The 55919-nt window shown below is 69.9% G+C and carries 48 protein-coding genes and 7 pseudogenes (2 of these 55 only partly in view); 14 read left to right on the plus strand and 41 right to left on the minus strand.

The window, feature by feature from the left end; genetic code table 11:
* From ACHMXE_RS41340 to ACHMXE_RS41350, 3 genes are all read right to left on the minus strand, one after another.
* Positions 1-352, minus strand: partial view of a response regulator transcription factor gene (locus tag ACHMXE_RS41340; RefSeq protein WP_057593551.1) — the 5' portion only. It extends 305 nt beyond the left edge of the window; the window shows 352 of its 657 coding nt (coding positions 1-352); the start codon lies at positions 350-352; its stop codon lies off the left edge, out of view.
* 194 nt (positions 353-546) lie between these two features.
* Positions 547-1533 (minus strand): winged helix DNA-binding domain-containing protein, encoded by a 987-nt coding sequence (locus ACHMXE_RS41345; RefSeq protein ID WP_395353027.1) that lies wholly within the window; start codon positions 1531-1533, stop codon positions 547-549.
* A gap of 114 nt (positions 1534-1647) precedes the next feature.
* Complete coding sequence (locus ACHMXE_RS41350; RefSeq protein ID WP_057593553.1) at positions 1648-2448, minus strand: pseudouridine synthase; 801 nt, start codon at positions 2446-2448, stop codon at positions 1648-1650.
* A 206-nt stretch (positions 2449-2654) separates the two neighbouring features.
* On the opposite strand from ACHMXE_RS41350, the gene ACHMXE_RS41355 reads away from it, so the two are divergent.
* From ACHMXE_RS41355 to ACHMXE_RS41380, 6 genes and pseudogenes are all read left to right on the plus strand, one after another.
* Positions 2655-3728 (plus strand): bifunctional nicotinamide-nucleotide adenylyltransferase/Nudix hydroxylase, encoded by a 1074-nt coding sequence (locus ACHMXE_RS41355; protein ID WP_395349286.1) that lies wholly within the window; start codon positions 2655-2657, stop codon positions 3726-3728.
* A gap of 71 nt (positions 3729-3799) precedes the next feature.
* Complete coding sequence (locus tag ACHMXE_RS41360; protein WP_395349287.1) at positions 3800-5245, plus strand: nicotinate phosphoribosyltransferase; 1446 nt, start codon at positions 3800-3802, stop codon at positions 5243-5245.
* 400 nt (positions 5246-5645) lie between these two features.
* Positions 5646-6793: pseudogene (locus ACHMXE_RS41365) on the plus strand (glycosyltransferase).
* Positions 6790-7281: a hypothetical protein gene (locus tag ACHMXE_RS41370; RefSeq protein WP_093355197.1), complete on the plus strand. Its 492-nt coding sequence runs from the start codon at positions 6790-6792 to the stop codon at positions 7279-7281. Before ACHMXE_RS41365 ends, ACHMXE_RS41370 begins: the two are co-directional and overlap by 4 nt.
* Complete coding sequence (locus ACHMXE_RS41375) at positions 7278-7880, plus strand: dual specificity protein phosphatase family protein (protein ID WP_395349288.1); 603 nt, start codon at positions 7278-7280, stop codon at positions 7878-7880. Before ACHMXE_RS41370 ends, ACHMXE_RS41375 begins: the two co-directional genes overlap by 4 nt.
* 112 nt (positions 7881-7992) lie before the next feature.
* The gene (locus tag ACHMXE_RS41380) at positions 7993-9123 is read left to right on the plus strand and encodes a zinc-binding dehydrogenase (protein WP_395349289.1); all 1131 of its coding nucleotides are present in this window, start codon (positions 7993-7995) and stop codon (positions 9121-9123) included.
* A gap of 47 nt (positions 9124-9170) precedes the next feature.
* Here ACHMXE_RS41380 and fusA read toward each other — a convergent pair whose 3' ends face one another.
* The 18 genes and pseudogenes from fusA to ACHMXE_RS41470 all read right to left on the minus strand — a co-directional run bounded on the left by fusA (position 9171) and on the right by ACHMXE_RS41470 (position 27674).
* Entirely contained in the window at positions 9171-11189 is a 2019-nt protein-coding gene (fusA, locus tag ACHMXE_RS41385; RefSeq protein WP_395349290.1) for an elongation factor G, read from the minus strand.
* Positions 11190-11893: 704 nt separating this feature from the next.
* The gene (gene kdpE / locus ACHMXE_RS41390; RefSeq protein ID WP_093355193.1) at positions 11894-12586 is read right to left on the minus strand and encodes a two-component system response regulator KdpE; all 693 of its coding nucleotides are present in this window, start codon (positions 12584-12586) and stop codon (positions 11894-11896) included.
* A gap of 5 nt (positions 12587-12591) precedes the next feature.
* Positions 12592-15352 (minus strand): annotated as a pseudogene (locus ACHMXE_RS41395) (DUF4118 domain-containing protein).
* A 25-nt stretch (positions 15353-15377) separates the two neighbouring features.
* Entirely contained in the window at positions 15378-15515 is a 138-nt protein-coding gene (locus tag ACHMXE_RS41400) for a hypothetical protein (protein ID WP_203203853.1), read from the minus strand.
* Between the two features lie 218 nt (positions 15516-15733).
* Positions 15734-16135, minus strand: a complete 402-nt coding sequence (locus tag ACHMXE_RS41405) for a PaaI family thioesterase (RefSeq protein ID WP_395349291.1) — start codon at positions 16133-16135, stop codon at positions 15734-15736.
* A 62-nt stretch (positions 16136-16197) separates the two neighbouring features.
* Positions 16198-16905, minus strand: a complete 708-nt coding sequence (locus ACHMXE_RS41410) for a phytanoyl-CoA dioxygenase family protein (protein ID WP_395349293.1) — start codon at positions 16903-16905, stop codon at positions 16198-16200.
* Positions 16906-16955: 50 nt separating this feature from the next.
* The gene (locus ACHMXE_RS41415) at positions 16956-17996 is read right to left on the minus strand and encodes a MerR family transcriptional regulator (protein ID WP_395349294.1); all 1041 of its coding nucleotides are present in this window, start codon (positions 17994-17996) and stop codon (positions 16956-16958) included.
* Between the two features lie 82 nt (positions 17997-18078).
* Positions 18079-19189 (minus strand): annotated as a pseudogene (locus tag ACHMXE_RS41420) (YeeE/YedE family protein).
* 50 nt (positions 19190-19239) lie between these two features.
* On the minus strand, positions 19240-20967 hold the full coding sequence (gene soxB / locus ACHMXE_RS41425; protein WP_395349296.1) for a thiosulfohydrolase SoxB: 1728 nt from the start codon (positions 20965-20967) through the stop codon (positions 19240-19242).
* A 22-nt stretch (positions 20968-20989) separates the two neighbouring features.
* Positions 20990-21655: a sulfur oxidation c-type cytochrome SoxX gene (soxX, locus tag ACHMXE_RS41430; RefSeq protein WP_395349297.1), complete on the minus strand. Its 666-nt coding sequence runs from the start codon at positions 21653-21655 to the stop codon at positions 20990-20992.
* 11 nt (positions 21656-21666) lie between these two features.
* On the minus strand, positions 21667-22470 hold the full coding sequence (gene soxA / locus ACHMXE_RS41435; protein ID WP_203203846.1) for a sulfur oxidation c-type cytochrome SoxA: 804 nt from the start codon (positions 22468-22470) through the stop codon (positions 21667-21669).
* Between the two features lie 9 nt (positions 22471-22479).
* On the minus strand, positions 22480-22791 hold the full coding sequence (soxZ, locus tag ACHMXE_RS41440; RefSeq protein ID WP_172705585.1) for a thiosulfate oxidation carrier complex protein SoxZ: 312 nt from the start codon (positions 22789-22791) through the stop codon (positions 22480-22482).
* A 46-nt stretch (positions 22792-22837) separates the two neighbouring features.
* Entirely contained in the window at positions 22838-23293 is a 456-nt protein-coding gene (gene soxY / locus ACHMXE_RS41445) for a thiosulfate oxidation carrier protein SoxY (RefSeq protein ID WP_093355161.1), read from the minus strand.
* 49 nt (positions 23294-23342) lie between these two features.
* Positions 23343-24401, minus strand: a complete 1059-nt coding sequence (locus ACHMXE_RS41450) for a c-type cytochrome (RefSeq protein ID WP_395349299.1) — start codon at positions 24399-24401, stop codon at positions 23343-23345.
* Positions 24385-25728, minus strand: a complete 1344-nt coding sequence (gene soxC / locus ACHMXE_RS41455) for a sulfite dehydrogenase (RefSeq protein ID WP_395349300.1) — start codon at positions 25726-25728, stop codon at positions 24385-24387. Before soxC ends, ACHMXE_RS41450 begins: the two co-directional genes overlap by 17 nt.
* A 19-nt stretch (positions 25729-25747) precedes the next feature.
* Complete coding sequence (locus ACHMXE_RS41460) at positions 25748-26059, minus strand: c-type cytochrome (RefSeq protein ID WP_093355153.1); 312 nt, start codon at positions 26057-26059, stop codon at positions 25748-25750.
* Between the two features lie 155 nt (positions 26060-26214).
* Positions 26215-26685, minus strand: a complete 471-nt coding sequence (locus ACHMXE_RS41465; protein WP_395349301.1) for a hypothetical protein — start codon at positions 26683-26685, stop codon at positions 26215-26217.
* Positions 26682-27674: an MBL fold metallo-hydrolase gene (locus ACHMXE_RS41470; protein ID WP_395349302.1), complete on the minus strand. Its 993-nt coding sequence runs from the start codon at positions 27672-27674 to the stop codon at positions 26682-26684. Before ACHMXE_RS41470 ends, ACHMXE_RS41465 begins: the two co-directional genes overlap by 4 nt.
* A 122-nt stretch (positions 27675-27796) precedes the next feature.
* Between ACHMXE_RS41470 and ACHMXE_RS41475 the strand changes: the two genes are divergently transcribed.
* Positions 27797-28213 (plus strand): DsrE family protein, encoded by a 417-nt coding sequence (locus tag ACHMXE_RS41475; protein ID WP_057593584.1) that lies wholly within the window; start codon positions 27797-27799, stop codon positions 28211-28213.
* A gap of 22 nt (positions 28214-28235) precedes the next feature.
* Here ACHMXE_RS41475 and ACHMXE_RS41480 read toward each other — a convergent pair whose 3' ends face one another.
* Positions 28236-28562 (minus strand): helix-turn-helix domain-containing protein, encoded by a 327-nt coding sequence (locus tag ACHMXE_RS41480; RefSeq protein WP_209540528.1) that lies wholly within the window; start codon positions 28560-28562, stop codon positions 28236-28238.
* Between the two features lie 285 nt (positions 28563-28847).
* Here ACHMXE_RS41480 and ACHMXE_RS41485 point away from each other — a divergent pair.
* The 5 genes and pseudogenes from ACHMXE_RS41485 (at position 28848) to ACHMXE_RS41505 (ending at position 35895) form a co-directional block, all read left to right on the plus strand.
* Positions 28848-29955, plus strand: a pseudogene (locus ACHMXE_RS41485) (efflux RND transporter periplasmic adaptor subunit).
* Positions 29952-33062 carry a MexW/MexI family multidrug efflux RND transporter permease subunit gene (locus tag ACHMXE_RS41490; RefSeq protein ID WP_395349304.1) on the plus strand — a complete coding sequence of 1037 codons (3111 nt, stop codon included), beginning with the start codon at positions 29952-29954 and terminating at the stop codon, positions 33060-33062. Before ACHMXE_RS41485 ends, ACHMXE_RS41490 begins: the two are co-directional and overlap by 4 nt.
* On the plus strand, positions 33059-34528 hold the full coding sequence (locus ACHMXE_RS41495) for an efflux transporter outer membrane subunit (RefSeq protein ID WP_395349306.1): 1470 nt from the start codon (positions 33059-33061) through the stop codon (positions 34526-34528). Before ACHMXE_RS41490 ends, ACHMXE_RS41495 begins: the two co-directional genes overlap by 4 nt.
* A 50-nt stretch (positions 34529-34578) precedes the next feature.
* Positions 34579-35265 (plus strand): metalloregulator ArsR/SmtB family transcription factor, encoded by a 687-nt coding sequence (locus ACHMXE_RS41500; protein ID WP_203203838.1) that lies wholly within the window; start codon positions 34579-34581, stop codon positions 35263-35265.
* Between the two features lie 48 nt (positions 35266-35313).
* On the plus strand, positions 35314-35895 hold the full coding sequence (locus tag ACHMXE_RS41505) for a superoxide dismutase (protein ID WP_395349307.1): 582 nt from the start codon (positions 35314-35316) through the stop codon (positions 35893-35895).
* Between the two features lie 56 nt (positions 35896-35951).
* Here the strand turns inward: ACHMXE_RS41505 and speB are convergent.
* The 7 genes and pseudogenes from speB to ACHMXE_RS41540 all read right to left on the minus strand — a co-directional run bounded on the left by speB (position 35952) and on the right by ACHMXE_RS41540 (position 42696).
* A pseudogene (gene speB / locus ACHMXE_RS41510) lies at positions 35952-36897 on the minus strand (agmatinase).
* A 13-nt stretch (positions 36898-36910) separates the two neighbouring features.
* The gene (locus tag ACHMXE_RS41515; RefSeq protein WP_296775473.1) at positions 36911-37558 is read right to left on the minus strand and encodes a cupin domain-containing protein; all 648 of its coding nucleotides are present in this window, start codon (positions 37556-37558) and stop codon (positions 36911-36913) included.
* Between the two features lie 40 nt (positions 37559-37598).
* Positions 37599-38327, minus strand: a complete 729-nt coding sequence (locus ACHMXE_RS41520) for a DUF1989 domain-containing protein (protein WP_395349309.1) — start codon at positions 38325-38327, stop codon at positions 37599-37601.
* Between the two features lie 7 nt (positions 38328-38334).
* Positions 38335-39672: a M20 family metallo-hydrolase gene (locus ACHMXE_RS41525; protein ID WP_395349310.1), complete on the minus strand. Its 1338-nt coding sequence runs from the start codon at positions 39670-39672 to the stop codon at positions 38335-38337.
* Positions 39669-41150 (minus strand): amino acid ABC transporter permease/ATP-binding protein, encoded by a 1482-nt coding sequence (locus ACHMXE_RS41530; RefSeq protein WP_395349311.1) that lies wholly within the window; start codon positions 41148-41150, stop codon positions 39669-39671. The genes ACHMXE_RS41525 and ACHMXE_RS41530 overlap by 4 nt, the downstream gene beginning before the upstream one ends.
* The gene (locus tag ACHMXE_RS41535; RefSeq protein ID WP_093355119.1) at positions 41147-41812 is read right to left on the minus strand and encodes an amino acid ABC transporter permease; all 666 of its coding nucleotides are present in this window, start codon (positions 41810-41812) and stop codon (positions 41147-41149) included. The genes ACHMXE_RS41530 and ACHMXE_RS41535 overlap by 4 nt, the downstream gene beginning before the upstream one ends.
* Positions 41813-41862: 50 nt before the next feature.
* On the minus strand, positions 41863-42696 hold the full coding sequence (locus ACHMXE_RS41540; RefSeq protein WP_395349312.1) for a transporter substrate-binding domain-containing protein: 834 nt from the start codon (positions 42694-42696) through the stop codon (positions 41863-41865).
* Between the two features lie 348 nt (positions 42697-43044).
* On the opposite strand from ACHMXE_RS41540, the pseudogene ACHMXE_RS41545 reads away from it, so the two are divergent.
* Positions 43045-44027 (plus strand): annotated as a pseudogene (locus ACHMXE_RS41545) (Bug family tripartite tricarboxylate transporter substrate binding protein).
* A gap of 71 nt (positions 44028-44098) precedes the next feature.
* Here ACHMXE_RS41545 and ACHMXE_RS41550 read toward each other — a convergent pair.
* From ACHMXE_RS41550 to ACHMXE_RS41605, 12 genes and pseudogenes are all read right to left on the minus strand, one after another.
* Complete coding sequence (locus ACHMXE_RS41550; RefSeq protein WP_209540515.1) at positions 44099-44497, minus strand: hypothetical protein; 399 nt, start codon at positions 44495-44497, stop codon at positions 44099-44101.
* A 177-nt stretch (positions 44498-44674) separates the two neighbouring features.
* Complete coding sequence (locus ACHMXE_RS41555) at positions 44675-44932, minus strand: hypothetical protein (RefSeq protein ID WP_203203827.1); 258 nt, start codon at positions 44930-44932, stop codon at positions 44675-44677.
* An 11-nt stretch (positions 44933-44943) separates the two neighbouring features.
* Entirely contained in the window at positions 44944-45708 is a 765-nt protein-coding gene (locus ACHMXE_RS41560; protein WP_203203826.1) for an SDR family NAD(P)-dependent oxidoreductase, read from the minus strand.
* A gap of 73 nt (positions 45709-45781) precedes the next feature.
* A complete protein-coding gene (locus tag ACHMXE_RS41565; RefSeq protein WP_395349313.1) occupies positions 45782-47230 on the minus strand; it encodes a GDSL-type esterase/lipase family protein in 1449 nt (482 codons plus the stop codon).
* A gap of 99 nt (positions 47231-47329) precedes the next feature.
* Positions 47330-48319, minus strand: coding sequence for a branched-chain amino acid ABC transporter permease (locus ACHMXE_RS41570; RefSeq protein ID WP_395349314.1), 990 nt, complete (start codon positions 48317-48319; stop codon positions 47330-47332).
* Positions 48320-48330: 11 nt separating this feature from the next.
* Entirely contained in the window at positions 48331-49206 is an 876-nt protein-coding gene (locus tag ACHMXE_RS41575) for a branched-chain amino acid ABC transporter permease (protein WP_395349315.1), read from the minus strand.
* Between the two features lie 45 nt (positions 49207-49251).
* Complete coding sequence (locus ACHMXE_RS41580; protein WP_395349316.1) at positions 49252-50457, minus strand: ABC transporter substrate-binding protein; 1206 nt, start codon at positions 50455-50457, stop codon at positions 49252-49254.
* 33 nt (positions 50458-50490) lie between these two features.
* Positions 50491-51198 carry an ABC transporter ATP-binding protein gene (locus tag ACHMXE_RS41585; RefSeq protein WP_395349317.1) on the minus strand — a complete coding sequence of 236 codons (708 nt, stop codon included), beginning with the start codon at positions 51196-51198 and terminating at the stop codon, positions 50491-50493.
* A complete protein-coding gene (locus ACHMXE_RS41590) occupies positions 51198-51968 on the minus strand; it encodes an ABC transporter ATP-binding protein (protein ID WP_203203821.1) in 771 nt (256 codons plus the stop codon). Before ACHMXE_RS41590 ends, ACHMXE_RS41585 begins: the two co-directional genes overlap by 1 nt.
* A 46-nt stretch (positions 51969-52014) precedes the next feature.
* Positions 52015-52725: a tannase/feruloyl esterase family alpha/beta hydrolase gene (locus ACHMXE_RS41595; protein WP_395353029.1), complete on the minus strand. Its 711-nt coding sequence runs from the start codon at positions 52723-52725 to the stop codon at positions 52015-52017.
* Positions 52726-52801: 76 nt separating this feature from the next.
* Positions 52802-54025 (minus strand): annotated as a pseudogene (locus tag ACHMXE_RS41600) (tannase/feruloyl esterase family alpha/beta hydrolase); the annotation flags it as partial.
* On the minus strand, positions 53932-54849 hold the full coding sequence (locus ACHMXE_RS41605; RefSeq protein WP_395349318.1) for a 3-hydroxyacyl-CoA dehydrogenase family protein: 918 nt from the start codon (positions 54847-54849) through the stop codon (positions 53932-53934). The pseudogene ACHMXE_RS41600 and the gene ACHMXE_RS41605, both read right to left, overlap by 94 nt.
* A 275-nt stretch (positions 54850-55124) precedes the next feature.
* Between ACHMXE_RS41605 and ACHMXE_RS41610 the strand changes: the two genes are divergently transcribed.
* Positions 55125-55919, plus strand: partial view of a sigma-54 interaction domain-containing protein gene (locus ACHMXE_RS41610; RefSeq protein WP_395349319.1) — the 5' portion only. The gene runs 639 nt beyond the window's last position; only the first 795 of its 1434 coding nucleotides appear in the window; it begins with the start codon at positions 55125-55127; its stop codon lies beyond the right edge, outside the window.

A 55919-nucleotide genomic window follows, 5' to 3' on the forward strand; every position in this document is an offset into this window, starting at 1 on the left:
GGCGCACGATGGCGCGCATGCGCGCGAGCAGCTCGCGGAATTCGAAGGGCTTGAGCAGGTAGTCGTCGGCGCCGAGGTCGAGGCTGTGGATGCGGTCGTCGAGGCCGTCGCGCGCCGTGAGCACCAGCACCGGCGTGGCATCGCCGCGTTCGCGCGCGCGGCGCAGCACCTCGGTGCCGTCCTGGCGCGGCAGGCCCAGGTCGAGCAGCACGCAGGTGTAGCCGCCGTCGCCGAGCGCGCTCTGCGCGAGCTCGCCGTCGCGCACCCAGTCGGCCGACCAGCCCGCTCCCTCGAGCGCCTGTTTCAGGCTGCGCCCGATCATTTCATCGTCTTCCACCAGCAGAACGCGCATCGCAGCGACTCCTCATATCACGCAGAAAGCGCCGCACCGCCTCGCGGCACGGCCGTGCGCCAGGGGGCATCGGGTCCGGGCCGCAAGGTAGCACGCGAACGGGATGATCGGTAGTGCCTGCGCCGCGGCGCAGACTAAGGGCGAATACTTAGACGGTGCTTAGGCGCCGTACCGCCCGAGGGGTCAGGCGCCGCTCAGGCAACGGGCCGCGCGACGCGCACCGCATGGCGTTCGCCGGGCGCGTCGGCGGTGAAGGCCAGAAGGCGCAGCGCCTCCTGCTCGGCGCCCTCGCGCCCTGCCTTGGGCCAGCGCGCGAAGGGTTCGAGCACGGCGGTGGCGGCGCCCTTCGCACGCTCGATCTTCCAGGTGCCCGCGACGAAGCCGTCGATCAGCACCGTGCCGCGCACGATGCCATTGATGGTGAACACGCGCGGGCGATGCGCCTCGTCGAGCACGCGGCCGCGATCGTCGTGCGCGAGCAGCAGGTTGTCCCACTCGGCGAGCAGCCGCGGCGGCGCGGGCGTCGCTTCGTCGGGACGCGGCGCGCGCGGCAGGTCGAACAGCGTTTCGCCGTGCGGGCCTTCGAAGCGGCGCAATCGCGTGCCGAGCCGCTCGGCCACGGCCTTCCAGCCCGTGAGGCCCGACCACGCGCCGGCATCGGCCAGGGTCGCGGGACCGAAGGCGGCGAGGTAGCGCAGCAGCAGGTCGTCCTGCGTGGCACTGCCCTCTTCTTCCTCGTTCTTGCCGAGCCAGGTGCCGAGGCGCTGCAGCAGCGCGTTCTGGTGCGAATTCCAGCTGCCCGCCGGCGGCAGGTGCACCAGCGGCAGGTTGTTGCGGATCAGGCCGGCGAGCGAGGCCGGTTCGCTGCGCGGCCAGCGTTCGAGCAAGGCCTGGCCGAGTTCGGTGCTGGTGCGTGCGCGCTCGTCGAGCAGTGCGCGGCCCATGGCCAGAGCCTCGGCGCGGTCGACGCCTTCGAGCGCGCGCTTGTGATTGCCCAGCAGGCCGCGCTGATGCGCCGCATCGAGCAGCGGCCGCCAGGCCAGCGCATCGCGCGCGCTCACCAGGTGCAGGGTCGCGCGCATCATCGACAGCCGCACCACGCGGCGCCGGCGCAGCGCCTCGGTCAGGGCTTCGCGCGGGAACTCCTCGAGCCGGCTCCAGAGGCCGACATAAGGGCGGATTGGGTGCCTGCGCCTGCAGCCCCGCGAGGCGCTCGATGGCCTGCGCCACCGGCAGGCGCTGGCGCGCCAGCAACATCTGCCGCGCCAGCGTGGCGCGGTTCAGCGCGCGCAGGCTCAGAACTTCTCGTGCGGTGCCAGATAGCGCCATTGACCCAGCGGCAGGTTACCGAGCATGACCTTGCCGATGCGCACGCGCTTGAGCCCCACCACCTTGAGGCCGACCAGCTCGCACATGCGGCGGATCTGGCGCTTCTTGCCTTCGGTCAGCACGAAGCGCAGCTGCTCGGGGTTCTGCCATTCGACGCGCGCGGGCTTGAGCGCCTGGCCGTCGAGGCTCAGGCCGTGGCGCAGCTTGGCGAGCATCGCGGGCGGGAACACGGCCTGCACATTGGTCGTGACCGGGTCGTCGTCGTCCATGCGCACCAGCTGGCCGGTGGGCGCGGGCTGGCCCAGGCCGTGGTAGGCCACGCGCACCAGATACTCCTTCTCCATCGTCGAGTCCTCGCCGATCAGCTGGCGCGCGACGCGGCCGTCCTGCGTCATCACGAGCAGGCCGATGGAATCGATGTCGAGCCGGCCGCAGGGCGCGAGGCCGCGCAGCTGCTGCGGGTTGAAGAAGAAGCGCGCGTTGTCCTCGGCCCAGCGGTTGGCGGGCGTGAACAGCGTGACCGCGGGCTCGTGGCCGTCCTCGGCCTGGCTGCTGACGTAGCCGATGGGCTTGTTGATGAGGATGGTGACCTGGTTGGCCTGCTGGCCCTTGGCCGCCTTGTCGATCTCGATGCGGTCGGCGGGCGTGACCTTGACGCCCATCTCGGCCGGCTTGCCGTTGACCTTGACCCAGCCGTTGGCGATCCATTCGTCGGCCTCGCGTCGCGAGCAGATCTTGAGTTCGGCCATGCGCTTGTTGAGCCGCATGGGGCCGTCGGCCGAGGCCTGCGCGGACTGCGGCGCCGGTGCGCGGCGAAAGGAGGACGGACCGTTGGAAGGAGGAGGCGCGGGCATGGCCGATTATCGCCAGCGCGCAAGTCGTAAGCCTTTTGTCCGGCTTGCGCCGCCTGCGAGGCTGGTGCTATCGTGGCGGCAAGCGCGAGTTGATCGCGCCCTTTTTGGGGGATTCCCAAATGAGCACCACACGCAAGTACCACTACGCCATCGTCATCGGGCGCTTCCAGCCCGTCCACTTCGGTCACCAGAGACTCATCGAGGAAGCCGCCCGCGCGGCCGATCGCGTGATCGTGGTGGTCGGCTCCGACCGCACGCCCCGCAGCGTCAAGAACCCCTTCACCTTCGACGAACGCGAACGCATGGTGCGCGCCTGCCTGCGCGGCGGCGACCAGATGCGTGTGAGCGTGGTCGGCGTCGGCGATTCGCCCTACAACGACCAGCTGTGGATCGCGTCGATCCAGTCGGCGGTCGAGCGGCTGATCGTGCAGGACGGCCTCGCGCCCGCGCAGGCCAGGGTGGCGCTGGTGGGGCACCTCAAGGACGCCTCGAGCTACTACCTCAAGCTGTTCCCGCACTGGGAGTTCGTGGGCCAGCACAACGTCGAGAGCCTCAACGCCACCGACGTGCGAAAGCTCTACTTCGATCCCGAGAACCGCGGCCAGCTCGCGCGTGCCGATCTGCCCGAGGGCAGCGCGGCCTTTCTCGAACGCTTCGCATCGACGGCCGACTATGCCGAGCTCTGCGAGGAGCGCGCCTTCCTCGCTGACTACCGCGACAAGTACCGCTACGCGGGCAGCGACTTCCCGCCGATCTACACCACGGTCGACGCGGTGGTGGTCGAGGCCGGCCACATCCTGATGGTGCAGCGCAAGTTCCATCCGGGGCGCGGCACCTGGGCGCTGCCCGGCGGCTTCGTGGGCCAGCAGGAGCGGCTGCTCGATGCGGCGGTGCGCGAACTCAAGGAGGAGACGCGCCTCAAGGTGCCGGTGCCCGTGCTCCACGGCAGCATGAAGGGCAGCCATGTGTTCGACGCGCCCGAGCGCTCGCAGCGCGGCCGCACCATCACGCACGGCTTCTTCTTCGAGCTCGCGCACAACCAGTGGACCGGCCTGTCGGACGTGCGCGCCGACGACGACGCGGCCGCGGTGCGCTGGGTGCCGATCGCCGAATTCCTCGGCATGCAGGAGCGGGTCTACGAAGACCACTTCTTCATCGCCAATCATTTCCTGGGTGGCCTGGGCAAGTCCTGAGAGAACTGGCCCGCGCCTTGTCAGCAAGAACGGCCCCGGTTGACGGGTGCCACCGTGAAAGGAGCTTTCACATGAACCGCACGCTCTCTCCCTCCCTCGGCAGCAACCTGCTGCTGCGCACCGACTCCTACAAGGTGTCGCACTGGATGCAATACCCGCCGGGCACGCAGACGGTGTTCAGCTACATCGAGTCGCGCGGCGGGCTCTTCAGCCATTCGCTGTTCTTCGGACTGCAGGCCTATCTGCGCGAATACCTGCAGACGCCGGTGACGCGCGACGACGTGGACGAAGCCGCCGCGCTGATGGCGGTGCACGGCGAGCCCTTCAACCGCGAAGGCTGGCTGCGGCTGATCGAGAAGCACGGCGGGCTGATGCCGGTGCGCATCCGCGCGGTGCCCGAGGGCAGCGTGCTGCCGGTGCACAACGTGCTCGCGACGATCGAGAACACCGACCCGGAGTTCTTCTGGGTCACGAGCTTCCTCGAGACCGAGCTGCTGCGCGCGATCTGGTACCCGACCACGGTGGCCACGGTCTCGGCCGCGGCCAAGACGACCCTGCTGCGCTACCTCGAGGCCACCTGCGACGATCCGCAGGGCCAGATCGCGTTCAAGCTGCACGACTTCGGCGCGCGCGGGGTCTCGAGCCTCGAATCGGCCGCGCTCGGCGGCATGGCGCACCTGGTCAACTTCATGGGCACCGACACGCTGAGCGCGTTGTTGGCCGCGCGTCGCTACTACGACTGCGACGTGGCGGGCTTCTCGATCCCCGCGGCCGAGCACAGCACCATCACGGGCTGGGGCCGCGAGCACGAGGCCGATGCCTACCGCAACATGGTGGCGCAGTTCGGCAAGCCGGGCGCGATCTTCGCGGTGGTGAGCGACAGCTACGACATCTTCAACGCCTGCGCCCGCCTGTGGGGCGATGCGCTGCGCGAGGAAGTGATCCGCTCGGGCGCGACGCTGGTGGTGCGCCCCGACTCGGGCGACCCGGCCGAGACGACGCTGAAGGTGGCGCAGATCCTGGCCGAGCGCTTCGGCACGACCACCAATGCCAAGGGGTTCCGGGTGCTGAACAACGTGCGCATCATCCAGGGCGACGGGGTGACGCTCGATTCATTGCGGCTGTGCCTGTCGAACTTCTTCCACAACGGCTTCTCGGCCGAGAACATCGCCTTCGGCATGGGTGGCGGGCTGCTGCAGCAGGTGAACCGCGACACCATGCAATGGGCGATGAAGTGCTCGGCGATGCAGGTCGATGGCGAATGGCGCGACGTCTACAAGGCGCCCGTGGGCGACACGAGCAAGACCTCGAAGAAGGGGCGGCTGGTGCTGGCTTCTTCCGCCGATGGCGAAGTGCGTACGCAACGTGCCGAGCAAGTTCTGGAGCCTGGGCAGGTCGATCTGCTCGAGACCGTGTATGAGAACGGGCGGATCGTTCGGGAGTCTGGCTTCGAGGCTATCCGGGGGCTGGCTGCTTCTGGGGTGGGGCGGTTGGTTACCTCTCGGGCGCCGCTCTGATTCTTTGTTGTGGCCGGGGGCGCGTGCACAGGACAGCGGGTACTTCCCTCCGCGAATGTCCCCCGCCTTCGGCTCCTCCTTTATTTCGCTGCGGGAAGCACCCACTGCCCTGTGCACGGAGGCGCAGCGGTGGTGCGGACGGTTCAACAACGATTGCGTCCAGGCTCACGTCGATGGGGTACTCCCCGCAGCGAAATAAAGGAGGAGGCCGCAGGCCGGGGGACATTCGCGGAGGGGAGTACCCCATCGGCGTGAGCCCGTCCCGAACCGTGGAACGCCCGTCGGAGAGCCCGCCCCGAACCGTGGAACGCCCGACGGAGAGCCCGCCCCAACCCATGGAACGCCCGTCGAGCAACACTGCCACAAGCCCTAGCCATAATCCGCGCAGACCGCCGAACACATGACCAAACTCCTGATCCTCAGCGTGAGCGCGGGCAACGGCCACGTGCGGGCCGCCCAGGCCCTTGCCGCCACCGCCCAATCCCTCGACCCGCCCTGCCCGGCGGTCCACATCGACGCCATGGCCCACGTGCCCGCGGGCTTTCGCAAGGTCTACACCGACTGGTACATCCAGCTCGTGAACCGCGCGCCCGAGCTCTGGTCGTACCTGCACCAGCGCACCGACACCACGCCGCACCACGCGCCCTCGCAGCGCATGCGCCGCGGCATCGAGCGGCTGAGCACCGTGGCGCTGGTGCGCGAGATCCGGCGCGAGAAGCCCGATGCGGTGATCTGCACGCACTTCCTGCCGGCCGAGCTGCTGATGCGCGAACGCAACCGCGGGCGCATCGAGTACCCGGTGTGGCTGCAAGTCACCGACTACGACCTGCACAACATGTGGCTGGTGCCGGGCATGACCGGCTACCTCGCGGCCACCGAGGAGGTCGCGTTCCGGCTGCGCGCGCGCGGCATTCCGCCGAGCGCATCCACGTCACCGGCATTCCCGTCATGCCCGCCTTCTCCGAACCCGATGCGCTGGAGCGCGACGCCTGCGCCGCCGCGCTCGGCCTCGATCCCGCGCGGCCGGTGCTGCTGATGGTCTCGGGCGGCGCCGGCGTCGGCGACCTTTCGAGCATGGTCGAGCGCGTGCTCGCGCTCGGCGCCGGCGACGAACCCGGCGGCCGCTTCCAGGTGATCGCCGTGGCCGGCCGCAATGCCGAGATGCACAGCCGGCTGCAGGCCCTCGCCGCGCGCCATCCGGGCCGCGTCGTGGCCGTCGGTTTCACCAACGAGATGCACAAGCTCATGGCCGCCTCCGACCTCGTCGTCACCAAACCCGGCGGCCTCACGGTCTCCGAATGCCTCGCGCTCGGCAAGCCCATGCTGCTGATCTCGCCGATCCCCGGCCAGGAGGAACACAACGCCGGCTTCCTGATGGAGGAAGGCGCGGGCTGGCTCGCCTACGACGCCATCGGCCTCGAGTACAAGGTCGCGCGGCTGATGGCCGATCCGGCCAAGCTCGCCCACATGGCCCAGCGCAGCAAGGCGCTGGGCAAGCCACGGGCCGCGCGCGCGGTGCTCGATCGCGTGCTGGGGCCCTCGGCATGAGCTGGAGAAACGAAGACCGGCCCACCGTGGGCCGCACGCTGGTGTACCTGCTCTGGGTCGTCACCATGGCCTTCTTCTTCGCCAATGCCGAGATCCAGATCGAGGGCGGCGCCGGCTGGGCCACCTCGCTGCCGACCTGGCGCATCGAGAACAGCATCTGGCTCGACATCTTCTGGGGCGGCCGCGCGATGACCGGCTACCACGCCTGGGTCTTCACCTTCATGGCGCTGGTGTTCTTCTCGCCGCTGGCCTTCTCGGGCCGCTGGAAGCTGCGCGACTGGGGCCTCGCGCTCGCGGGCCTGATCGTGTTCTGGGTCTGCGAGGACTTCCTCTGGTTCCTCATCAACCCGGCCTTCGGCTGGGACAACTTCAACCCCACCAAGGCCTTCTGGCACAAGCACTGGATGTGGGGCGCGCCGGTCGATTACTGGGGCGGCCTCGCGGTCGCCGCACTGATCCTGGTGCGCCGGCACTGGCCGCGCCGATGAGCCGCGCGAACATCGTGCGCCGCATGCGCGAGGCCCGGCGGGCGCAGCGCGAGGCGCAGGCCGCGCCCGTAGAGCGGCCCGACCACTGGGCCGATCCGCTCGAAGCGCTGGGCGTGGAGAACCTGCACCGCCTCACGCCCACGCTCTACCGCAGCGCCCAGCCGCGCGCGAAGGACGTGGCGGCGCTGCAGTCGCTCGGCATCCGCACCGTGGTCAGTCTGCGTTCCTTCAACGACGACCGCAAGGTGTTCGCGGGCCATGGCATGCGGCTGGTGCGCGTGCCGATCAACACCTGGGACATCGACGATGCGAAGGTGCAGCGCGCGCTGCACGCGATCCTCGACGCCGAACGGCACGGGCCGGTGCTGATCCACTGCATGCACGGCGCCGACCGCACCGGCGTCGTCTCCGCCGTCTACCGCATGGCGCTGCAGGGCTGGGACAAGGAGGCCGCGCGCCAGGAGATGCTGCGCGGCGGCTACGGCTACCACACGCTGTGGCGCAACATCCCGCGCTACATCGAGCGCGTGGACCCCGGGAAGATGCGCCACGCGCTGGCCCAGGCCCCCGCGACACCGGCGGTTCCGGGGCTGTCCTGAAGGCGCCAGCAGGCTTCGCGGCCCGCTCCTATACTGGCCCGCGCCGGCCCCCGGCGGCCGGTCGCACCCACCTTCCGCACACGCTTCATCCGCTTCACAAGGGGCATCCGCCATGGCACTCCAACTGCGTTCCCTCGTCCGTTCGAACGGCGAACTCGAGCTCTCGCTGCACGACGAACCCATCCCCGAACCGCAGGCCCACGAGGTCGTGATCCGCGTCGAGGCGGCGCCGATGAATCCCTCGGACCTCGGCCTGCTGTTCGGCGCCGCCGACATGACGACCGCCAAGGCCTCGGGCAGCGCCGAGCGCCCGGTCGTCACCGCCACCGTGCCCGAACGCGCGCGCCCCGCGATGGCGGGCCGGCTCGACCAGTCGATGCCCGTGGGCAACGAGGGCGCGGGCACGGTCGTGAAGGCCGGGTCTTCGCCCGAGGCCCAGGCCCTGCTCGGCAAGACGGTGGCCGCGATCGGCGGCGCCATGTACTCGCAGTACCGCGCGGTGGCCGTCGCGCAATGCCTCGAACTGCCCGAAGGCACCGCGCCGGCCGATGGCGCATCGTGCTTCGTCAATCCGCTGACCTCGCTCGGCATGGTCGAGACCATGAAGCGCGAAGGCCATACCGCGCTGGTCCACACAGCAGCCGCCTCCAACCTCGGCCAGATGCTCAACAAGATCTGCCAGAAGGACGGCATCGCGCTCGTCAACATCGTGCGCAAGCCCGAGCAGGAAGCACTGCTGCGCGGCCTCGGCGCCAAGTACGTCTGCAACGCCGCCTCGCCCACCTTCCTCGACGATCTCACGCAGGCCCTGGTCGAGACCGGCGCCACGCTGGCCTTCGACGCCACCGGCGGCGGCAAGCTCGCGGGCCAGATCCTCGGCTGCATGGAAGCGGCGCTCAACCGCACCGCCAAGGAATACAGCCGCTACGGCTCGACCACGCACAAGCAGGTCTACATCTACGGCGGCCTCGACCGCGGCCCGACCGAGTTCGTGCGCAACTTCGGCATGGCCTGGGGCATGGGCGGCTGGCTGCTGTTCCCGTTCCTGCAGAAGCTCGGCGCCGAAGGCACGCAGCGGCTGCGCGCACGCGTGGTGGCCGAGCTCAAGACCACCTTCGCGAGCCGCTACACGCGCGAGGTCTCGCTGACCGAGGCGCTGCAGCTCGATGCGATCGGCGTCTACGGCAAGCAGGCGACGGGCGAGAAGTTCCTGCTCAATCCCAACAAGGGCATCGCGGCCTGAGATAGACGAAAAAAAGGGCGACCCTCGCGGGTCGCCCTCTGGGGCCGTCAACGTTTCACGAGGTCGGCCATCTCGCCCGCAGGCACCACGGCGTAGTGGTCGAACTGCATCGCGTACTGCGCGCGGCCCGAGGACAGCGCGCGCAGGTTGCCGATGTAGCCGAACATCCGCGCCAGCGGCACATGGGCCTCGACCACGATCGCGTTGCCGCGCATCGCCTGGCCGCGCACCATGCCGCGCCGCCGGTGCAGGTCGCCGATGCAGTCGCCCACGTGCTCGGCGGGCGTGGTCACTTCCACGGCCATCACCGGCTCGAGCAACTGCGGCCCGGCCTGCGCCGCCGCTTCGCGGAAGGCCGCGGCGGCCGCGAACTCGAAGGCCATGGCCGACGAGTCGCGTTCATGGTGACTGCCGTCGAGCAGCGTGGCCACGAAGTCCACGCAGGGATAGCCGGCCAGCACGCCCGACTGCGCGGCACGGCGGATGCCGGCCTCGATCGCGGGGATGAACTCGCGCGGGATCGCGCCGCCCACCACCCGGTTCTCGAACGCGATGCCTTCGCCGCGCCCGCGCGGGGCGATGCGCAGCCTCAGCTCCGCGAACTGGCCCTGGCCGCCGTTCTGTTTCCTGTGCACATGGTGCACCTCCGTTTCCTTCGATACAGTTTCACGGCAGGCGACCTGGGGCCGTCCCACCGACACTTCGACGCCGAAGCGCTCGCGCAGCTTCTCGATCGAGACCTCGAGCTGCAGCTCGCCCATGCCCGACACGATGGTCTGGCCCGACTCGGCGTCCTGCCGCAGCCGCAGGCTCGGGTCCTCGCGCAGCAGCACCTGCAACGCCTTCGCCAGCGCCTGCTGGTCGGCCTGCGCCTTCGGCTCGATCGCGACGTGGAGCACGGGCTCGGGCACGCCGATCTGTTCGAGCTGCACCGGATGCTGCCGGTCGCACAGCGTGTGGCCGGTCAGCGTGTCCTTCAGCCCGACGATGCCGGCGATGTCGCCGGCCACCAGTTCGTCGCGTTCGATGCGGTCGCCCGCCTGCACCTCGTACAGCCGCGCCGCGCGTTCGATGCGGCCGGTGGTGGCGTCGAGCATGCTGTCGCCGCGCCGCAGCCGGCCGCTGTAGACACGCACGAACACCATCGCGCCGTGGTCGTCGCTGGCCGCCTTGAACGCCAGCGCCGCGAACGGCGCCTGCGGATCGCAGGGCAGCGCCACCTCGCCGGGCTTCGGCAGCCAGTCGACGATGGCGTCGAGCAGCGGCTCCACGCCGCGGTTGCGGAAGGCCGAGCCCGCGAGCACGGGCACGAAGGCACCGGCCAGCACGCCCTTGCGGATGCAGTCGCGCAGCACCTCGACCGGGAGCGCCTCGCCGTTCAGGTAGGCCCCCATCGCGGCCTCGTCCTGCTCGACGGCGAGCTCCACCAGCCGCGCGCGCTGTTGCAACACGGTGGCCATCAGCTCGGCGGGCACCTCGGTCACGCGGTACGGTCGGCTCGCATCGTCGAGGTCCCAGACCAGCGCGCGCAGGCCCAGCAGGTCGACCACGCCGCGGAAGTCGCCTTCCGCGCCGATCGGCCACTGCACCGCCACGGCCTTCACGCCCAGGCGTTCTTCCATCATCGCGACCACGCGCGGGAAGTCCGCGCCCAGGCGATCGAGCTTGTTGACGAAGGCGATGCGCGGCACGCGATAGCGGTCCGCGAGGCGCCAGTTGGTCTCGGTCTGCGGCTCCACGCCGGCCACGCCGTCGAACACGACCACGGCCCCGTCGAGCACGCGCAGCGAGCGGTTCACCTCGATGTTGAAATCGATGTGGCCGGGCGTGTCGATCAGGTTGATCTGGGTCGCGTTCCACTGCAACGTGATGGCGGCGCTGCTGATGGTGATGCCACGCTTGCGCTCCTGCGCATCGAAGTCCATGCGCGCGGTGCCGCGGCTCACGTCGCCGATGCGATGGCTCTCGCCCGCGTAGAACAGGATGCGTTCGGTGGTGGTGGTCTTGCCGGCGTCGACGTGGGCAATGATGCCGATGTTGCGCAGGTTCCTGGGTGTGTGGGTCATGGCGAATCTTTCTTTCTCTGGCTCGAAGCACGGCTTCGAGAGCCTGGTGGGCATGTGCCGGCCCCCAGGCGGAAAGGATTCGCCTGGAGGCTAGCGACGAACGGTATCGTGCAATCTGCTGATGCGGCGGCCGGAGCCCGGGCGCACGGAAGCCACGCTCCGGCGGAGGCGAATCGTGGCGATCAGCTTGTCGTAGGTACGCATGGCGATGAAGAAGTGGGAGGCGAAAAAGACGAAACCCCGGAGGACGGGCCTGCCGGGGTTTTCAGTACCGGAAGGCGCAACGCCTTCCGAACGCGATCGAAGGCGATGTCAGGTGGCGGTGAGGCCGGCTTCGATGGCTTGGGTGAATTTCATGGTGGGGCGGATTGTGGGTGTGCTCTTCGATCAAGACAAGCCTTGTTGTCTGGCTTGTTGGTCGGATGCCACTTTACGGACTGGGACGGGCTCACGCCGACGGGGTACTCCCCTCCGCGAATGTCCCCCGCCTTCGGCTCCTCCTTTATTTCGCTGCGGGGAGTACCCCATCGACGTGAGCCTGGACACGGCCGTCGAACCGGCTGCACCACCGCTACGCCCACGTGCACAGGGCAGTGGGTGCTTCCCGCAGCGAAATCAAGGAGGAGGCCGCAGGCCGGGGGACATTCGCGGAGGGAAGTACCCGCTGTCCTGTGCACGCGCCCCAAGCCGTCATCGACAAAGAGCTACACGACCAGCCGATACCCCACCGCAGTCTCCGTCAGCAGATGCCGCGGCTGCGCCGGATCGTCCTCGAGCTTCTGCCGCAGATGCCCCATGTAGATCCGCAGGTAGTGGCTCTGGTCCGTGTGCGACGGTCCCCAGACCTCGCGCAGCAGCTGGCGCTGCGTCAGCACGCGCCCCGCGTTCGCGGCCAGCACCGACAGCAGCCGGTACTCGGTCGGCGTGAGATGCACCTCGGCACCCGCGCGGCGCACGATGCGCGCGGCGCGGTCGAGCTCGATCTCGCCGAAGCGGAACAGCGCCTCGGGCACCTCCTCGCTGCTGGCCGCGCGCGGGCGCCGCAGGTTGGCGCGCACGCGCGCGAGCAGTTCGCCGGTGCCGAAGGGCTTGGTCAGGTAGTCGTCGGCGCCGGCGTCGAGCGCGGCGATCTTGTCGGCCTCGTCGCTGCGCGCCGACAGCACGATGATCGGCACCGCCGACCAGCCGCGCACGTCGCGGATCAGCGAGACGCCGTCGCCGTCGGGCAGGCCCAGGTCGAGCACCAGCAGGTCGGGCTGGCGCGTGCCGGCCGCGGCGAGGCCATCGCGCAGCGTGCCGGCCTCGTGCACCAGCCAGCCCTCGGCCTCGAGCGCGCCGCGCACGAAGCGACGGATCTGCGGCTCGTCCTCGATCACGATGGCGGTGGGGGCTGGCATGGGGGTCAGAGCGGGGCTTCGGCCGGTTCGGGCGGCTCCCGGCGCGGGAGCGTGACCGTGAATTCTGCACCGCCGCCGCGCGCATTGGCGGCCACGATCTCGCCGCCATGGGCGCTCACCACCGCCTTGCAGATCGCCAGCCCCAACCCCACGCCCGGCGTGGCCGACTCGACCTCGCCGCGCGTGAACTTGTCGAACAGCTTCTGCTCATGGCCCAGCAGCGCCGCGGGCAGGCCCGGGCCGTGGTCGCGCACGCTCAGCACCAGCGTGCCGGGCTCGGCGCGCGCGCCCACCACGATCGGCGGCGCGCCGTACTTGGTGGCGTTCTCGAGCAGGTTCACCAGCACGCGCTCGATCAGCACCGCGTCGAACTCGACCAGCGGCAGCCCGGCATCGAGCGCGGTCTGGACCACGGTGGCACCGAGCGCCGTCGCGCGCCGCGCGGATGGCCGAGCCCACCACCTCCTCGACCGACTGCCAGTCGCGCCGCAGGTTGACCGCGCCGCCCGCGATGCCGCTCTCGAGCCGCGCCATGTCGAGCAGGTTGTTGACCAGCGCATGCAGCTCGTGCGCCTGCGCGACGATCGCGCGCGCCGCCTCGGCATGTTCTTCCGCCGGCAGGGTCTGCAGCGATTCGGCCAGCGCGATCAGCGCGGTCAGCGGCGTGCGCACGTCGTGCGAGATCGCGCCCAGCAGCGCGTTGCGCAGCCGCTCCGATTCGATCTCGACCACCGCCTGCTGCGCCACCTCGACGTAGTGCACGCGCTCGAGCGCGATCGCGATCTGCCGCGCCAGCGTGTCGAGCTGTTGCGCCTGCTCGGGGATCAGCAGCCAGCGCGGCTGCGCCGGTTCGAGCGCGAGCACGCCGCGCACGCGCATCGGCGCCTGCAGCGGCACGTAGTGCCAGGGTTGCGCGGCCAGGGTGGCGGTGGCGAGGCCCGCGCTCTGGCCATGGCGGAAGGCCCAGTCGGCCACCTGCGCGTCGAAGCCCGGCGGCGGATCGGCCGGCGCCACCAGCTGGTCGGCGGCATCGGTCACCAGCACCAGCGCATGGCCGCCGAAGTGGCCCTGCACCGCGGCCGCGCCGAGCGCGACCACCTGCGTGCTCTCGAGCGCGGCCGAGAGCTCGCGCGTGAGCTCGAACAGCGAGCGCGCGCGGCGCTCGCGGCTGGTCGACACGCCGGCCGCGAAGCGCAGCCCGGCCGTGAGCTGGCCCACCAGCAGGCCCACGCCCAGCATGATCGCGAAGGTCAGCACGTACTGCACGTCGCTGACCGCGAACGACAGCCGCGGCGGCACGAAGAAATAGTCGAAGGCCGCGACGTTGAGCAGCGCCGCCAGCGCCGAGGGCCCGCGCCCGAAGCGCATCGCCACGCCCACCACGCCGAGCAGGAACAGCATCACGATGTTCGACAGCTCGAGCACGCCGGTCAGCGGCGTGCACAGCAGCGTGAGCGCCACGCTGGTGGCCGCGGCCCAGGCATAGCCGGGCCAGTGGATCGGCGCCTTCTCGTGGTCGTCGCTGTCGATGCGCGCCCCCGCTCCCCCCAGCGGCGAGCGCGACAGCCGGCGCGCGCTGTCGGCGCGGCCCACCTCGAGGATGTCGAGCGCGGGCGCCAGCTGCGCGAGCGCGCGCGCCAGCGGCACCTGCGCCGCCATCCACAGGCGGCGCCAGCCGGTGGCCGGCTCGGCACGCCCGAGCACCAGCGTCGCGCAGTTGAGCCGGCGCGCCTGCTCGGCGAGCTGCTCGGCCACATCGGAACCGGTGAGCACCGCGGTGGCCGCGCCCAGTTCCTCGGCCAGCTTCAGCACCGCGAGGATGCGGTCGCGCTCGGCCGCGGCCAGCCGCTGCAGCCGCGGCGTCTCGACATACACCGCATGCCAGCGCACGTTGAGCTGGCCCGCGAGCCGCGCCGCGGTGCGCACCGTCTGCGCCGCGCCCTCGTGCGGACCCACGCACGCGAGGATCGCGCCCGAGGTGTTCCAGGCCTGCAGGCCGGTGCCCTTGCCGTTGCCGCCGGCGCCCGGGCCCGACTGCTCGATGCGCCAGCCGCGCACGTCGTCCTCCACGTGCTCGGCGGTGCGGCGCAGCGCGATCTCGCGCAGCGCGATCAGGTTGCCCTTGCGGAAGAAGTTCTGCGCCGCGCGCTCGGCCTGCTGCGGCAGGTAGACCTTGCCGGCCGCGAGCCGCGCCGTGAGCTCGTCGGGCGTGACGTCGACCAGCACCACTTCGTCGGCCTCGTCGAGCACCGAGTCGGGCACCGTCTCGTGCACCCGCACGCCGGTGATGGCGCCGACGGTGCCGTTGAGACTCTCGAGGTGCTGCACGTTGAGCGCCGACCAGACCTCGATGCCCGCGGCCAGCAGCTCCTGCACGTCCTGCCAGCGCTTGGCATGGCGCGAGCCCGGCGCGTTGGTGTGGGCCAGCTCGTCGACCAGCAGCACCGCGGGCCGGCGCGCCAGCGCGGCATCGAGGTCGAACTCGGCCAGCGTGCGGCCGCGGTAGGCGATCTCGCGCAGCGGCAGTGCATCGAGCCCCGCCAGCAGCGCGGCGGTCTCGCCGCGGCCGTGGGTCTCGACCACGCCGATCAGCAGGTCGCGCCCGGCCTTGCGCTCGCGCTGCGCGGCGCTCAGCATGGCCCAGGTCTTGCCCACGCCGGCGCTGGCGCCGAAGTAGATGCGCAGCTTGCCGCGCCGCGCACGTGCCTCGTCGCTGCGCAGCTGGGCGAGCAGCGCGTCGGGGTCGGGGCGGGACAGGTCGCTCATGCAAAGCGCAGGTTAGCGCATCGATTCACCGCGCGGAACCGTCCCTGCGCCGCGCGCGATGCTCGTGGCGCCGCGCGGTGCGCGACAGCACCAGCCAGGCGAAGCCCAGCGGCACGAACAGCGCCGCCAGCGCGAGCAGCGCATGGAGCCAGTCAGTGGCCATGGCGCGCTCCGTCATCGAGCCGGTTCAGCCCGAGCACCGCGGCGGCCACCACGACCCATAGCGCCAGCAAGGCGCTCATCACGACGATGTCCATGCATCACTCCTGCGATCCATCAAGAAGATGCTTCGCAGTCTCGGCAGATGCGTGTCAAAACGGGGGAAAGAGTCGGGGGGTCGGCCGTAAAGAAAGCGTAAAAACGCCCGCGCCGGCGGGGCGTTCAGCCGCCGCGCCGCAGCAGCTTGCCCGTGGACGAGGCGCGCGCGATCAGCCGGCCATCGACCGACCACAGGTCCGCCTCGAGGAACACCACGCTGCGACCCCAACGCAGGATGCGTGCCTCGGCCTCGAAGGTCGCGACGTCGGCCCGGTCGAGGAACGAGATCTTGAGCTCGAGGCTCGCGAGGCTGGCCGAGGCGTCCTTCGCGTTCACCGCGAAGGCCATCGCGCAATCGAGCCATGCCGTGACCAGGCCGCCCTGCACCACCGTGCCCTCGCTGTGCGCGAACTCGGGCCGCGCGGTGAAGCGCACGCGCGCGACGCCGGCTTCGGCATCGCTGTGCAGCAGCTGCGAAAAGCCGATGGTGTGCATCAGCGCGCTCGGGAATTTTTCGGTGTCCATGCGGGGATTTTCGCGTGGCCGGTGCGCGCGGCCGTGACGCCTCGGCGTCTCCCGGCGGTGCGTCAGCGGTGGAAGATGCAGCGCGCGGTCGCCATCATCCGCGGCTGCTTCGTCGCATTGACCGAGGGCGTGTGCAGCACGCGCATGTCCATCAGGAACACGTCGCCGGCGCGGCCGCACATCTCGACGATGGCCACGCCCTGCTCGCCCAGGCGGCGTTCCAGGTCCACCGGATCCTTGAGCAGCTCGCGCAGCGCGGGTTGCGAATCCGAAGCCGGCCGCCGCGTGTCGATGCGGTGCGAGCCCGCGAGCGCGAGCGTGGCGCCGCCATGGGGCGCCAGGTCGTCGATCAGGAAGAAGGCCTGCACGCCGGGTAGCGGGTCCTGCGGCCGCGCCGCGAGGTCCACATGCCAATTCAGGCCCTGCAGGGTCCAGTCGCCTTGCTGCGGCGGCGACAGCAACAGCTGCGTGCCTTGCGGGCCCGCCGCGGGCGGCGACGCGAGGCCGCCGAGCTGGCCAACGAGACCGAGCAGCGCCGGCGTGACCAGGGCTTCATGCAGGCCCGGGACATTCACCAGCGCCGAGAGCTTGCCGATCTGCTGGAACAGCGGCAGGCGCTGCACCGCGCTCATCCCGCCCTTGGCGCCGGCCAGGCGCTTGAGTTCGTCGCGCAGCTTCTGGCGCAGCGGAGCCATGCGGGGCTTCGGGTGGAAGCCTTCGAGGTGGAGACAGCCGTGGGTCCTGAAATGATCGATCTGCGTCGGGTTCATGGAAGCATTGGGAACAACTGCCGACAGTGGAACACGCCGGCGGCCCGGCGTCAGTCAGCCGAATCCACCACCTTCGGCCGCCACGCGATCACGCCCTGCGTGCGCGCGCGCACCTCGGGCGTCGCGAGGCAGGTGGCGACGGCCTCGTAGCCGGGTGCGCCTTCGAACGGCGCGACATAGGTCGGCGGGCTGTGGTTGGCCGGGCACAGCAGGATCGACTCGTGCGCGCCGACCGCCGCGAGATCGAGGAAGGCGCTCGAGCGCGTGAGCAGGAACAGCGGCCGCGCCTCGGCGCCGCGGCGGCGCAAGTGGGCGATCAGCGCTTCCTGGGTCGCATGGTCGAGGCCCTGCTCGACCATGTCGACGACGAGGGCGGCGGGGCCTTCGGCTTCGAGGCCGGCCAGCAGCGCGACCAGGGCTTCGGACCCGGTGGCGCCGTCCTCCACGAGCCAGGCCAGCGCGGCATCGACGCGCGATCGCAGGCCGGCGTCCTCGCGCAACCGCGTGGCGGTGGCATCGCCTTCGGCGCGGTCGAGCGGCAGGAAGACCGCGCCCGGCAGCCGCTCGGCGATGCGCAGCGCGAGCCGCGTCTTGCCGCTGCCCAGCGGGCCGACGATGTGGTTGATCGGGCGGATGTCGCTCAGCGCGAAGCGTTCGCCGCCCCAGGGCCAGGGCAGTTCGAACTCGAGCGCGAGTCGACCGGCGGGCTGCAGCAGAAGCGCGAGTTCGCCGGGCGCGGGCAGGCGTCCGCGCGCGAGTTCGTCGCGCAGGCCGCGCACCCTGTCCAGCGTGACATCGAGCTCCCGCGCCTTGGCTTCGAGCGCTGCCTGGTGCGCCGCCAGCGCCGGTGCCAGCCCTTGCGCATCGCCCTCGAGCACGCGCGCCACCTGCGCGAGGCTCAGGCCCAGCGCGCGCAACGCGACGATCTCGGCGGCACGCGCCATCTCGGCGGGGCCGTAGGAGCGCCAGCCCGCGGCCGTGCGCGCCGGCACGAGCAGGCCGCGCTGCTCGTACAGCCGCAGGGCCTTGGCGGACACGCCGAGCCGGCGCGCGGCCTCGGCCGGGTTCAGGAAACGGGGAGAAGGGGTCACGGAATCACCTCGGTGTTGCTGCGATGCCGTCTTTATCGAGGTGGCCGCAGGGGCCGGGTCAAGCATGGCGCGCGCAACGCACTCAAAGATCGCGCTGCAGCTGCCAGGCCTGGTACTTGAGGCTCGCCACCGCGCCCACGACGATGCCGAAGATCGCCGGCAGGCTCGCGAGGCTCAGCGTGGAGAGCGCGCTCAGGCCCTGGCCGATGGTGCAGCCCATGGCGGTGACGCCGCCGATGCCCATCAGCACGGCGCCGCCCAGGTGGTGCGCGAGGTCGCCGCTGCCGGCGAAGCCCTCCCAGCGGAACTCGCGCGTCCACAGCGCCTGCGCGGCGGCCCCCACGATCACGCCGGCCACCGAGGCGATGCCCAGGGTCAGCAGCTTGTTGGCGTCGCTGTAGAACATCAGCCAGTCGAGCGCATAGGCCACGGGCGTGACGAAGCTCAGCGCCTCGGCGCGGCCGGAGTTGGTGGCGAGGAACACGTGCTCGAGCGTGAGCGGATGTTCCTCGACCACGGCCCAGTGACCGCTGAGCCACCAGGCGGCCACCACCAGCGCGCCGATGGCGAGCCCGCCCGCGAGGCTGGCGCGCATCGCGCCGGCCCCAGGCGGCCCAGGCGATCAGCGCGCCGCCCGCGACCAGCCCGATCGCGAGCCGCAGCGGCGCGGCCTGCATGCGCAGCGCGCCGGCCAGCACCTCGGGCAGCGAGGCATTGACGGCCAGCTCCAGGTGCACCGCGTCGACGGTGGCCACGCGCAGCACGGCGGTGATGCCCTTGAGCGTGGCGAAGGCCGCGATGCCCATCACCAGCAGCACGACCAGCGCCTTGAGGCTGCCGCCGCCGACGCGCACCAGCGTCTTGTTGCCGCAGCCCGAGGCCAGCACCATGCCGAAGCCGAACAGCAGGCCGCCGGCCAGCGCCGAGAGCCAGAGGATGCGGTTCGATGCATAGAGCGTGCGGTCGGCATCGACCCAGCCCGCGAACACCAGCGCCGAGAAGCCGATCAGCGCGACACCGCCGGCCGCGGCCCATTGCCGCACGCGCGTCCAGTCGCCGAGGTTGACCACGTCGCTGATCGCGCCCATGGTGCAGAAGCGCGTGGCGCGCGCCACGGCGCCGAACACGGCCGAGAGCGCGAAGGCGGCCGCGAGCGCGAACGAGGTGAGGAGGGAGACCTGTTCGACAGACATGCGGCGATTCTAGGGAGCGCGGCGCGCGGCCACGCGCCCGCCGGCGGCCGTCAGGCCAGCCCCGGATTGGGCGCGACGTTCTTCAGCACCGGCGCCTCGGGCGCGCGCGCGGCCACCACCTTGCGCGACTTCAGCCAGGGCTCGATCACCTCCCACACGGGCTTGTTGCCGGCGCTGCGCGCCTCTTCGCTGACCGGCGCCCAGCCCGCGACCTTGTAGGTGCGGCCGGCCTCGATGGGCTTGCCGTCCAGGCGCATGTCCTGGATGCGCTGGCCCATCGCGGCCGTGGGATCGCAGGCGTACTGCAGGCCGCCCACGCGCACCATGTCGCCGCCCTGCTGGTAGTAGGGGTCGGGGTTGAACAGGTTGTCGCAGACGTCCTCGAGCACGGTCTTGAGCATCTCGCCGCTCATCGGCGTGACGGTGGCGTACGAGTAGGTGGTAGCGGTCATGTCCATCAGCCATTCGCGCGTGATGGGCTGGCCCGGCAGCAGCGAGGTGCCCCAGCGGAAGCCCGGCGAGAAGGCGATCGGCGCATCCTGCACCTCCATCAGCGCGTCGAGCAGCAGCTGGTCGCCGGTGCCGTTGAAGTTGCCGCGCCGGTACAGCGTGCCGTCGGTGTGGGCCAGGGTTTCGGACAGCTTCGCTTCGTAGGGCGCGCGGATGCGCGTGATCAGCGCGTCCATCTCGCGGTCGGCCGGGATCAGGTCGGAGAACACCGGCAGCAGGCGGTAGCGGAAGTCGCTGACCTTCTTGCCCTTGACCTCGAAATCGAGCACGCCGAGGAACTTGCCGTTGGAGCCGCCGTTGACCACGATGGTCTTTCCGCCGGCATTGCTCACCAGCGTGGGCATGGGCGTGCCGTCGTGCGTGTGGCCGCCGAGGATGGCGTCGACGCCGCGCACGCGGCTGGCCATCTTGAGATCGACGTCCATGCCGTTGTGCGAGAGCACGACCACCACCTGCGCGCCCTTGGCGCGCGCCTCGTCCACCACGCGCTGCAGGTTGTCGTCCTGGATGCCGAAGGTCCAGTCGGCCACCATGTAGCGCGGGTTGGCGATCGGCGTGTAGGGAAAGGCCTGGCCCACGATGGCGCAGGGCACGCCGTTGATCTCGCGCATGACGTAGGGCTTGAAGACCGGGTCGCCGAAGTCGGCGGTCTTGACGTTCTGCGCGACGAACTCGACGCGGCCCGCGAAGTCCTTGTCGATGATCTCCTTCACGCGCTCCATGCCGTAGGTGAACTCCCAGTGGCCGGTCATCACGTCGACGCCGAGCAGCTTGCAGGCATCGACCATGTCCTGCGCCTGGGTCCACAGCGAGGTGGCCGAGCCCTGCCAGGTGTCGCCGCCGTCGAGCAGCAGCGCACCGGGCCGGCTGGCCTTGAGCTGCTTCACCAGGGTGGCGAGGTGCGCGAAGCCGCCGACCTTGCCGTAGCGCTGCGCCGCGCGGTCGAAGTCGAGGTGCGTGAGCGCATGCGCCACGCGCGTGCCGGGCGCGACGCCCGCGGCCTTGAGCAGCTGCTCGCCGACCAGGTGCGGCACCTTGCCGCGCATGCTGCCCAGGCCGATGTTCACGCTCGGTTCGCGGAAGTACAGCGGCTTGAGCTGCGCATGGCAGTCGGTCATGTGCAGCAGCGACACGTTGCCGAAGCGCGGCAGCGCGTACATCGCATCGACGGCACCGGCCGCACTGGCGCCGTCGTGGCGCCCCAGGCCCAGGCCGGCCACGCTGCCGGCGCCCAGCAGTTGCAGGAACTCGCGCTTGGAAAGGTTCATGGAAGCGGCGGGCCTTCTGCGTCTATCGGTTGACCGGCGACTGCGGATCGAGCAGCAGCCCCATCACGTCGCGGATCTGCGCTTCGTCGAGGATGCCCGAATGGCCGACGCGCGGCATGTTCGAGCAGGCGTTGTAGGCGCGCGCGTTCCAGAGCTTGCCCCAGGTGTAGTCGACGATCGGCTTCGAGGCCGCGGCCGCGGGGTCGCTCACGCCGCGCAGCTTGCCGTACTGGTAGAGGCTCGGGCCGAGGGTGCCGAAGGAGATCTCCTCCTTCGACATCTGGTGGCAGTTGTAGCAGTTGCCGCCGTTGGCCGGGCCCTTGGCGGAGGCGGCCGCGTCGGTCCAGGTCAGGCCGCGCCCGTTCTGAGCGATCTTCTCGCCCTCGCGCCAGTCGCCGACGAACCGGCCGTCGGCGGGCCAGCGGATGGTCTTCATGTTGGCCGCCTCGATCTCCCTGGCGGTCTTCTCGTCGAGCGGCTTGCCGCTGGCGTCGGCCTCGCTGCAGGCGCGGTTGGCCGGGTCCTGCACGAGGCGGTCGACCTTGGCGATGCCCTGGTCGCGGAACGAACTCTTGAGGGCCTCGGCCGTGTAGCGGTCGATGTCGGCCGCGCTGTCGGCGCTCGCGCAGCCGAACAGGGCCAGCGCGCAGGCGACCGCGACGGCGCCCAGGATGTGGTCGGCATTCATGTCGCGTTCCTTCAGCGCTTGATGGCCGGGGCCGTGGTCTTCACGCCCTTGCCGTTGACGCCCATGTACACGGCCAGCGCGATGGTCACGTCGCTGGCATAGCCCGGGTAGGGAAAGCGCTGCTGTCGGAAGCAGTCGTTGAGCCGCCGCTGCATGCCCCAGAGCTCGCCCGAGGACACGCGGTAGGCCGGCCAGGCACCGAAGCCGTCGCCGGCGCCGGGGCTCTTCGTGAGGTTCGGCAGGTCCTGCAGCCGGATGCGCTTGTCGTCGGCGCCGTGGCAGGTGGCGCAGGCGAAGTCGTGCGGGCCGGCGCGCAGGAAGAACAGGCGCTTGCCCACCTCGTAGGCGCGGCGCTCGCTCGCATGCGACTGCGGCAGGTTCAGCGCCATGCCCTTCGACTCGGCCGAGATCCACGCCACCAGCGCCTCGAGGTTCTTCTGCTCGCCGCTGCCGAACGGCGTCTTCGCGATCTCGGCGGCATCGAAGCCCTGCAGGGTCTGCATGCAGGTCAAGAGGCGCGACTCCATGTCCTGCACGCGGCCGGTGTCGGCGAAGTGGCGCGGCAGCTCGGCGAACGCGCCCTTGACCACGCCCGGGCCCTTGCCGAGGTCGCACTTCTCGAGCGAGGCGCCCTTGGGCCCGCGCTTCTGCTTCCAGAGGTCCTCGCCCTTGGCCTCGAACAGCTCGGCCGGGTTGCCGTCCTGCAGCAGCGCGCGGTACTCGGCGATGCCTTCGGCGGTGGTCTTCTGCGCGGCGGCGTGCAGCGACAGGCTGCCCGCCAGCAGCAGCAGGCACGAAAGTGGGATCTTGCGCATGGCGACCGCCTAGCTGACGGTGGCTTCGTCGGTGCGGGTGTCGCCGCGGTTGTCCTTCCAGGTCACCGAGATCTTGTCGCCCGCCTTCGCGCCCTTGAGCGTGAACTGCATGAACGGATTCTTCGAGACCGCGGGGCCCCAGTCGGCCGTGAGCACGGTCTTGCCGTTGAGCGAGGCCGTGACCTCCTGGATGAACCAGGCCGGGATGGTCTTGCCCGCGGCGTCCTTGCGCTGGCCGGTTTCCATCTCGTGCGCCATCAGGATGCGAACGGTCGTCTTGTCGCCCGCGGCCTGGGCGCGGATGCGCATGGGATCTGCCATGGTGGGTCTCCTTCTCTCGTTGTTTCTTCGTGGGGGTCGGCGCGCGTCAGCCGCCGCAGCCGCCCAGCGTGACCTTGACTTCCTTCTTCGCGAACAGCGCCTTGCCGTCGTTCATGACGGCGATCGCGTACACGTCGGAGGACTGGCCCAGCTTGGCGCGCGTGGTGAAGTTCGCCTCGACGAACTCCGAGGTGTTGAAGATCGCGACCACCGCGTTCGGGTTCTTCTCGACCAGCAGCATCAGCTGCTTCACGCCGGCCAGCGAGGTCGCGACGCTCAGCGGCACCACGGCGCCGTTCTCGGCGATGTCGGGACCGGTGATCGTGACCTCCTTGCTCTCGGTGGGCGTGCCCGCGCCGATGGCCTTGAGCGCATCGGCCACGCTCTTGGCCTCGAAGGCCTCCTTGGTGTAGGCCAGCGCGCTGGCCGGCAGCCAGGCGCCGGTGGCGGCGAGGCCCGCGAGCGCGGCGGACTGCTGGAGGATCTGTCTGCGGTTCTTCATGGCTTGTCTCCTGTCGAATCGATGGTGGGCCGGGTGCGCCGTTGCAATGTCATGGCCCGGCGCTTTCGGCGAGCCAGCGCGCGACGGCCCTGGCATCGTCGTCGCCGATGGTCTGCGGCGGCATCGGGATCGCACCCCATACGCCGCTGCCGCCGCTCTTGATCTTCTCGAGCAGGTGGTCGACCTGGCCCGGGTATTTCTTCGCGATGTCGGAGAAGGCGGGGCCGACGAGCTTCTGCGTCATGCCGTGGCAGGCGGTGCAGCTGTTCTTCTCGAGCACGGCGAGCGGGGCCTTCGAGGTGGGCGCGGCGGCGGCCGGCGCACCGGTCTTCGCGGCCGGCGCGGTGTCGATGCCGCGCTGCGGACCCACCAGCCGGTTCTGCTCGGCGAGGTTGCCGTGGCTGCCGCGCGCATGCGGCGGCAGCTGCGACACGGTCTGCGTGGCCGGCACGCAGTCGCGCATGCAGGCGACCGCCGCCACGTCGGGTTTCGCCGCGCGGCCGAACTCGTTGCCGGGCCACATCGCATGCGCGGTGGTCGTGCCGTTGCGGTTCGGCATGCGCGCCTGCACCTCGCGGATGTTGCGGTCCGACAGCGTGAAGTCGTCGGGCACGATGCCGCCGAGGTTCAGCATGTAGGCGGTGACGGCGAACACGTCGTCGGGCGTCAGCGACTTGGGCTGGTTCCACGGCATGGCGCGGTAGACGTAGTCCCAGACGGTCGAGAGGCTCGCCACCTTCATCAGCGTGGTGCGGCCCGGGAACGCCGGGTCCTTGAGCCGCGCGACGTGGCCGGTCTTGATGTCCTCGGCCGTGGTGCCGCCGACGATGGGGCTGAACACCTGGTTCGATTCGCCGAACACGCCGTGGCACGAGGCGCACTTGCCCTCCCAGATGTCCTGGCCGCGCGCGACCGAGCCCGAGCCCTTGGGCAGGCCCTTGAAGTCGGGGCGCACGTCGATGTCCCAGGCCGCCACTTCCTTCGGCGTGGCGTCGCGCCCGATGCCCGGGTAGGCGGCCTTCGGCTGCGCCCAAGTCGCGACGCAGACGCCGCAGCCCGCGAGCGCCAGCAGCGCGCGCAGCACGATGCGGCTAGCCGAGCTGGACATTCGCCACCTCCCCGCTCGCCTGCACCTGCCAGGACTGGATCGCGTTGTTGTGATAGATCGAGCGGGTGCCGCGCACCGCGCGCAGCTGGCGGTAGCCGGGCTGCACGTAGCCGGTGTCGTCCATCGCGCGGCTCTGGATGATCGCGGGCGAACCGTCCCACACCCAGTCGATGTTGAAGCGCGTGAGGCACTTCGAGAGCACCGGCGACTCGAGCCGCGCGCTGCGCCAGTTGCGTCCGCCGTCCACGCTGACGTCGACGCGCTTCACCTTGCCGCGCCCCGACCAGGCCAGGCCGGTGATGTTGTAGAAGCCCTTGTCCAGCAGCGTCTGCCCGCCCGAGGGCGTGGTCACCACGCTCTTGCATTCCTGCACGCTGGTGTACTGGCGGTGCTGGCCGTCGGGCATCAGGTCGACGTAGTGCACCGTCTCGTCCTTGGTGCCGTAGGGCATGTCGCCGAGCTCGATGCGGCGCAGGTACTTGACCCAGCTCACGCCCTGCACGCCCGGCACCACCAGCCGCAGCGGATAGCCCTGCTCGGGCCGCAGCATCTCGCCGTTCTGGCCGTAGGCCACCAGCACCTCGCCCGAGCGCACCAGGCTCATCGGGATGGTGCGCGTCATCGAGGAGCCGTCGGCGCCCTCGGCCAGCACGAAGCGCTCGCCCTTCAAGTCGGCGCCGGCCATCTCGAGCAGCGTGATCAGCGGCACGCCCGTGAACTCGCTGCACGACAGCATGCCGTGCGTGTACTGCGCGGTGGGCACGGCGACATTGCCCCATTCCATGCCGGTGTTGGCGCCGCACTCGATGAAGTGGAAGCGCGAGACCGAGGGCAGCCGCATGAGCTCGTCGAGCGTGAAGACCTTGGCGGCCTTCACGAGGCCGTTGATCATCAGGCGGTGCTTCGACGGATCGATGTCCCACCAGCCCTGGTGATGGCGCTCGAAGTGCAGGCCGCTGGGCGTGACGATGCCGAACAGCGACTGCAGCGGCGCGAACGAGACCGAGGCCTGCGCGGTCGGCGTGAGGCCGGGGCTCTGGCGGCGCTGCACGTTGGCCTCGTACTTCGAGGGCTTGCCGTAGCCGTCGGTGACCACGGGCTGGCCGAGGCCGGTGCTGTGCGCGGGCAGCTGGAGGATCGCGGGATCGCCATCGGCCTGCGCGAGCGCCGACGTTGCCGCGCCGCCCGCGACGGCGGCCGCGAAGGCACCGCGGATGAAATCGCGCCGGCCCTTGCGCGCTTCCGAGAACACGGTGCGCACGCCCTGCGCGTCGACGAAGTTCTCGGGCGCCTTGCGCACCTGGCCGGGCTGCTGGATGTTGCTCATCGCAGGCCTTCGCAACCGCCTACTTGGCGCCGCCCAGCACCCAGGCGGCCAGCGACTTCGCGTCGGCCTCGCTCAGCGCGGGCTGGCCCGGCATCGGCACCGGGCCCCACTTGCCGCTGCTGCCCTTCTGGATGCTCGCGGTGAGCACGGCCAGTGCATCGGACTGGCCCGCGTACTTCTTCGCGACGTCCTGGTAGGCGGGGCCCACGAGCTTCTTGTCGGTCGCGTGGCAGGCGAGGCAGGCGTTCTTCTGGGCCAGCTCCTTACTCGCATGCGCCTGGACGCAGATCAGCAATGCGGCGGCGACCGCGAGCGACGGCAACAACTTCAATTTCGTCTCCTCGAAACTCGCATCGAAGCTGCCAGTTTCATCGTTAAATAAGTAAATCGTTATGTATTGATTTTAGGAGTCCGGGCGTCGATGGGAAGGGCTTCGTGCCTGGGGGAAACCCGCTCGGCACGCCCATGCATAACGCTAGCTCTCGATCACGCGCGCACGGCCGCGCGGGCCTGGTTCAACCGCTGCTCGAGGTAGGCGCCATAGAAATCCGAGGCCCCGCCCGCGAGCCGCTCGGCGACCTCGCGCGCGCCGCGGCCGAAGAACAGCAGCGTGGGCGCGACCGCGATGCCCCAGGCCGCGAGCATGGCCTCGTGCGTGCGCGGCGCGCCGTCGAAGTCGCGTACCGCGCGGCGGTCGCGCAGGTCGATCTGCACCACGGGCAGGCCCGTCGCCAGCTCGGGCATCAGGTAGTGCTCGCGCACGATGCGGCAGAAGGGACAGCCGCGCAGGCTGGCCATCACGACCAGCGGCTGCGAACGCGCGAGCGCACTGGCGAGTGCATCGGCCAGCGAGTCCGGCGCGGGCAGCGCCGACTCGGCGGCATGCGCCAGGGGCCAGGCGCACGACAGCGCGATGCCCGCGAGAGCCTGGCGCCGCGTCGGGCCGCGTGCATTCATCGCGCCTCCTGCTCCATCAGCAGGTAGGTGTTGTAGGCATTCATGCGGTTCGCGGCCTTGAACAGCGGCATGGCTTCGTAGCGCGACCAGTCGGTGGCCGCATAGGCTTCCTCGAAGGGCGTCATGTCGGCCGCGGCCTTGCGCATCGACTCGCGCAGGAACACGAGGTAGTCGCGCGTGAGCTGCAGGTCCTGCTTCGGATCGGAAGAAGCCGGACCGTGGCCCGGCACGATGGTGCGCGCATCGAGCGCGAGCAGCGCATCGAGCGCCGCGATCCAGTGGCGGCTGTCGGCCGTGCCCACGTAGGGAATGCGGTTGCGGAACACCACGTCGCCCGAGAACAGCACCTGCTGTTGCGGCAGGTAGATCGCGAGGTCCTCGGGCGTGTGGGCCGGGCCCGCGGGCTGGATCACGAAGCGCGTGCCGCCGATCGTCATCTCGGTGCGGCCCTCGAGCCAGTCATCGGCCGGCACCAGCCGCGTGTTCTCGTCGATCCACGGCGCGAGGTCCTTGCGCGAGGCCTCCAGGCGCAACCGCGCCGCGTCGGAGTACAGGTAGGTCTTGGCCAGCGCATGCGCGATCACCTGCGCGCCCAGCGCCTTGAACACCTGCAGGCCGTAGATGTGGTCGGCGTGGTAGTGCGTGAGGATCACATGGCTGATCGGCTTGGGCGTGATGCGGCGGATCTCCTGCACCAGCCGTTCGGCCGCGGCCGGCGAACCGAGCGCATCGATCAGCACCACGCTGTCGCGCGTGACGACGAAGCCCGCGTTCGAGATGAAGTTCTGGTTCTCGGCCGAGCCCAGGGCCGGCACGCCCTGCACGTAGTAGACATCGGGCGCGACGGCGCGCGGCGCGATGTCGGGCGCGACGGCGCGCGGCGCGATGTCGGGCGCGGCGGCCGCGCTCGCCATGAAGAGGCCGAAGGCCAGCGGCAACAGCGCGCGAAGAAGCGCGCGAAGAAGCGCGCGAAGAAGGAGCGGAAACATCGTGGCGTCTCTCTTTTTCATCGTCGCGCGATGCATCGCCGCGCGACTCCGGACTTGCCCGGCTGTAAATATAAGTAGAAGATGATATTTTGAGGGCTACAACAACAACCGAGGGTTTCCCCATGAGACAGGCATTCATCGCGTTCCTTCTCGCCATCGCGGCTTCGTTCGCCGGCGCGCAGCAGGTGGTCAAGGCGGTCTATCACGTCAACACCGGCGTCGAGACCAGCGCGGCCATCCTCGCCAACATCACGAACCATCTCAACGCCGACCCGAAGGCGAAGATCGTGGTGGTGACGCACGGGCCCGGCATCGACTTCCTGCTGAGCGACGCGAAGGACAGCAAGGGCCGCGAGTTCAGCGGCCCGGTGAGCGCGCTGGCCGCGCGCGGCGTGGTGTTCGACGTCTGCAACAACACGCTGAGCACGCGCAACATCGACGCGGGCCGGCTGCTGATGGAAGCGAAGGTGGTGCCCTCGGGCGTGGCCGAGGTGGCGCGGCTGCAGGCGCAGGAAGGCTACGTCTACCTGAAGCCCTGAGGGCGGCGGCCCGGCGCGGGCCTCAGGCCTGCTCGATGGCGATCTGCACGCAGATGCTGCGGCACAGCGCCACCACGGTCTCGTTCGCGATGCTGTAGTAGATGCTCACGCCCTCGCGGCGCCGCGCGAGCACGCCCGCCTGGTAGAGGGTGTTGAGGTGCTGCGACATGTTGGGCTGCGTGGTGTCGATCTCGGCCAGCAGCTCGCTCACGTTCTTCTCGCCGTTGCACAGCTGGCTGACGATCTTCAGCCGCATGGGCGCGGCCATGGCCCGGAACAGCTCGGCAGCGATGTCGAAGACCTCGTCCTCGGTGACGGCCGCGGGCTTTTTTCGGGACTTGGTGGCCATGCTGAAAGATTCTTGAGCAGGCCGCAATGTACATCGGCCCCCGGCTCCGCGCGCAATGCACGGCCGCCGCGCCGGTGAATCGCGCGCGCCGCGCGCGTCACAAACCGCCCCCGTGGCCCGTCTTCGAAGCAGCGGCATGTGCCGCTCGACTTTCGGAGATTCCCTCATGCACGACACGACCCGGATAGCCCGCCTTCATCGAGGGCATTGCTTTCCTTTATTCGACAGGCCCGCGCGAGCCCGCCAATAATCCAAGCACTTTCTTTGATTAATAACGGTAAGATCATGAACGCACGATCAAGGGCCTGGCTCGGCGCCGGCCTCGCGGCAGTGGTGGTGGGAGGGGCCGGCTACGGCCTCGTGGCCAAATCGAAGGCGGCCGACGGCGGCGGTGGCGGCATGCCGCCGGCGCAGGTGGCGGTGGCCGTCGCGCGGCAGACCGAACTGCCGCGCTTCCTCGGCGGCATCGGCACGCTCGAGGCGAACCGGCAGGTCGAGGTGCCGGCCGAGGCGGAGGGGCGGATCGCGAAGATCCTCTTCACCGCGGGTGCCGAGGTGCGCGCGGGCCAGCTGCTGGTGCAGCTCAACGACGCGCCCGAGCAGGGCGACCTCGAACGGCTGCAGGCGCAGCGCGCCGAATGCCAGGGCGCTGCTCGAGCGCACGAGCCGGCTGCTGCCGCAGCAGGCTGCCACGCAGGAGCAGCTCGACCAGGCGCAGGCCGGCTACGACCAGGCCAGCGGCGAGCTGCGTCGGCTGCAGGCGCAGATCGCCCAGAAGCGCATCGTGGCGCCCTTCGACGGCCGGCTGGGCCTGCGCAAGGTCAACCTCGGGCAGTTCGTGCGGGCCGGCGATGCGCTGGTCTCGCTGACCGACGCCCGCACCCTGCTCGCGACCATCACCCTGCCCGAGGCCGCCCTGCCCGCGCTCCAGCGCAACCAGCAGGTGCTGCTCAACGTCGACGCCTGGCCCGGCCGCGCCTTCCAGGCCCGGCTCAGCGCGATCGAGCCGCAGATCGGCAGCGACACGCGCACCGTGCGGCTGCAGGCCGCGATCGACAACGCCGACGGCGCGCTCGCGCCCGGCATGTACGTGAGCGCGCGCGTGGCGCTGCCGCCGCGCGCCGATGCCATCACCGTGCCCGAGACCGCCCTCACCTACAGCACGCACGGCGACTCGGTCTACGTGGTGCGCCCGGCCGACAAGGGTGAGGGCTTCGTGGTGCAGCAGCTGTTCGTGACGGCCGGCGACCGGCAGGACGGCCAGGTGGTGATCGAGAAGGGCCTCCAGGCCGGCGAGCGCGTCGTGACCTCGGGCCAGCTGCGCCTGTACGGCGGCGCCGCGGTGCAGCCGATGGACAAGGACACGCTGGCCGCGCAGGAGCGCAAGTCATGAGGTTCACCGACCTGTTCGTGCGCCGGCCCGTGCTGGCGCTGGTGGTGAGCACGCTGATCCTGCTGCTGGGTGCGCGCGCCCTCGGCTCGCTGCCGGTGCGCCAGTACCCGCTGACCGAGAGCACCACGCTGACCATCACCACCCAGTACCCGGGCGCCTCGCCCGAGCTGATGCAGGGCTTCGTCACGCAGCCGATCGCGCAGGCGGTGGCCACGATCGAGAACGTCGACTACCTGTCGTCCTCGTCCACGCTGGGCCGCAGCGTGATCACCGTGCGCATGAAGCTCAACGCCGACGCCAACCAGGCGCTCACGCAGGCGATGGCGCAGGTGAGCCAGGTCAAGTACCGGCTGCCGCAGGAGGCCTTCGACCCGGTGATCCTCAAGTCATCGGGCGAGGCCACGGCCGTGGCCTACGTGGGCTTCTCGAGCAAGACCATGGGCGTGCCCGCGCTCACCGACTACCTCTCGCGCGTGGTGCAGCCGCAGTTCGCGTCGATCGAGGGCGTGTCGGGCGTGGAGGTCTCGGGCGGCCAGACGCTGGCGATGCGCGTGTGGCTCGACGCCAACCGCATGGCCGCGCGCGGCATCTCGGCCGGCGAGCTGGCCGACGCGCTGCGCCAGAACAACGTGCAGGCGGCGCCCGGGCAGGTCAAGGGCCTGTACGTGGTGTCGAACATCCGCGTCAACACCGACCTGGTGAACGTGGCCGAGTTCCGCGACATGGTGATCAAGCGCGAGGGCGATGCATTGGTGCGCCTGGGCGACGTGGCCACGGTCGAGCTCGGCGCGGCGAGCGCCGACGTCAGCGCGATGATGGACGGCGACAAGGCCATCTACCTCGGCCTGCAGGCCGCGCCCAACGGCAACCCGCTGGTGATCGTGAAGCGCATCCGCGAACTGCTGCCCGGCATCAAGCAGAACCTGCCCGCGGGCGTGGAGGTGCAGCTGCCGTTCGAGCTCGCGCGCTTCATCGAGGCCTCGATCGACGAGGTGCGCCACACGCTGCTCGAGGCGGTGGTGATCGTGGTGCTGGTGATCTTCCTGTGCCTGGGCTCGGTGCGCGCGGTGCTGATCCCGGTGGTGACGATTCCGCTGTCGATGCTGGGTGCCGCGGCGCTGATGCTGGTGTTCGGCTTCTCGATCAACCTGCTCACCCTGCTGGCGATGGTGCTGGCGATCGGGCTGGTGGTGGACGACGCGATCGTGGTGGTGGAGAACGTGCACCGCCACATCGAGGAAGGCAAGTCGCGCGTGCAGGCCGCGCTGATCGGCGCGCGCGAGGTGGCCGGCCCGGTGATCGCGATGACGCTCACGCTGGCCGCGGTCTACGCGCCGATCGGCCTGATGGGCGGGCTCACCGGTTCGCTGTTCAAGGAATTCGCTTTCACGCTCGCGGGCGCGGTGGTGGTGTCGGGCGTGATCGCGCTCACGCTGTCGCCGGTGATGAGCTCCTTCCTGCTGCCGCAGGACGCCACCGGCACGCGCATGGCGCGGCTGGCCGAGGGCTTCTTCCACCGCCTGGCCACCGGCTACGGCCGCGTGCTCGACGTGTCGCTGCGCCACCGCTGGGTGACGGGCGCGCTGGCCGCGGTGGTTCTGGTGAGCCTGCCCTTCCTCTACAACGCCGCGCAGCGCGAGCTCGCGCCCGGCGAGGACCAGGCCATGGTGCTGACCGCGATCAAGTCGCCGCAGCACGCCAACATCGACTACGTCGAGAAGTTCGGCAAGAAGTGGGACGACGTGTTCGCCGCGCTGCCCGAGAACACCGGCCGCTGGCTGATCAACGGCTCCGACGGCGTGTCGAACTCGATCGGCGGCGTGCAGCTGTCGGACTGGAAGGACCGCCAGCGCAACGCCGACCAGATCCAGCACGAGGTGCAGGGCAGCATGGGCGCGGTGGAAGGCAGCAACATCTTCGCCTTCCAGCTGCCCTCGCTGCCGGGCTCCACCGGCGGGCTGCCGGTGCAGATGGTGATCCGCAGCCCGGGCGACCACCGCAGCGTGTTCGAGGCCATGGAGGCGCTCAAGAAGGCGGCGCGCGAGAGCGGCAAGTTCGCCGTGGTCGACAGCGACCTCGAGTTCAACAACCCGGTGGTCGAGGTGCGCGTGGACCGCGCCAAGGCCAACAGCCTGGGCGTGACCATGAAGTCCATCGGCGACACGCTGGCCGTGCTGGTGGGCGAGAACTACGTCAACCGCTTCGGCATGGACGGCCGCTCCTACGACGTGATCCCGCAGACGCCGCGCGAGCAGCGGCTGACGGCCGAGGCGCTGTCGCGCTACTTCGTGAAGAGCGCGAGCGGCCAGCCGGTGCCGCTGGCCAACCTGGTGCAGCTGTCGACCAGCGTGGGCCCGAACAAGCTCACGCAGTTCAACCAGCTCAACGCCGCCACCTTCCAGGCCATTCCGATGCCCGGCGTGACCATGGGCGACGCGGTGGCCTTCCTGAGCGCCGAGGCGAAGAAGCTGCCGGCCGGCTTCAGCTACGACTGGCAGTCCGACGCGCGCCAGTTCACGCAGGAAGGCTCGGCGCTGGTGCTGGCCTTCGTGTTCGCGATCGTCGTGATCTACCTGGTGCTGGCCGCGCAGTACGAGAGCCTGCGCGACCCGCTGATCATCCTGGTCAGCGTGCCGATGTCGATCTGCGGCGCGCTGGTGCCGCTGGCGCTGGGCTTCGCGACCATCAACATCTACACCCAGATCGGGCTGGTGACGCTGATCGGGCTGATCAGCAAGCACGGCATCCTGATGGTGGAGTTCGCCAACGAGATCCAGATGCGCAAGGGCCTCGACCGCCGCGCCTCGATCGAGGAGGCCGCGCGCATCCGCCTGCGGCCGATCCTGATGACCACGGCCGCGATGGTGGTGGGCCTGGTGCCGCTGCTGTTCGCAAGCGGTGCCGGTGCCAACAGCCGCTTCAGCATCGGGCTGGTGATCGTGGTCGGCATGCTGGTGGGCACGCTGTTCACGCTGTTCGTGCTGCCGACGATGTACACGCTGCTGGCGCGCGACCATCGCACCGCGGGGCAGTCGAAGCGCGCGGCGGAGCTCGCGGCGCTGGAGGACGGACCCGCCGCGCCGGCCACGGCGGGCGGCCACGCATGACGCACCGGAGAACGACCATGAAGGCCTTGACCCTTTCCCTGTCGACGCTGGCCACGGCGCTGCTGCTGGCCGGCTGCGCGGTCGGCCCGCGCTACGCGGCGCCCGAGACCTCGCCGGTGACGATCGCCGCGCCCGAGCGCCACCTGTTCGCGCCCGACGCGGTGCAGCGCGACTGGTGGCGCCAGCTCGAGGATGCGCAGCTCGACGCGCTGATCGAGCGCGCGTTGGCCGCCAACCACGACATCCGCATCGCGCAGGCGCGGCTGCTCGAAGCGCGCGCCGTGCAGGACGAGGCCGAGCTCGACCGCTGGCCCACCGTGACGATGGGTGCGAGCAAGACCCGCAGCATCGCGCAGGGCAACGGCGTGCCGGCCGAGGCCCGCACGCTGGCCGAGAGCAGCCGCCTCGGCTTCGACGCCGGCTGGGAGATCGACCTGTTCGGCCGCCTGCGCCGGCTCGACGAGGCCGCCAGCGCGCGCGCCGAGGCGCAGGCCGCAGACCTCGAGCAGGCGCGCATCGTGGTGGTGGCCGAGCTCGCGCGCAACTACTACGAGATGCGCGGCGCCGAGCAGCGGCTCGCGGTGACGCAGCGCACGCTGCAGAGCCTGCGCGACAGCCTGCGCGTGACCGAGGCCCAGGTCGGCATCGGCCGCGGACTCGCGGGCGACCTCGCGAGCGCGCGCGCCAACCTCGCGAGCACCGAGGCCCAGCTGCCGCTGTTCGAGACCGCGCGCCGCCAGGCCGCGCACCGCGTGGCGGTGCTCGCGGCGCTGCAGCCGGCCGAGCTCGAGCCGATGCTCGCGCCGCGGCCGCTGCAGGTGCTCGCCAAGCGGCTGCCGGTGGGCGACCTCGGCGACCTGCTGCGCCGCCGGCCCGACGTGCTGCGCGCCGAGCGCGGCCTGGCCGCGAGCACGGCCGACGTGGGCGCGGCCACGGCCACGCTGTATCCGCGGCTCGACATCGGCGGCTTCCTCGGCTTCGTCGCGCTGCGCGGCTCGGACCTGGGCAGCGGCTCGAGCCGCGCCTTCAGCCTCACGCCGGGCCTGAGCTGGCCCGCGCTGCGGCTGGGCTCGGTGCGCGCGCAACTGCGGGGCGCGCAGGCCCGCGCGCAGGGCGAACGCGCGGCCTACGAGCAGACCGTGCTGCGCGCCATCGAGGACGTGGAGAACGCCCTCACCGGCTACGGCCAGAACCAGCAGCGGCTGCAAAGCCTGGTGCGGGCCTCGGAACAGAGCGCGCGCGCGGCCGAGCTGGCCGCGGTGCGCTACCGCGAAGGCGCCGCGCCCTATCTGTCGGTGCTCGACGCGCAGCGCACGCTGCTGCGCGCGCAGGATGCGGTGGCCGAGGCCGAGACCGCCTCGTACACCAGCCTGGTCGCGCTCTACAAGGCCGTGGGCGGCGGCTGGCAGGCGCCCGATGCCCAGGGGCTTTCGGGCGTTTCCGCGAAGGATGCCCCAAGCACCTGACAATGCACGGGTTGCCGCCTTTCCGTTCCGCTCCCCACGAAGACCGCGCCATGTCCGCCAACGACACCGCCGACGCCAAGCCCGCCTGGACCCCGCACCAGCCGGCCGACCGCATCCTCTCGACGCTCAAGACCCGCGGCGCGCTCGGCATTCCCGACATCGCCAAGGTGCTGCAGGTCACGGTGGAGGCGGTGCGCCAGCAGATGGCCAAGCTGCAGGCCGAGGGCCTGGTCGACGCCGAGAGCCGCAGCGCCGGACGCGGCCGGCCGACGCAGATCTGGCGGCTCACGGCGCAGGGCCACGCGCGCTTTCCCGACACGCATGCCGAGATGACGGTGCAGATGATCAGCGCCGTGATCCAGGTGTTCGGCGAGAAGGGCATGGACCAGCTGATCGGCGCGCGCGAAGAGGCCATGCGCGCCAGCTACCGCGAGGCCCTGCGCGGCGCGCGCGGCATCGCCGCGCGGCTGGAGCGGCTGGCCGAGGTGCGCAGCCGCGAGGGCTACATGGCCGAGTACCGCGCCGACGACGAAGGCGAGGGCTTCCTCTTCATCGAGAACCACTGCCCCATCTGCACCGCGGCGCGCGCCTGCACGGGCTTCTGCCGCAGCGAGCTGCAGCTCTTCGACGAGGTGCTCGGGCCCGACGTGGCCGTGAGCCGCGTCGAGCACGTGCTCGCGGGCGCGCGGCGCTGCGCGTACCGCGTCGTTCCCAAGACGGGCAAGGGCGCCGGCTGAGCGCCCGGCCCGCTTCATTTTATTTTTATCAACCAGAAGGACCCCACGATGGAACACACCCTGCCTCCCCTGCCCTACGCCCTCGACGCGCTGGCGCCCGAGTACTCGAAGGAGACCCTCGAGTACCACTACGGCAAGCATCACAACGCCTACGTGGTGAACCTCAACAACCTGCAGAAGGGCACCGAGTTCGAGTCGATGACGCTCGAAGAGATCGTCAAGAAGTCCAGCGGCGGCATCTACAACAACGCCGCCCAGATCTGGAACCACACCTTCTTCTGGAACTGCATGAAGCCGCAAGGCGGTGGCGCTCCGAGCGGCGCGCTGGCCAAGGCCATCGATGCCAAGTGGGGCAGCTACGACGCCTTCAAGGAAGCCTTCGTGAAGTCGGCCGTGGGCAACTTCGGCTCGGGCTGGACCTGGCTGGTGAAGAAGGCCGACGGCAGCGTGGACATCGTGAACACCGGCGCCGCCGGCACGCCGCTGACGACCGCCGACACGGCGCTCTTGACGGTCGACGTCTGGGAGCACGCCTACTACATCGACTACCGCAACCTGCGTCCCAAGTTCGTCGAGACCTTCCTGGCCAAGCTGGTCAACTGGGGCTTCGCCGAAAAGAACTTCGGCTGATCGACCCCGGGTCGATCGGGTTCGGGGCGTGCCCGCGAGGCCCCCGAACCCCTGCTTCAGCGCCGCGCGGCCACGCTGCGCGCCAGCAGGCAGAGGATCTCGTACATCAGCGTGGCACCGAGCAGCGCGGTGCTGCCCGAGGGGTCGTAGGGCGGCGACACCTCGACCACGTCCCCGCCCACGAAGTCCAGCCCGTCGAGGCCGCGCAGCAGGCCCAGCGTCTCGCGCGTGGTCATGCCGCCGATCTCGGGCGTGCCGGTGCCCGGCGCGAACACCGGGTCCAGGCCATCGACATCGAGCGACAGGTAGGTGGGCCCGTCGCCGACGATGCGCCGCGCCTCCTGCACGATCGCCTCGACGCCCCTGGCCTCGAACTCCTCGATGAAGACCACGCGCATGCCGCTGTCGAGCGAGTAGCGCCAGCCCTGGTCGGAGTTCTGCGCACCGCGGATGCCGATCTGGATGGTGCGCTTCGGGGTCGAGCAGCCCGGCCTCGACCGCGCGGCGGAACGGCGAGCCATGGCTGAACTTGGAACCGAGGAAGTCGTCCCAGGTGTCGGTGTGCGCATCGATGTGCACCATGCCCAGCGGCCGGCGCGGCTGCATCGCCTGGAACACCGGGAAGGTGATCGAGTGGTCGCCGCCCGCGGCCAGCACCGTCTTGCCGGCCGCGAACAAGGGCTCGAAGAAGCGGCGGATGTCCTCGTGCGAACGCTCGAGGTGGAACACGTCGGTGAACGGCACGTCGCCCACGTCGGCCACGCGGCAGGCCTCGAAGGGATTGAAGCCGGTGACGTGGTGGATGGCGCGCGTCATCGACGACATGTTGCGGATCTCGCGCGGGCCGTAGCGCGCGCCGGGACGCGCCGTCACGCCGCCGTCGAAGGGCACGCCGGCCAGGGCGATGTCGAAGTCCTCGAGGCGCTGCGCGAAGGGCACGCGCATGAAGGTCGGGATGCCGCTGTAGCGCGGCAGCGTCTGCATGGCGGTGTCTGTGTGCATGGCGGGAACGGGTTCAGAACGTGGCCGGGGTGTTGGTCCACAGCACCCGGGTCTGAGTCTTGCCGGGATTGCGGTAGCTGTGCGGCACGTCGCTGGAGAAATAGAAGGAGTCGCCGGCCGAGAGCCGGTAGACCTCGTCGCCCAGGCGCAGCTCGAACTCGCCCTCGATCACGTAGCCCATTTCCTCGCCGACGTGCGCGATCTGCTCCAGGCTCTCGGCCTTGGGCTCGAGCACGTGGATGTCGGCCTGCAGCAGCTGGCCGCGGATCGGCACGATCACGCGCTCGAGCTTCACGCCGCGCTTCTTGCCGCGCAGGCCGGTGAACTCGATCACGGGGCGTTCGGAGGCGCGCGTCACCGGCGACATGGGCGGCGCGAACGAGGCCGTGAGCTCGGCGACGTTGGTGTCGAGCGCACGCGCGAGGCGGTGCAGGTTGGCCAGCGAGGGCATGACCTGGCCGCGCTCGACGCGCGACAGCAGGCTTTCGGAACAGCCGGCGGCATCGGCGAGCGCCTTCAGCGTGAGACTTCGCACCATGCGCGCATGCTTGAGCCGCGGGCCCAGCGCCGACAGCGCGAGGTCCGGGTCTGCGTCCACCGGTGCCGGCGAGGCGGCGGCGGCAGCAGCGGGAATGGCGGTGGTCTTCTTGGCAGTGCGCATGGCGTCGAGTCGTCAGTGGGCCGGCGGCGCGCCGGGAAGCTCAGGCATCCGCCAGCACGGTGAAGTGCACTTCGACCGGGCGGTTGTCGTTGATGGGAACGATGTCCTGCGGGCAGGCCGACATGACGACCACGCAGTCCATCTCGGCGCGCAGATCCACATGGTCGCCGGCCTTGGAGACGGGCGGCAGCCAGTCTACGCCGCCGCCCGCGCCCACCGGGATGTTCATCCACAGGTTGAGCGGCTGCGGCACCTCGCGCGCGCGCAGGCCGATGGCCTTGAGCGCCATGCGCATGTTGTCGGCGCAGTTGTCGTGGTACTCGGTCACGCCGAGGTTCTGGTAGCGGTAGGCGTCGCAGGCGGCCATGAGCGTGTCGTGCACGCCGGGCGAGGTGTCGGCCACGAGCGTCATGATGGGACGGCGGCGGTTGGTGGCGAGCGGATCGCCGGCCTTCGGAATGATGCGGTCGATCACGGCGCGCGCATGCTCCATCGACATGAACTCGCTGAGGTCGTCGGCCTTGAAGGCCCAGAAGTCGCAGACCTGGCTGCCGTGCGTGTTGACGACGCGGATCACCTGGCCCTTGGCGAGCCGCACGGCGCGGCCGTTGCGCGCGGGCACTTCGTAGCGCTTGCCGAGTTCGGGCGTGCCGTCGGCCGACACGGGCTCGCGCAGCGTGCGGTTGGCGCCGACGGGTTCGCCGTTGTCGGCCACATGGGCGTGCGCGTGGGTGTCCGTGTGGAAAGAGGAAGTGGCTTGGTCGTCCATGGTCTGGCTAGTCCTTTGAAGCTTCGGGAGGGGTGGAGGAAACGAGCGGCCCGGCCAGCCGCGCGAGGCACCAGGCCAGGGCGCGCGTGCAGGCCGCGAGGTCGTCGATGGGGGTGTCTTCGTCGGGGTGGTGGCTCACGCCGCCGCGGCTGGGCGCGAACAGCATCGCGCTGGGGCAGAAGCCGGCCAGCGGCATGGCGTCGTGGAAGGCGCCCGACAGCATCTCGCGGTGGCTCAGTTGCAGCGCGGCGCAGGCCGCGCGCGCCAGGCCCGCGAGCGCGGCGTCGAAGCGCACGGTGGGCTTGTCCTGCAGCACCTCGATCTGGCCGCCGGCCGGCAGCGCCGCGTCGACGAGCGCGCGCACCGCGTCGAGCGCGGCGGCCTCGGGATGGCGCGCATCGACGGTGAAGACGACGCGGTCGGCAATGGTGTTGATCGATCCGGGGCTGCACTCCCAGCGGCCGATGGTGAGGCGCAGCCGGTCGTCGCCGCACCGCGCCGCGTGTTCGAGGAGCGCATGGGCCATGCGCACGGCCTTGGCCTGCGCATCGTCGCGCGCGGCCAGCGGCGTGGTGCCCGCGTGCGCGCTGCGCCCCGGCACGGTGATGCGGAACCAGCGCACGCCCTGGATCGCGCTCACGCAGCCGACCTGCAGGCCCTCGGCCTCCAGCACCGGGCCCTGTTCGATGTGCGCCTCGATGTAGCCATGCACCGGGCGCGCGAGCGGCGTGTCCATCCAGCGCCAGCCCTGGCGCAGTGCCTCCGCGCGCAGGTCGTCCACGGCGGCATCGCGCGCGGCCTCGAAGCACAGGCCGTCGCCGTCGCGCACGCCGAGGAAGGCCTCGAGCCGCTGCGGCGCGGTGAAGGCGACCGAGCCCATCAGCCCGGGCGCGAAGCGCGAGCCCTCCTCGTTGGTCCACATGGCGACGTCGATCGGCCGGCGGGTGCGCAGGCCGAGACGGTCGAGCGCATCGAACACCTCCAGGCCCGCCGCGACGCCGAAGGCGCCGTCGAGCCAGCCGCCCAGGGGCTGGGTGTCGATGTGGCTGCCGGTCATGACCGGCGACAGCGTCGATTCCTGCCCGTCGCGCCGGACGAACACGTTGGCGGCGGCGTCGATGCCGACGCGGTAGCCGGGCCGGCGCGCGAACGGCTGCACCAGCCACCGCCGCGCGGCCAGCTCGTGCGCGCACAGCGCCTGGCGCGCCACGCCGCCGCCGGTGCCTGCCCCCGCGGCACCATGCGCCGCCAGGCCACGCAGCCGGGCCTCGAGGCTCGCGGTGCCGACCGCGCGCGCCACGTCGCCCGCGAGGGCCGCGTCCCGCATCTCGTCGAGCGCGTTCATGCGAGCGCTCCCGCCGCGGGATGGCCGAGGCTGCGGCGGATCCACGGCTGCAGGAAGGCCTGGATGCGCGGATGGGCCGGCGCGTGGATCACCTCGCGCGGCGTGCCGATCGTCACGATGCGGCCCTTCTCCATGAACACGATCCGGTCCGACACCTCGGCCGCGAAGCTCATCTCGTGCGTGACCATGATCATGGTCATGCCGCCGCGCGACAACGACTTGATCACCTCGAGCACCTCGTCGACCAGCTCGGGGTCGAGCGCGGAGGTCGGCTCGTCGAGCAGCATCACCTCGGGCCCGACCGCGAGCGCGCGCGCGATGCCCACGCGCTGCTGCTGGCCGCCGCTGAGCTGGGGCGGCCGCGCATCGGCCTTGGCCGACATGCCCACGCGCGCCAGCGCCTCGCCGGCCACGGCCCGGGCCTGGTCCGCGCGCAGTCCCTTGGCCAGCGTGAGCGGCGCCATCACGTTGGCCAGCACCGTCATGTGCGGCCACAGGTTGAATTGCTGGAACACCATGGCCACCGGCGCGCGCACCTCGGCGACGACCCGCTCGCTCTCGCGGACCAACGCGCCGGCTGCGTTGCGGCGGTAGCCGAGCAGCGCGCCGCGGATGCGGACCTCGCCCTCGTCGTAGGCCTCGAGGAAGTTCATGCAGCGCAGCAGCGTGGTCTTGCCCGAGCCCGAGGGGCCGATCAGCGAGACGACCTCGCCCTTGCGGATGTCCAGGTCGATGTCCGACAGCACGCGCTGCGGGCCGAAGGACTTGCCGACGCCGCGCAGGGAGACGATGGGAACGGTCACGGGAGCATTCATGGACGGGGTGTTTCTCGAAGGGCGGCCCCAGGCGCGCAGCGTGCCGGCCGCGCGGTTGACGAGCAGCGACAGGCCCCAGTAGCTCAGCGCCAGCAGCAGGTAGGGCTCGACGTAGACGAACTGCTCCGACACCACCTTGCCGGCGGTCATCGTCAGTTCGGGATAGGTGATGACCGAGGCCAGCGCGGACTCCTTCATCAGCAGGATGGTCTGGCTCGCGATCAGCGGCAGGCTGGCGCGCAGGGCCTGCGGGCATTCGATGGTGGCGAAGATCTGGCGCGAGGACAGGCCCATGCAGCGCGCCGCCTCGATCTGGCCGCGCGGAATGCTCTGCCAGCAGGCGCGGAAGATCTCGGCGAAGTAGGCGCCGCCGTAGACCGCGAGCGTGAGGCCGGCTGCGGCGAAGGGATCGAGCGACAGGCCAGCGCTCGGCAGGCCGAAGTAGACGATGAACAGGTGGATCAGGAACGGCACGCCGCGCCACACCGCGGTGTAGGCGGTGTAGAGCCAGCGCGCCGCGCGCCAGCCGGTTTCGCGCAGCGCGTGGAAGGCGAAGCCCACGACCAGGCCACCCGCCAGTCCCGTCAGCGTGAGCAGCACGGTGCGCAGCGCGGCCGCGCCGAACGCGGGCAGCAGTTGGCCCAGCAGCGCCGTGTCGATCATGGCCGCTCCATCCGGCCGCGCAGCCAGTGGCCGAGCCACAGCACCGCGCCGGTCATCAGCAGGTAGCACAGGCCCACCGAGACATAGACCTCGAGCGGCCTGAAGTTGGCCGCCACGATCTGCCGCCCGCCGCGCGCCAGGTCGGCCACCGAGATCACCGAGACGATGGCCGAACTCTTCACCACGTCGACGCCCTCCGACACCACGGCCGGCCACACGGCCCGCGCGAGCTGCGGCAGTTGCACGTGGCGGAAGATGCGCGCGGGCGGCATGCCGAACGAGGCCGCGGCCTCGATCTGCCCGGCCGGCACCGCCACCAGCCCGGCGCGCAGGATCTCGCACTGGAACGCGGCCGAGTTCAGGCCCAGCGCGACGATGGCCACCAGCAGCGGCGGCAGGTCGAGGCCGTAGGCGCTGGGCAGGTAGAAGAGCATGAGCAGCTGCACCAGCAGCGGCGTGCCGCGAAAGAAGCTCAGGTAGGTGCGCACCGCGGCCGGCAGCACGCCCCGGCCGCCGCGCCGCAGCGACAGGCCCAGCAGCACCGCGCCCCAGGCGAAGCCCAGCGCGATGGCCGCAATCGCCACGCTCAGCGTGGTGACGGCGCCCTGCAGCAGCACGGGCAGGTAGGCGGCCAGCCGCTCGAGAAGGGTGGTTGCGTTCATCGGGAGCGCGGTGGTGCGGACTCAGGAAGCGTCGTGCGGAGCAGGCCCGCTCACATCTGCGGCGCCGGCACCGCGTCGGTGGGCACGTCCATCGGGAAACCGAACCACTTCATCTGCAGTTCCTTGAGCTGGCCGCTCTTGTGCGCACGCGCGATGCCGTCGCTGAAGAACTTGACCAGCGGCGCGCTGTCGGCGTCCTTGCGGCCGACCCAGCCGAAGTAGGTCTTGGGACCGATGGGCGCGGGCATCACCGCGTAGATGTCGCCGCGCGTCTTCACCAGCGTCGCCAGGTTGGAGAGCGACTGCGCCACCGCCACCAGCCGGCCGGCGGCCAGGTCGGCATAGGCTTCGTCGAAGCTCACGTACTCGCGGATCGTGACCGCCGGCTTGCCCTCGGCCTGCAGCTTCTTCGCATAGTCCTGCAGCGCGCGCAGCTGGGCCGAGCCGGCCTGCGAGCCCACCGTCTTGCCGGCGATGCCCGCGGGGTCGGCGAGCGCGGCGTCGTCCTTGCGCTTGACCAGCGCCGTCGTGGCGTCGGCGATCGGCACGGTGAACGCGAACTTGTCGGCGCGCTCCTTCGTGAGCGTGACCGAGGTCACGACGAAGTCGAAGCGCCGGGTCGCCAGGCCCGGCAGGATGCCCTGGAACGGCACATCGAACTGCTTGACCTTGACCTCGGGCAGGTCGGCCAGGATCAGGCGCATCAGGTCGGGGCCGTAGCCCACGATCTTGCCGTCCTGCAGGTACTCGAAGGGCGCGAACTGCGCCTCGGTACCGATGACGATTTCTTTCTTGCTCTTCACCGTTTCCAGCATGTCGGCGCCGTGCGCGGCACCGAGCAGGAACAGGGAAAGAACACCGGCGATTGCGCGATGGAACAGCATGAGCGGGGCCCTCGGGTGTGGATTGAAGCAGGTGCGTAGAGATTCAGCAAGCAACTTGCATTCATGCAAGTCACTTGCTTGGAACACACAAGTTCCATGCCAGCCGAAATCGCGTTGGCGGCACGGCCGTGGTGCCGACAGCGGCGCCAAAGGGACGAGGGACGGCGCGAGGCGCACTAAGGGAGTGCAGGGAGTGCAAAATCGGGGGACGCCGCCACGCCTGGAGAAGACGGCCATCGCGAACCGCGAAATCCCTCCCCGGGGTCGTTCCGGCACACTGCACCCTGGTGCAGCGATGCGATGGCTTCCAGGCTGCAACCCGATTCGTCCAGATACAGAGACAAACCCATGATCCGACAACTCATCCGCCCGCTGGCCCTCGCGCTGGCACTTCCGCTGGCCTTCGGCGCCGCCTCCACCGCCCAGGCCCAGGCCTATCCCGCCAAGCCGATCCGCATGATCGTGCCCTTCCCGCCCGGCGGCGGCACCGACATCCTGGCGCGCCTGGTGGCCCAGAAGCTCACCGAGACCAACCACTGGACCGTGGTGCCCGACAACCGCGCGGGCGCCGGCGGCACCATCGGCATCGCCGAGGCCGCGCGTGCCGCGCCCACGGGCTACGACATCGTGATGGGCCAGAAGGACAACATGGTCGTCGCGCCCTGGCTCTACAAGAACCTCAGCTACGAGCCGACCAAGGACCTGACCGCGGTGGCCCACGTGGCCTTCACGCCCGTGGTGATCGTCACGCAGGCCAACTCCAAGTACAAGACGCTCGACGACGTGGTGAAGGCCGCGCGCGCCGCGCCCGACACCATCACCTACGGCTCGCCCGGCAACGGCACCACCATCCACCTGGCCGGCGAGATCTTCAACGGCGCGGCCAAGATCAAGATGCGCCACGTGCCCTACAAGGGCTCGAACGCGGCCATGATGGACGTGCTCGCGGGCAACGTCGACCTGATGGTGTCGTCGGTGCCCTCGGCCATGGCCCAGATCAAGGCCGGCAAGCTGCGCCCGCTGGCCGTGACCTCGGCCAAGCGCAGCAGCTCGCTGCCGACACGCCCACCGTGGCCGAGCTCGGCTACAAGGGCTTCGACGTGAGCACCTGGTATGGCCTGTTCGTGCCGGCCAAGACGCCCAAGGACGTGATCGCCACCCTGAACGCCGAGGTCAACAAGCTGCTGGCCACGCCCGAGATGCAGGCCGCGATCATCGCGCAGGGCGCCGAGCCGCAGAGCATGACGCCCGAGCAGTTCGGCGCGCTGCTGAAGACCGACTACGAGAAGTGGAAGGGCATCGTGCAGGCCTCGGGCGCGACCATCGAGTAAGCGCGCAACCGCCCGCGAACGAAGAAGGAGGGCGCGCTGCGCCCTCTTTTTCGTTGCTGGACGGCGCTTCTTCAACGCGCCGACACGGGCATCGGCGCGGCGGGCAGCACCAGCGATGCGCCCGAGCGCGACGCCCGGTCCCAGCCGGGGTGCCGCTGCGCGCGCTCCAGCTCGGCCGTCACTTCGGCGCGGGTCTTCGGCCTGGCATTGGTCACCGGAACCGGCGCGCCGTAGGCCAGGAAGTCCTTCCATTTCGGATCGTCCTGCGCCGCCGCCAGCTCGCGATCGACCTGGCCCGCCGACTTGCCCGCGCCGGACAGTTCGGCATGGGTCTTGACCCCGGTTTCATTGGCCGCGAAATGCGAAGGCGCGTCGACGTGCTGCACGCTTTGCTGGGCGGAGGCCATGAGCGGCATGAAGCCGGCGATGGCGGAGGCGGCCGCGAGCGCGGCGATTCTTGTGTTCGACATGCATATCTCCTTGGGATGTTCCCCGCGACTGGATGTCGGGCGCGGGGGTGGAGATAGGCGGCGATCCGTTCTGGCTGGCCATGCGCGGGGCGTCGATCTCTCCACGCCCACACACTAGAAACGCAAACGAACGCGGACTTATCCGCCCGGTTACGTTCTCGTCATCCGAGGCCCGGCTCAGTCCGGCACGAACTTGCGGTTGAACACCGCCACGTCCGACTCCAGCTCGAAGGCCGCGAGCTGGCCCATCTTGCCGTCGCTGAGGCGGCAGGCCGCGAACAGGCTGTGGCGGCCCTGGAAGCCGAATTCGTCCATCACGATCAGTGCATACGGGTACGGCACGAAGACCTGGTGCGTGAAGACGATGCGGTGCTGGTTCCTCGGCGAGGGAAAGAGCTTGTACTCGCCGGTGTCGATGCCCTGGGCAGTGGCCATGGCGAGGGTGCTCAGTCCGGATCGCGCACGTCGGCCACCGGCTTGGCGCCGAAGTCGGCGCGCGCGAGGTACTTGAGCACCTTCGCGGCCGCGCTCGCGGGGCTGTCGAGCAGGCCCTCGCTCTTGAGCTTCTCGAAGCGCGTGCGGTCGGGGAAGTTCTCGGCCGATGCGCCACGCAGTTGCACCTGCATGTCGGTGTCGATCACGCCGGGCGCCAGCGACACGATGCGCGCGCCGTTCGGCAGGTTCGCTTCCTCGAGCGCGACCGCGCGCGAGTAGTGGTCCATGCCGGCCTTGGCCGCGCAGTACGGCGCCTGGCTGCCCATGGCGTTGCGGCCCAGGCCCGAGGAGATGTTGAGCACCTTGCGCGCGCCGCGCCAGTCGCGCGTGCCGCCGAGGAAGGCCGCGGTCAGCAGCAGCGGCGCTTCGAGCCCGATGCGCAGCGCCTGCGAGAGTTCGCCATCGACCGCGGAAGCGAGCGGCGCGGGATTGCCGACCGTGCCCGCGTTGTTGATCAGCGTGACGCCGTCGAAGCGCTGCGCGTCCTGCGCGGCTAGCCATTCGCGCAGGCGCGCGGCCGAGGCGACGGGATCGGACAGGTCCTGTTCCCATTGCACGAGTTCGACGCCGGCCGCCTTCGCCTGTTCGGCGAGTTCGGGGCTCTGGCGGCGCGAGATGCACAGCAGGACATGGCCGGGTTGCAGCAGCTGCTCGGCCATGGCGCGGCCGAGGCCGCGCGATGCGCCGGTGATGAGGTAGAGGTGGGAGGTGGGCATGGGGGCGATGATAGTGAAGCGCCCGGAAACGGCAGCGCCAGGGTCTTCCGCCCCGCCTCCCCACCCGAAGCATTCAATTCGGCAACGGCGGAAACGCCAGCGCGTTGCAGGGCTCGGCCGGCTGCACCAACTTTCCGTAGAGCACGTCGTAGGCCAGGGTGCCCATCACCTCGAGGCCCCGCGTGTTCAGGTGGATGGGGCTCCTGGGGTCGTAGCAGGCGGTCGCGATCCCCAGCGGCGTCCGCTCCGGATTGCCGACGACGGTGGCGAAGTCGATCACGCCGTCGAAATAGCCCGAGGTCTTGATCCAGTCGTTGATCTGCCGCCACTTGGCATCGTTGGAGGCCGTGTAGTAGCCGGTCGGCACCGGGTTGCCATCGACACCGACGATGTCGCCGATCGGAGTGTTCACGCCGCCATGGATCCTGATCTTGCGAAAGCGCGCCAGGTCGATGAAGTACTTGTAGCGCTCGATGATGTCGGCGGCCGAGGACTTGGACAGATCGTTGTCGCCGGCCAGGATGATGATGTCGGTCGGATCGCGGGACAGCACGTCGCGCTGGAACCGGTCGAACAGCGAGGGACCGTTGTTCGCGTTGAACATCGAGTTGCCGCTGATGCCCGCGTTGCCCACGCCGAGCGGCTCGCCGTTGCCGTTGGCCAGCTTCGACAGCACGGCGGGCCACGGGCTCTGGATGCCCACGGCGCTGTAGCCGGCCGTGATCGATTCGCCCACGGCCACGACCACGCGCGTTGCCTCGGGCGCGAGCACCTTGACCTCGCTCAGGTTGAAGACGCCGTTGTAGGTCTCGTACTCCGGCGCGACCGCCGACAGCGAGGCTTCGGCCGCCACGTCGCGGCTCCTCACCACATAGAAGCCGGGCAGCGGAACGGCGGCGTTCATGTGCATGTCGGCGTACTGCACCTTGCCCTGGAAGTGCAGGCTGATCATCAGGTCCGAGAGCTTGGGCACCGCCATCGCCACGGGGTCGCTCAGCAGCTCCTCGCCGGCGGGCACCTCGGCCAGCGTCTTGCCGCCATCGAAGGTCAGGACCCGGCGCGTGGCTGGATCGATGGCGGTTGGATCGGAGGGCTGCGAGGCATCGGGCAGTGCCACGCTCGCATGATCGACGCGCAGGGTGGTGCTGCCGAACACGTTGGACAGCCGCACCCGGACGCCCTCGCCGCCCACGCTCGTGCGGATGCGCACGCGGACCGTGTCCGAGTCATTGTTCTGCAGCCGGTTGGCATACATGGCGGACTGCCAAGTCGTGGCCCATCGGGTCTTCTTCTCGGACGGCACGGTCGGTGGCGGCGCTTCGGGCGACACGACCGTGGGCGGGGTGACGGGCGGTGCGACCGCATTGGCCGCGGCGATCGCCGCGGCATCGAACCGCGCATTGCTGTCTCCGCCTCCGCCGCATGCCGTCAACAGACCGACGGCCAGGGCCGCCAGGATCCGGTGCCATGCCTTCCCGAGAGAACGCTGGCCTGCCCACACTGCTTCGAGTGCTTTCTTCATGATGCCTCCTTGGGTGTCCGGTTGCCCGGGTTGAGATGACTTCTGAGTTGGAAATGCCTCGCTGCTGGTGAAGGTCGAAGGGCGGCGATCAACGCGCCATCATTTCTTCTCCCGGCACCGGTCGATGAACGCGATGACCTCGCCCATGATCCCCTTGCGGAAGGCGAGCACGCAGATCACGAAGATCAGCCCCGTGACCATGGTCACCGACTCGCCCAGCGTGTTGAACCAGTCGATGGTGGTGATGCGCGCGAGCAGGTTGCCCAGTTCGCCGATCTTGTTCTCGAGCAGCACCACCACGGCCGAGCCCACCAGCGGCCCCGACAGGGTGCCCAGCCCGCCCACCAGCGTCATCAGGATCACCTGGCCCGAAGCGGTCCAGTGCACATCGGACAAGGTGGCGAAGCCCAGCACCAGCGTCTTGAGCGAACCCGCGAGGCCCGACAGCGCCGCCGAGATCACGAAGGCCAGCAGCTTGAAGCGCGCCACGTCGTAGCCCAGCGACAGCGCGCGCGGCTCGTTCTCCTTGATGCCCTTGAGCACCTGCCCGAACGGCGAGTGGATGGTGCGCACGATCAGCAGGAAGGCGGCCGCCACGATCGCCAGCGCGACGTAGTACATCGTCAGGTCGTTGCTCAGGTCGAGCAGGCCGAACAGCTTGCCGCGCGGCACGCCCTGCAGGCCGTCCTCGCCGCCGGTGAACTTCGCCTGCAGCGCGACGAAGAACATCATCTGCGCCAAGGCCAGCGTGATCATCGCGAAGTAGATGCCCTGGCGGCGGATGGCCAGCACGCCGAACAGCCAGCCCAGCAGCGCACCCACCAGGGTGCCCGCGATCAGCCCCAGCTCGGGCGTGAGGCCCCAGACCTTGATCGCATGGCCGGCCACGTAGGCCGAGCCGCCGAGGAAGGCCGCATGGCCGAAGGACAGGAGCCCGGTGAAGCCCAGCAGCAGGTTGAAGGCCGAGGCGAACAGCGCGAAGCACAGCAGCTTCATCACGAACACCGGGTAGGCGCCGAAGAACGGCGCCAGCACCAGCGCAACGAGCAGCAGGCCGTAGAAGACGGTGGAGATCTTTTTCATGTTCATGCCGCCTGCTCTCACTTCTCTTTGCCGAACAGGCCGGCAGGACGCACCAGCAGCACGATGACCATGATCACGAACACGACGGTGGACGAGGCCTCGGGATAGAAGACCTTGGTGAAGCCCTCGATCACGCCCAGCCCCAGCCCGGTGAGGATGGCGCCCATGATCGAGCCCATGCCGCCGATCACGACGACGGCGAACACCACGATGATCAGGTTCTGGCCCATCAGCGGCGAGACCTGGATCACCGGCGCGGCCAGCACGCCCGCGAAGGCCGCGAGGCCGGCGCCGAAGGCATAGGTCAGCGTGATCATCAGCGGCACGTTGACGCCGAAGGCCTCCACGAGCCGCGGGTTCTCGGTGCCCGCGCGCAGGTAGGCGCCGATGCGGGTCTTCTCGATCACGAACCAGGTGGCGATGCACACGACCAGCGAGGCCACGACCACCCAGGCGCGGTAGTTGGGCAGCACCATGAAGCCCAGGTCGGTGGCGCTCGAGAGCGCCTCGGGCGCGTCGTAGGCCAGGCCCGAGACGCCGTAGATGGAGCGGAACACGCCCTCGATGAGCAGCGTGAGGCCCAGCGTGAGCAACAGGCCGTAGAGGTGGTCGAGCTTGTAGATCCAGCGCAGCAGCAGCCGCTCGATCAGCACGCCGAACAGGCCGATGACGATGGGCGCGGCGATCAGCATCACCCAGTAGTTGATGCCGAAATATTCCATCGCCATCCAGGTGAGCACCGCGCCGAGCATGAACAGCGCGCCGTGCGCGAAGTTGATGACGTTGAGCAGGCCGAAGATGACGGCCAGCCCGAGGCTCAGGATGGCATAGAAGGAGCCGTCGACCAGCCCCAGGAGGAGCTGGCTCAACAAGGCGGGAAGGGAAATGGTCATAGGGGGTTCAGCAAGCGCGGGCCCGGACGGGCCCGCGGGGGTCGGTCATTTCCAGAGCGCGCACTTGCTCTCGGCCTTGGTCGTGAAGATCTGGTCGCCCGGCAGCGTCTTGAGCACCTTCAGGTAGTCCCAGGGTTTCTTCGATTCGGCCGGCGATTTCGCCTCCACCAGGTACATGTCGTGGATGAAGCTGCCGTCGGCGCGGATCTGGCCCTTGCCGTAGAAGTCGTCGATCTTCATGCTCTTGAGCTGCGCCATCACCTTGTCGGCATCGGTGGTCTTGGCGGCGGCCACGGCCTTCAGGTAGGCCATCGTGGCCGAGTAGTCGGCGGCCTGCACGTCGGTCGGCATGCGCTTGGTCTTCTCGTAGAAGCGGTTGGCGAACTTGCGCGTGTCGTCGTTGAGGTCCCAGTACCAGCTCGTGGTGTGCAGCAGCCCCTCGGTGTTCTTCAGGCCCAGGCTGTGGATGTCGGTGAGGAACACCAGCAGGCCCGCGGTCTTCATCGTCTTGTTGATGCCGAACTCCCTGGCGGCCTTGATCGAGTTGATCGTGTCGCCGCCGGCGTTGGCCAGGCCCAGGATCTGCGCCTTGGAGTTCTGCGCCTGCAGCAGGAAGGACGAGAAGTCGGACGCGTTGAGCGGATGCTTGACGCCGCCCACCACCGTGCCGCCCTTCTCCTTGATCACCGTGGTGGTGTCGGCCTCGAGCGCGGCGCCGAAGGCGTAGTCGGCCGTCAGGAAGAACCAGCTCTTGCCGCCGCGGTCGACCACCGCCGCGCCCGTTCCCTTGGCCAGCGCGACCGTGTCGTAGGCGTAGTGCACGGTGTAGGGGCTGCACTGTTCGTTGGTGAGCGCGGAGGACGCGGCGCCGTTGTTGAAGTGCACGCGCTTCTTCTCGGTGGCCACCTTCGCGGTGGCGAGTGCGGTGCCGGAATTGGTGCCGCTGAACACCATGCTCAGGCCCTGCGTGTCGATCCATTCGCGCGCCTTCGACGCGGCGATGTCGGCCTTGTTCTGATGATCGGCCGTCAAAAGCTCCACGGGCTGGCCATTGACCTTGCCGCCGAAGTCGTCGATCGCCATCTGGATCGCCATCGCGGCGTTCTTGCCCTCGAGGTCGGCGTAGAGACCGGACATGTCGGTGATGAAGCCGATCCTGACCTTCTCCTGCGCCTGTGCCGCGCTGGCCGCGCCGAGCGCCAGGATGCCGAGGCCGATGGCGGTGGCGATGAATGGGTTGCGTTGTTTCATGGGATTGCCTCCTTGGTGGATGAATTGTGATCGCTAGACACCGAGCAGTTCGGTGAGCACGGACATCCGCGCTTCGAGCTCGTCGGCGCCGAATGTCAGGGCGATACGGCCGTGCTCCATCACGTAGAAGCGATCGGCCAGCGGCGCCGCGAAGCGGAAGTTCTGCTCCACCATCACGATGGTGTAGCCCTTGGCACGCAAGGTCGTGATCATGCGAGCCAGCGCCTGCACGATCACCGGCGCCAGGCCTTCGGAGATCTCGTCGAGCAGCAGCAGCTTGGCGCCCGTGCGCAGGATGCGGGCGACCGCGAGCATCTGCTGCTCGCCGCCCGACAGCCGCGTACCCTGGCTGTGGCGACGCTCCGCCAGGTTCGGGAACATCGCGTAGATCTCCTCGACCGACATGCCCTGCCCCGCCCCCTTGAGCTCGGGCGGCAGCATCAGGTTCTCCTCGCACGACAGGCTCGCGAAGATGCCCCGCTCCTCGGGGCAGTAGCCGATGCCCAGGTGCGCGATGCGGTGCGTGGGCATCGCGATCGTTTCCTTGCCGTTGACCTCGATGCTGCCCTTGCGGGCGCCGGTCAGGCCCATGATCGCGCGCAGCGTGGTCGTGCGGCCCGCGCCGTTGCGGCCCAGCAGCGTGACCACTTCGCCGGGCTGCACGACCATGTCGACGCCGTGCAGCACATGCGATTCGCCGTACCAGGCCTGCAGGCCCTTTATTTCCAATGCGGCGGTCATCAGTGCGCTCCCTGCAGTTGGCCGTCGGTGGTGCCCATGTAGGCTTCCATGACCTGCGGGTTCTTCGATACTTCCGCGTAGGGCCCTTCGGCCAGCACCGCGCCACGCTGCAGCACGGTGATGGTGTCGGCGATGGTCGAGACCACGCTCATGTTGTGTTCGACCATCAGGATGGTGCGGCCCGCCGACACGCGCTTGATCAGTTCGGCAACGCGGTGCACGTCCTCATGGCCCATGCCCTGCGTGGGCTCGTCCAGCAGCATCAGCTCGGGCTCCATCGCGAGCGTGGTCGCGATCTCGAGCGCGCGCTTGCGGCCGTAAGGCAGGTTCACGGTCTGCTCTTCCGCGAGATCTTCCAGCCCGACCTCCGCGAGCAGCTCGCGCGCCCGCGCATTCAAGGGCTCGAGCGACTTCTCGCTCTTCCAGAAGTGGTACGAGGTGCCGAGCCGGCGCTGCAGCCCCAGGCGCACGTTCTCGAGCAACGTGAGGTGCGGGAACACGGCCGAGATCTGGAACGAGCGGATGATGCCGCGCCGCGCGATCTGCGCGGGGCGCTCGCCGGTGATGTCCTGACCGTTGAAGAGGATCGTGCCGCTGGTGGGTTCGAGGAACTTCGTGAGCAGGTTGAAGCAGGTCGTCTTGCCCGCGCCATTGGGTCCGATGAGCGCGTGGATCGAACCGCGCACGACCGAGAGATCGACCTTGCTGACAGCAGTGAAGCCCTTGAACTCCTTGGTGAGCTGGCGTGTCTCGAGAATGCAGCCGCTCATCGACGGACCTCTTCGCGCGGCGTGGTCTGGTTCATGCGCGCCCCGTTCATTCGTTGACGCACGAGAAGCTCGCCGCCAGGTTGACATCGCCGCTGCCCTTGTACTTGGGCCAGGCCGGGTAGTCGCAAAGCGGCCGGGTGCGGCGGGGCACGCTCGCGGTCATGGTCACGGGGTCGATCGGGGCGTCGGTCACGATCGGCGCGGTCGGTGCCGCGTCCTTCTCGACCCAGTTCTCGAGCGCGCTCAGCGAATCCCAGCTGGCGTTGAACACCGTGCCCACGGCATGCGCGTAGCCCGGGATCTGGTAGTAGCGCATAAAGCCCTTCACGCGCTCCGCACCCATGGTGGCGCGCACCCGGTTGAAGTACTGGTCGGTAGCGCGCGTGCTGACCAGTTGATCGGCGGTGCCATGCGCCATCAGCAGCTTGCCGCCGTTCGCGGCGAACGCCGACAGGTCGGCCTGGTTGATGTCCTGCAGCCCCGTGAGCTCGGCGATGCGTGCCTGCCAGGGGCCGGGATTCTCGGGATCGAGCGTCAGCGAATCGAAGGCGGGGTTCTTCGTCACGAAGAAGCGCACCCACTGGTCCCAGAAGTTCGAGTGGAAGGGCGCGAACGCGGGCATCGGCGAGGCGGGCGGCTGCGCTCCCAGGCCCAGGTAGGCGACGGTCACCTGGCTCGGATCGGCACCGGACCGACCGAACTCGGCGCCCCAGGCATTGAAGCCCGGATACTGGTTCTCTCCCGCTGCCGAGCGGATAGTTGAAGACGGCCGGCGTGTCGATCACCTTGAAGGCGGCGATCTGCGCATCCGACAGGCAGTCGTCCGCGGTGTCGGCGCCGCCCGGGCAGCGCAGCGGTCGTCCGTCGAGCAGCGCGGTCACGGGATCGAAGCGCTGGTTGCAGGCGTTCTGGTTGCTGATCACTCCGTCCTTCACGCCGTCGATGGCATCGCAGGCCTGCATCGCCGCATCGAACAGCGCGCCGCGCTTCGCGAGGCTGGGGTAGGCACCGGGCTGGGCCAGCGCGCGCGTGATGCGGCCGAACTGCAGGTCGAGGCTGGCCGCGTTGAAGGCCGGGTAGAGCACGATGGCGCCGTTGAAATCGGTCGGCCATTTCTGCACCACCGCGAGCGCCTCGCGGCCGCCCGACGAGCCGCCCGCGAAGTAGCTGCGTTGCGGACGCTGGGCGTAGCGCTGCTCGATCAGGAACACGGCCGCGTCGCGCGTCTTCTTCAGCGCTTCGAACGAGAAATTGCGCAGCGCTTCCGTGTTGAGTGCGAAGGCCCCGGGGTTCTTGGCGTCCGTGTTCGCATCGTGGCCCGAGTCGCTTGCGAACACCGCATAGCCGCGCCCGATCGGATCGAGTGCGTCGACGGGACCGGCGGGCACGTTGCCGGCGACAGCGGGAATGCTGCCGTCGTAGCCGCCACCGCCGTACATCATGGCCTTGCGGTTCCACTCGGTGGGCAGCAGCAGCGTCAGCTTGATCGGCGGCGCGGCGGGATCGACCGGCGCGATCTCGGCGCTGAGCTTGCAATGCTCGCCGTAGCTCTTCGGCGCCTTGCCGCCCGCGGGCACCAGCGTGGCCGCCGTCACCCTGGCGCCGCCGGTGGCGAGCGCGATCGCCGAGGCGGGAACGGTGAGCGCCGCCATCTGCTCGCAGTTCAGCGGCGTGGCCGCGGCCGGCGCGGGTGCCGGCGCGGGTGCCGGCGCTGGCGCTGGCACCGCCGCCTGCGGGACGAAGGCCACGCCATCGCCGCTCCCGCCGCAGGCGCCCAGCAAGGCCGCGGCGGCGAGCGTCGCGGCGAAGGAGATGCGTGGCACGGCGCTCGTCGCGCGGCGTTGCAATGAAAACTCGATGCTTCTGTTCATGCTTGTCTCTCTTTGTGGTGGAGTCGAGAAATCGCCATGCGTGCATGGCCTGCGGGATTCACGGCGACGGGCGCCGATCAATACGGTGGGCGCTACCGCGCCAACATGCGCTGCCGGCGTTCGCGCACCGACTGCCAGCGCGCGTCCGTCCATTCGTAGAAGCCGTGACCGGTGGTCGCGCCGCATCGGCCGGCCGCCACCAGGGACTGCAGCAGTTGCAGCACCGACTCGTTCTTCTCGAGCTGCGGCATCAGGTGGCCGCCGATGTCGAGGAAGGTGTGGAGGCCGCCGAGATCGGCCGTCTCGAGCGGACCGAAGGACGCATAGCGCTTGCCGATGCAGGCGCGCACGACCGCATCGACGGTGGCCGCGTCGGCCACGCCGCTTTGCACCAGGTGGAGCGCTTCGCGCAGCACCGCGAACTGGATCCGGTTGCCGACGAAGCCGGGCGCCGCCTTGCTCAGCAGCACCGCCTCGAAGCCCGCGCTTTCGAGCCGGCCGCGAAGGGCCGCGCAGGCCTCGGGCACGGTGGCTCGCGCCGGAACGAGTTCGACGAACGGGATGACATGCGGCGGATTCCAGAAGTGCGCGACGAGAAAGCGCTCGGGATGCGCCATGCGCTCGCACAGCACATCCGGCATGAAGCCGCTGGTGTTGCTCGCGATCAAGGCATAGGAGGGCAGCACGGCCTCGAGCTCGGCATAGAGCGCATGCTTGACCTCGAGCCGCTCGACGACGGCCTCGAACACGAGCGATGCATCGGCCAGCGCCGCGAGTTCGGCCACGACGCGAATGCGTGCGCGGGCCGCGTCGCGCTCGGCCTCAACGATGCGGCCCGCGGCCATCAATTCCTCGAAGATTTTTTCCGCCAGCGCGGGCAGCTCGGCGCGCCGCGCTTCGCTGAGATCGAACACGTCGACCGCTTCACCGGCGAGTGCCAGGCAGCTCGCGATGCCCACGCCCATGAGGCCCGCTCCCACCACGGCCACGCGTCGATCGATCTCGTTCATGCAACTTGTCTCCAGCATCTTGTGGCGCCGAAATCGCTCGGCCCTTGGCGCTGGTTTTGCAGAAAGCGTGCCCGTCGATCTCGGCCGTGGCGGCGCGCGCATTTCTCATTCGGGCGCTCCGCGTAAACCCGAATGCCGCGAGCGCACGCGGCGCTGTGCAAGCGATGTCCAATACTGTCCAGGCCACTGCACACGACGTCCAACAACTGGACATCGATTCGAACCGACTACAGTCACGACCCTGCGCGCGCCACCGCGAACCAAGGGAGTCAGCCATGCTGCACATCAAGGGAGACCAGGCCTTCGACCTGGCGAGCATCCGGGGCCAGGCCCTGCAGTCCTTCTTCGAGCTGTTCGGCCAGCTCGCCGAGGGCGCCTTCGTGATCGACCGCGACAGCAAGGTCATCTGGGCCAATGCGCGCTACCTCACCTTCATCGGCCTGGAGCCCGACCGCCCGGTGGTCGGCCAGCACATCTCGACGGTGGTGCCGACGACCCGCATGCCCGAGGTGGTCGAGACCGGCCGCTCGATTCCGTTCGACGTGATCGAGGTCAACAACCGCTGGGCCGTGGTGTCGCGCTTCCCGATCAAGAACGACGCGCAGGAAGTCATCGGCGGCTTCTGCTTCGTGCTGTTCGACGAGATCGATCCGCTGCGGCCGATGCTCGCGCGCATCCAGCAGCTGCAGAGCGAGCTCGAGCGCACGCGCTCGAAGCTCAACCAGCTGCGCCGCACGAAGTACGAGTTCAGCCACTTCGTCGGCTCGAGCCCGCAGGCCGCGCAGGTGCGGCGCAGCGCGCGGCAGGTCGCGGCCACCGACTCGACGGTGCTGCTGCTCGGCGAGACCGGCACGGGCAAGGAGCTGGTCGCACAGGGCATCCACGCGGCCTCGCGGCGCGCGCGGCAGAACTTCATCGGCGTCAACGTGGCGGCCATTCCCGAGGAGCTGATGGAAGCCGAGTTCTTCGGCTCCGCGCCGGGCGCCTACACCGGTGCCCATCCCAAGGGCCGCACCGGCAAGATGATGCTGGCCGACAAGGGCACCTTGTTCCTCGACGAGATCGGCGAC

Origin of the sequence: Variovorax sp. UC122_21 (genome assembly GCF_044056785.1) — a bacterium.
In the GTDB taxonomy this organism is placed as follows: domain Bacteria; phylum Pseudomonadota; class Gammaproteobacteria; order Burkholderiales; family Burkholderiaceae_C; genus Variovorax.

Excerpts from the sequence above, each read along its gene's own strand:
- ACHMXE_RS41555 (WP_203203827.1), bottom strand. The coding sequence starts at position 44,932 with ATGGCCACTGCCCAGGGCATCGACACCGGCGAGTACAAGCTCTTTCCC.
- soxZ (WP_172705585.1), bottom strand. The coding sequence starts at position 22,791 with ATGGCAGATCCCATGCGCATCCGCGCCCAGGCCGCGGGCGACAAGACG.
- ACHMXE_RS41505 (WP_395349307.1), top strand. The coding sequence starts at position 35,314 with ATGGAACACACCCTGCCTCCCCTGCCCTACGCCCTCGACGCGCTGGCG.
- ACHMXE_RS41565 (WP_395349313.1), bottom strand. The coding sequence starts at position 47,230 with ATGAAGAAAGCACTCGAAGCAGTGTGGGCAGGCCAGCGTTCTCTCGGG.
- ACHMXE_RS41360 (WP_395349287.1), top strand. The coding sequence starts at position 3,800 with ATGAACCGCACGCTCTCTCCCTCCCTCGGCAGCAACCTGCTGCTGCGC.
- ACHMXE_RS41520 (WP_395349309.1), bottom strand. The coding sequence starts at position 38,327 with ATGGACGACCAAGCCACTTCCTCTTTCCACACGGACACCCACGCGCAC.
- soxB (WP_395349296.1), bottom strand. The coding sequence starts at position 20,967 with ATGAACCTTTCCAAGCGCGAGTTCCTGCAACTGCTGGGCGCCGGCAGC.
- ACHMXE_RS41405 (WP_395349291.1), bottom strand. The coding sequence starts at position 16,135 with ATGGACACCGAAAAATTCCCGAGCGCGCTGATGCACACCATCGGCTTT.
- ACHMXE_RS41580 (WP_395349316.1), bottom strand. The coding sequence starts at position 50,457 with ATGAAACAACGCAACCCATTCATCGCCACCGCCATCGGCCTCGGCATC.
- ACHMXE_RS41575 (WP_395349315.1), bottom strand. The coding sequence starts at position 49,206 with ATGACCATTTCCCTTCCCGCCTTGTTGAGCCAGCTCCTCCTGGGGCTG.
- ACHMXE_RS41495 (WP_395349306.1), top strand. The coding sequence starts at position 33,059 with ATGACGCACCGGAGAACGACCATGAAGGCCTTGACCCTTTCCCTGTCG.
- ACHMXE_RS41375 (WP_395349288.1), top strand. The coding sequence starts at position 7,278 with ATGAGCCGCGCGAACATCGTGCGCCGCATGCGCGAGGCCCGGCGGGCG.
- kdpE (WP_093355193.1), bottom strand. The coding sequence starts at position 12,586 with ATGCCAGCCCCCACCGCCATCGTGATCGAGGACGAGCCGCAGATCCGT.
- ACHMXE_RS41585 (WP_395349317.1), bottom strand. The coding sequence starts at position 51,198 with ATGACCGCCGCATTGGAAATAAAGGGCCTGCAGGCCTGGTACGGCGAA.
- ACHMXE_RS41400 (WP_203203853.1), bottom strand. The coding sequence starts at position 15,515 with ATGGCCACTGACTGGCTCCATGCGCTGCTCGCGCTGGCGGCGCTGTTC.
- ACHMXE_RS41515 (WP_296775473.1), bottom strand. The coding sequence starts at position 37,558 with ATGCGCACTGCCAAGAAGACCACCGCCATTCCCGCTGCTGCCGCCGCC.
- ACHMXE_RS41530 (WP_395349311.1), bottom strand. The coding sequence starts at position 41,150 with ATGATCGACACGGCGCTGCTGGGCCAACTGCTGCCCGCGTTCGGCGCG.
- ACHMXE_RS41590 (WP_203203821.1), bottom strand. The coding sequence starts at position 51,968 with ATGAGCGGCTGCATTCTCGAGACACGCCAGCTCACCAAGGAGTTCAAG.
- ACHMXE_RS41550 (WP_209540515.1), bottom strand. The coding sequence starts at position 44,497 with ATGTCGAACACAAGAATCGCCGCGCTCGCGGCCGCCTCCGCCATCGCC.
- ACHMXE_RS41490 (WP_395349304.1), top strand. The coding sequence starts at position 29,952 with ATGAGGTTCACCGACCTGTTCGTGCGCCGGCCCGTGCTGGCGCTGGTG.
- ACHMXE_RS41605 (WP_395349318.1), bottom strand. The coding sequence starts at position 54,849 with ATGAACGAGATCGATCGACGCGTGGCCGTGGTGGGAGCGGGCCTCATG.
- ACHMXE_RS41500 (WP_203203838.1), top strand. The coding sequence starts at position 34,579 with ATGTCCGCCAACGACACCGCCGACGCCAAGCCCGCCTGGACCCCGCAC.
- ACHMXE_RS41525 (WP_395349310.1), bottom strand. The coding sequence starts at position 39,672 with ATGAACGCGCTCGACGAGATGCGGGACGCGGCCCTCGCGGGCGACGTG.
- ACHMXE_RS41540 (WP_395349312.1), bottom strand. The coding sequence starts at position 42,696 with ATGCTGTTCCATCGCGCAATCGCCGGTGTTCTTTCCCTGTTCCTGCTC.
- ACHMXE_RS41560 (WP_203203826.1), bottom strand. The coding sequence starts at position 45,708 with ATGCCCACCTCCCACCTCTACCTCATCACCGGCGCATCGCGCGGCCTC.
- ACHMXE_RS41570 (WP_395349314.1), bottom strand. The coding sequence starts at position 48,319 with ATGAACATGAAAAAGATCTCCACCGTCTTCTACGGCCTGCTGCTCGTT.
- ACHMXE_RS41380 (WP_395349289.1), top strand. The coding sequence starts at position 7,993 with ATGGCACTCCAACTGCGTTCCCTCGTCCGTTCGAACGGCGAACTCGAG.
- ACHMXE_RS41480 (WP_209540528.1), bottom strand. The coding sequence starts at position 28,562 with ATGGCCACCAAGTCCCGAAAAAAGCCCGCGGCCGTCACCGAGGACGAG.
- soxA (WP_203203846.1), bottom strand. The coding sequence starts at position 22,470 with ATGCGCAAGATCCCACTTTCGTGCCTGCTGCTGCTGGCGGGCAGCCTG.
- ACHMXE_RS41410 (WP_395349293.1), bottom strand. The coding sequence starts at position 16,905 with ATGAACCCGACGCAGATCGATCATTTCAGGACCCACGGCTGTCTCCAC.
- ACHMXE_RS41535 (WP_093355119.1), bottom strand. The coding sequence starts at position 41,812 with ATGAACGCAACCACCCTTCTCGAGCGGCTGGCCGCCTACCTGCCCGTG.
- soxY (WP_093355161.1), bottom strand. The coding sequence starts at position 23,293 with ATGAAGAACCGCAGACAGATCCTCCAGCAGTCCGCCGCGCTCGCGGGC.
- soxX (WP_395349297.1), bottom strand. The coding sequence starts at position 21,655 with ATGAATGCCGACCACATCCTGGGCGCCGTCGCGGTCGCCTGCGCGCTG.
- ACHMXE_RS41370 (WP_093355197.1), top strand. The coding sequence starts at position 6,790 with ATGAGCTGGAGAAACGAAGACCGGCCCACCGTGGGCCGCACGCTGGTG.
- ACHMXE_RS41465 (WP_395349301.1), bottom strand. The coding sequence starts at position 26,685 with ATGAATGCACGCGGCCCGACGCGGCGCCAGGCTCTCGCGGGCATCGCG.
- fusA (WP_395349290.1), bottom strand. The coding sequence starts at position 11,189 with ATGACCCACACACCCAGGAACCTGCGCAACATCGGCATCATTGCCCAC.
- ACHMXE_RS41355 (WP_395349286.1), top strand. The coding sequence starts at position 2,655 with ATGAGCACCACACGCAAGTACCACTACGCCATCGTCATCGGGCGCTTC.
- soxC (WP_395349300.1), bottom strand. The coding sequence starts at position 25,728 with ATGAGCAACATCCAGCAGCCCGGCCAGGTGCGCAAGGCGCCCGAGAAC.
- ACHMXE_RS41350 (WP_057593553.1), bottom strand. The coding sequence starts at position 2,448 with ATGCGGCTCAACAAGCGCATGGCCGAACTCAAGATCTGCTCGCGACGC.
- ACHMXE_RS41470 (WP_395349302.1), bottom strand. The coding sequence starts at position 27,674 with ATGTTTCCGCTCCTTCTTCGCGCGCTTCTTCGCGCGCTTCTTCGCGCG.
- ACHMXE_RS41450 (WP_395349299.1), bottom strand. The coding sequence starts at position 24,401 with ATGTCCAGCTCGGCTAGCCGCATCGTGCTGCGCGCGCTGCTGGCGCTC.
- ACHMXE_RS41475 (WP_057593584.1), top strand. The coding sequence starts at position 27,797 with ATGAGACAGGCATTCATCGCGTTCCTTCTCGCCATCGCGGCTTCGTTC.